The following is a 56,150-nucleotide window of genomic DNA, read 5'->3' as shown; positions in this document are numbered from 1 at the left end:
GTCATGGATCCGGAGCCGCTTCCGGATGGCCACCCGCTCTATGAGCTTCCCAACGCTACGCTGACCCCGCACATGGCGGCCTCGGATCACGTGGCCCAGTACCACCTGGGTGCTATCTTCAATGCCAACGCCGCCGCGTGGGAGCGCGGCGAGGATATGCCCACGCGCGTCGACCCGGACGCCGGATACTAGCTAAGGAGGATGTGCATGAAGTACGCCATCGAACCACACCCGTGGGAGGAAACCATCGAGGTGCTTGACGCCGCGGGCTTTGAGCGCGCCCGGCTAGATGAGGCCTCCTTCCTCATCTACACCGGCGACGGCACCGACTTCCCGGACCCGCTGCCGGAGAACATTGGTTTCGTGCAGATTCCTTCGGCGGGCGTGGACCACGTGCTCGACGCAATGAAGGGGAGCAGCGTGCCGTGGTCAAACGCCGCCGGGGTCTATGACAACACGGTGGCGGAATCCACCATCGCGCTGCTTCTGGCGCAGCTGCACGCGCACCGTCGCGTCAACGGCACGTTCGATTCCTATGCGGACATGGAGGCCCACACCTCCTACCTCTACGACGATAAGACGGTGGCCATTATTGGTGCCGGTGGCATTGGCAAGCGTCTGATTAGCATGCTGTCTGGTTTCGGGCCGCGCATCATTGCGGTCAACCGCTCCGGCAACCCGGTTGAGGGCGCTGAGGAAACTTACCCGATTTCCCAGGTGGACAAGGTTTGGCCGAAGGCTGATTACTTCGTCCTTATCGCTCCGCTGACCCCGGAGACCCGCCACATGGTGGATGCGGAGGCTTTCCAACAGATGCCGGAGCATGCAGTGGTGGTTAACGTGGGCCGCGGCCCACTCATCAACACCGAGGACCTCCTCGCAGCACTCGAGTCGGGCGAGATCGCGGGTGCCGCGCTCGACGTCACCGACCCAGAGCCGCTGCCGGAGGATCACCCGCTGTGGCGGGATCAGCGCGTGGTTATCACCCCGCACATTGCCAATACGCAGCGCTCCGTGCGCGAGAAGATTGGCGCGCACACCGTTAAGGTGGCCAAGGCTTTCGCGGCGGGGGAGGAGCTGCCCACTCTGGTTGACCCGAAGGCAGGTTATTAATGGAGAACCCCGATATCCGCGTTGGTGATGCGGAGCGTTCTGAGGCTCTAGAGCAGTTGAGCCAGCACTTCGTCAACGGAGCGTTGGGCCCCGATGAATTCGAGCAGCGCACCGGCGAGGCTGCCGCGGCGCGCACGCGCGGAGACGTCGAAAAGCTCTTTGCGGACCTGCCGGAGCTTTCCACCCCACGTGCTACAGCACCCGCTACCCGCCACGAGGCGGAGCTGGAGGATATGCTCTCCCGCGGACGCAAGGTGCAGATAGTGGATTCCGTCATCTGGTCGGTGGCGATGATCGCGCTCTTCCTGGGCCTCTTCGTCTTTGACTGGAGCTATTTCTGGATCTCGCCAGTCATCGCGTTCTTCGCTTCCTGGGCTGCGCGCGGGGTGTTGAAGTTCAGCGAGTCGGATGAAGAGCTCTTCGATGAGCTTTCCGAAGGGGAAAAGAAAAAGCGCGCTGAGCGCCTGCGTGCCGCCGCTGAGCGCCGCCGCGAGCTCGGGGCCTAAGACTGGCGTTGCTTAAAGCCATAGCTGCACAAAATCCCTGACAAGCGGGCAGACCTTCCGTACGCTGGTATGGCATGAGCAACACCGAACGTGAAGAAGTTCTGTCCAAAGCCCGCGCCGCCAAGGCGGTGGCGCCACAGTTCGCGCAGCTGCCCACCCCGCGCAAGAATGAAATCCTCAACCGCGCTGCCGAGAACCTCATCGCGCACACCGAGGATATCCTCGCTGCCAACCAGCTCGATATCGAGGCCGGCCGCGCCAACGGCATGTCCGAGTCACTCATCGACCGCCTGTCGCTGGACGCCGACCGCATCGAGGGCATTGCCGGCGGCCTGCGCCAGGTGGCCTCCCTCCAGGACCCGGTAGGGGAGATCCTGCAGGGCCGCACCATGGATAACGGCATCCAGATGAAGCAGGTTCGCGTGCCGCTCGGCGTGATGGGCATGGTCTATGAGGCCCGCCCGAACGTCACCGTCGATGCTTTCGGCTTGGCCCTGAAGTCCGGCAACGTGCCGCTGCTGCGCGGCTCCAAGTCCGCGAAGAACTCCAACGCTAAGCTCGTGGAGCTCCTCCAAGACACCCTCGTGGAATTCGATCTGCCACGCGAAGGCGTGCAGCTTCTGCCCTGTGAGACCCACGATTCCGTGCAGGACCTCATCACCGCCCGCGGCCTGGTGGACCTGGTCATCCCGCGCGGCGGCGCGCGCCTTATCAACGCTGTGGTGGAAAACGCCACCGTCCCCGCCATCGAGACGGGTACCGGCAATTGCCACTTCTACGTCGATGCCTCCGCGGACCTGGACAAGGCCATCGACATGGTGATCAACGGCAAGACCCGCCGCACCTCGGTGTGCAATGCCACGGAGGGCGTGCTGATCGACGCCGCGCTGGACGCCGCTGCCAAACTCCGCATCATCACCTCCCTCCAAGAAGCAGGGGTCACCATCCACGGTGATGTCAAGGAGCTCGAAGCCTTCGGAGTTAAGGACGCCGTGGAGGCTACCGACGAGGAATGGCGCGAGGAATTCCTGTCCATGGATATCTGCGCCAAGGTGGTCGATGGTGTCAACGGCGCCATCGCGCACATCGCTGAGTACACCACCGGCCATACCGAAGCCATTGCGGCCCAGGACGCTGACGTGCTGCTGACCTTCGCCAACGAGGTGGATGCCGCAGCGGTCATGCTTAACGCCTCCACTGCTTTTACTGATGGCGAGGTCTACGGCATGGGAGCGGAAATCGGCATCTCCACCCAGAAGCTGCACGCGCGCGGCCCGATGGCACTGCCGGAGCTGACGTCTACCAAATGGGTGCTGCAGGGCACCGGCCAGACCCGCCCCTAGAACCAGCTCGAAAAAGCTACTCGAAAGCTACTCGAAAAGAATTTTTCGAGTCTGACCTGCGCAAAACATCCTACTCGAAAAGTTTTCGAGTAGGATGTTGCTCTGTGAGCGTAACTCGAAACTTTCACGCAGAGCCGCAGCTGCTCTTGAATGTGCCCGAAGATCAGTGGTTCGATCGTAAATCGTTCCGAATCAAGCCCAAGGATTTGGCCAAGACAATCGTCGGAATGGCTAATGCTGAGGGTGGCGTTGTTGCCGTGGGGATTACGGATCGTGAATTTGATGGTCTCCCCACCGCGGGGCAGGGTAACGATTTGCGGCAGACCGCGTTGGATCATACGGATCCGACCGTTAAGGTCCGTATCGAAATACTCGAGGTTAACGAGGGCGTTGAGGTGTTCCTCTTTCATGTATTGCCCAGCGAACGTGTTCACTATTTGCGGTCCGGAGAATGCTATCTGCGGGTAGGGGATGAGTCTAGGCATCTCAAGGCCGATGACATCCTTGAGCTTCGATATACCAAGGGCGAGCAGCAGTACGATGCCACTGTGCCGACGCATGCTAGCCCAGAAGACCTCGATATGTCTTTAGTCGAAAATTACGCTGACATTATCGGTTCGTCTTCCGGTGTGGATTCACTCCGGGCTCGGAATCTGATTGACCGTCAGGGGCGTCCGCGGTCCGCTGCGCTCTTGCTATTTGGAAAGAATCCGCAAGAAATTTTCCCGAATGCTCACATCCGAGTACTTCGCTTCGCAGAAGATGAGCGCCTACCGGGCCAGCAACAGCAGCTGGTGGAAGACCGTCGCTTCGATGGTCCTGTGCCGGAGCAGATTCGTGCAGCACAAGAGGTAATCGGTGGGATGCTGCCGACAGTTCGTAGGTTGTCTGGGACGGGGTTATTTGAGGATGAAAATCTCATTCCGCATGATGTGTGGCTGGAAGGCCTAGTTAACGCTGTTGTGCACCGTTCATACAGTATGTCGGGTGATCATATTCGATTTGAGGTGTATCCCAGTCGGATCGAGATTTCTAGCCCTGGGCGCTTTCCAGGTCTTGTTGATCCCGCTAAGCCTGAATCGATAGCTCGTTTCGCGCGTAACCCTCTCATTGCACGCGTTACTGCTGAGCTACGCATAGGCCAAGAACTGGGCGAGGGCATCCGCCGTATGTTCGCTGGTATGCGCCGCGTCGGTTTTGCTGATCCCTCTTACGTGCAAACCAGTGGCAGCGTTGTTCTGACATTGAAGGCGATTCAACGATTGAACGAGCAAGTGCTGCAGGATTTGCCCCGCCATGCTGAAGGGGCGTTGGCAGCGTTGGAAACGAGCGCACGTCCAATGTCTACGGGAGAAGTGGCCGAAGCTCTTGGCGTGTCAATTCCATCTGTGCGTCGTGCATTGCAAGCCATGCGTGACAAGGGGCTTGTGAAATGGAGGGGTAATGGTCCGCGCGATCCGCGGGCAGTGTGGTTTGTTGAGGGGCCTTTTGGGTGAGCTGAGTAGAGCTCGAAAGCTACTCGAAAGCTACTCGAAAGGAATTTTTCGAGCCTGACCTGCGCAAAACATCCTACTCGAAAACTTTTCGAGTAGATTGTTCGCCTTGTGTGGGGTTCGTGCTGCGCGGCGGGACAGGACTGGGTACTCTAAAGCGCGGTAATAACAAAGAACTGATTGGTGCCTTCCGCTCATGCTGTCCCGCATTGCTTCCTCCGTCGCCGCCGCCGTCGTGGCCGCGGCCGCCCTCATCGTCCCGAACACCGTATCTGCACCCGCCGCGCATGCCGACGAACAGTGCCCCGCCGTGGTCGTCGTCGCCGCGCGCGGCTCCGGCCAGAACGGCCAGATCTATCCCACGCAGTACTCCAACCAGGGTGGCCGAGCCTCCAATGGGTGGGAAGGCGAATCCATTCGCGCTATGTTGCACGGCGCTGAAGCGCGCTATCAGGCAACACACGGTGGCAACTCGCTGATGAAGGATGTCTACGTGCTGGGGCTGGAGCCGCAATACTATCCGGCGACGTACCCGGAGTATTCCGTGCCGAACGAGTCGCTTCCCACCACCGCGGCCGACTTGGTGCGCCTAGCCGCACAGTACGCCAACCCGGTCATCAACACCGCGGTCTCCGCCATCAACCAGTTCATGTACTCCGTACAGACCGGCAAGCGCGGCGTGACCAGCGCCATCAACAACTACGAGGCCGCTACCGGCTGCCACCCGCAGTACATCCTGTCCGGCTACTCCCAAGGTGCTATGGTCCTGTCCAACCACGAGCTGGAGCTAGCCCACCGCGGCCAGCTCGCCGGTGTCGTGACCTTTGGCAACCCGCTGACCCGCGCCGGGGATCCGGCCGTTGTCGGTGCGACCCAGGGCGCAGGCGGCCCGATGGGCCACTTCCCGCAGATGCGCGCCAACGTCAGCCGCGTGGACTACTGCCTGCCCCTCGATGCCGTGTGCGATCTCTCCGCCCATACCCTCTACGCCGCTAAGCCCACTGGCGGCTCCCACGGCCAGTACTTCTTCACCTACCACGAGTGGGATAACCAGGTCTACGATTCCATCGGCCGCATGGTAGACAGCGTTCGTTTCCGCTAAACAGGAAAGGGTGAAGCCTCTTTCTCTTAGCATGTGTGCCGCGCTTGGCGCAGCAGCGTTTCTCCTGAACGTTCCTGCGGCCTCGGCGGGCGGTATCGACACCTGCCCCGACACCGCGGTGCTTGTCGCGCGCGGCTCGGACCAGAACGAGGAGCAAGGCGAATACGTGGGCCCGCAGCGCTACTCCGTGCATGCGCCAGAGTCCACGGGCTTTGAGGGACGTAACTTTGCTGCGCTGTTCCACCAGGTTGAGCAGCGCCACCCGGGCGCTATGGATGGCGTCTATGTGCTAGCGCTCGACCCGGAATCCTATCCCGCCGCCATGAACCTGCCACCCTTGGCGCAGGAGGGTGAGGACCTCGGCCCGCGTGAACTCGTGCAGCGAACCGTGGAGATCCTCCAGGAGCACCCCATCGGGGAGTTGGCATACTCGGTGACACTGGGAGCCGCCGATAGTCTGCGCACCGGTGTCCGCAACGCCCCGAAGGTGGTCGAAGACTATGAATCCACCACCGGCTGCCACCCGCGCTGGGTGGCCGCCGGCTACTCGCAGGGCGCGCTCGTCGCGACAAGCGCCCAAAGCTACCTCGCTGATACCGGGCGCCTGCATGCAGTGCTGACGTTCGGCAATCCGCTCCACCAGGTGCCGTGGGTTCAGAACCGCGCCGGGCTACCGGAGCACCGCTCCGTCGATTATTGCTTGGACGGTGACTTCGTCTGCGACTTCTCCCCGGAAGCCGCCAACCGAGCGTTAGCCACGAAGGCCAAGCGCCATGCCTCCTACTTCCTGGGGGAGCCTACCGAGCAGGACGTGCAGGTCATTGATGCTGTGGCCGGTATACTCACCAGCCATGACTAGTCCACAACGCATCGGCATCATGGGTGGCACCTTCGATCCGATCCACAACGGCCACCTCGTCGCTGCTAGCGAGGTAGCCCACCGTTTCCGCCTCGATACGGTGGTCTTTGTGCCCACCGGCCAGCCCTGGCAGAAGGCAGATAAGCAGGTCACCGCCGCCGAGCATCGCTACCTGATGACCATGGTGGCCACCGCTTCAAACCCGCGCTTTACCGTCTCCCGCGTAGACATTGACCGCGAGGGCCCCACCTACACCATCGATACGCTGCGGGACTTGCGCGAGCTTTTCCCCGATGCCGAGCTCTACTTCATTACCGGTGCGGATTCTGTCGCTTCCATCATGAGCTGGCGGAACTGGAAAGAGATGCTGGAGATGGCGCACTTCGTTGGCGTGACCCGCCCCGGCTACGAGCTACGCAAGGACATGTTGCCGGAGGGCTCCCAAGACGACATCGAGCTGATCGAGATTCCCGCCATGGCCATTTCCTCCACCGATTGCCGCGCCCGCGCCGAGCAGGGCCAGCCGGTGTGGTACCTGGTGCCGGATGGGGTGGTGCAATACATCGCCAAGAATCACCTCTACAGCTCGCACCCGGAAAAACCGCTGTAGTATCCGCGCAGAGGCGGGGGGGAATTCGACTAGGAAAATGCGCCTTGTCGTGTAAGACTAGAGTTCTTGAAGGAAAAGTACTTGTGTAGGGATTGTCATGTCGATTACTGATGAAGCACGCCAGATGGCGGAAACCGCCGCCTTGGCTGCGGATGAAAAGCTGGCCACCAACATTGCCGCTATTGACGTTTCCGACGTGCTGGCGATTACCGAGGTCTTCGTCTTGGCCTCCGCCGATACCGAGCGCCAAGTGGCGTCCATCGTCGAGGAAGTCGAGGACGAGCTGACCAAGCAGGGCTTTGAGCCCAAGCGCCGCGAAGGCAATCGCGAGAACCGGTGGGTCTTGCTCGATTATGGCCCCATCGTGGTCCACGTCCAGCGCAACGATCAGCGCGAGTTTTACGGCCTGGATCGCCTCTACCACGACTGCCCGCTTCTCGACATCCCCGGTCTGGACACCCCGGAACGCCCCGGCGAGTGGTCTGATGAAGTCAACCCGCGCGACGTGGACTCGATCGATGAGATTCCCCTGGCCCAGCCAGAGCCGGAAGATGACGAATTATGACCCGCCGTCTCCTCCTCATCCGCCACGGGCAAACTACCTACAACGCCACCGGACGGATGCAGGGGCACCTGGACACCGAGCTGTCGGACGTAGGGTACTCCCAAGCGCGCGCTGCCGCTGACCTGCTCGAGGATAAAGGCATCACCGCGGTTGTCGCCTCGGACCTCATCCGTGCTCGCGAAACCGCTGAGATCATCGCCCGTCGCTTGGGGCTTGAAGTATCCGTCGATAAGCGCCTGCGCGAAACCCATCTGGGGGAGTGGCAGGGGATGACCTCCGCCGAGGTGGATGAGCAGTACCCCGGGGCGCGTGCGCTGTGGCGCCACGACCCCACCTGGGCGCCGCCGCAGGGCGAAAGCCGCGTTGACGTGGCCAACCGCGCCCGCCCGGTCATTGATGAGCTCATGCAGGAGCACTCGGACTGGGATGAAGGCGCGGTGCTTGTCGTCGCGCACGGCGGCGCCATTTCCGCGCTGACCTGCCACCTTTTGGGCCTTGAGCATCACCAGTACGGGATTCTTTCCGGTTTGAAAAACACCCATTGGTCGCAGCTGACCGCGCGGCCCGAGTTCGATGCCGCTCGTCCGCTCTCCCCGCTGGAATTCACCCCGGAGAACGTCGTCCGCGCCCAATGGTACTTTGACGGTTGGAATATGGGCGGCGCCGTCGTTGGTGGCGCCGGGGCGGACGTCTAGTGATTCGCGTCGTCACCGATTCCGCCGCGGGGTTGCCGGCGGATATCGTCGAGGAGCTCGACATCTGCGTGGTGGACCTGCACGTCATGGAAAGCCACGGCAAGGATGGCGCGGAGCTGTCCACCTCTGGTCTGACTGCCCTGGAGCTAGCGGCCCTGTATGGCCGTCAGATGGAGCGCTCCGGCGATGACGGGGTGCTAGCCATCCACCTGTCGAAGGAACTGTCCTCGACGTGGTCGGCGGCGGTGACTGCCTCCGGCGTTTTCCCCGACACCGTGCGCGTCATCGATTCCGGTACCGCGGGCATGGTCATGGGTGCCGCTGCCATGGCCGCGGCCAAGCTTGCCCAGGAAGGCGCCTCACTCGACGAGTGCTATGCCGCCGCCATCAACACCCTCGAGCGCGGGCACACCTTGGTCTATCTCAGCTCGACGGAGGAGCTGCGCCGTTCCGGGCGCATGTCCGCAGCCACGGCGATGCTGTCGACCGCGCTGCTGGCCACCAAGCCAATCATGGCGATTGCGGGCGGCAAGCTGGAGATGGTGGGCAAGACCCGCACCCAAACCAAGGCCTTTACCAAGCTCGTGGATCTGGTGGCCTCCCGCGCGGAGGGCAAGCCGGCGTTCATCGTGGTGCAGTACAACGAGGACAAGGTCTCGGCCCGCCGGCTGGAGGACCTGCTGCGCTTGGCGTTGCCGGATTCCTCCTTCATGCTGGTGCCGCTTACCGACGTCCTCGCGGTCCACGTCGGCCCCGGAGCCATCGGCGTCTCCGCGGTCTTTAGCTGACGGCGGAGCCGAGCTAAAGACGTTGTTGATGTCTTCAACAAGTTATCCACAGGCTGCGGCTTAAGCCCTCGACGGGGGTGGGGGCGCTGCGTAGCGTCGCGGGCATGAATGCCATTGCTGATCGCCTCCGTGACCTCACCCGCCCCACCGGGGAAGAAGAACTGCTCAACGTCGACTTTCCGCGCGTGCGCGTGCCACCCTGGCTGGCGCTTGTCGTAGCGGGGCTAGCCGGCGTCGCGCTGCTGGCCTGGCTGGGGCTGAGCCGCAGCGCGGAGAACCCTTATGAGGTGGCCGCGCCGAGCAGCGAGGTGGCGGCCGACATCGTGGTCTCCGTCGTGGGCGACGTCGAGCAGCCGGGCCTGGTGACCTTGGCACCCGGCGCGCGCATCAACGACGCCCTTGAGGTGGCACACCCGCGCGTGCCCACCGACAACCTCAACCTGGCGCAGAAGCTTAACGACGGCGAACAGATCACCGTCGGCGCTCCTCCCGCTGCCCTAGGTGCCACGGCCGAAGACACTATCTCCCTCAACTCCGCCACCGCGGAGGAGCTCACTGAGCTTCCTGGGGTGGGGCCGGCCACGGCTGCGGCGATCATCGCGCACCGCGAGGAAGTCGGGAGCTTTACCACCGTGGAGCAACTCATGGACGTCTCCGGCATCGGACCGGCGAAGTTCGCGAAGCTCAAGGACAAGGTTCGGCCGTGAGGGAACTGCGGCTGGTGCCCGCCGCGGTGGTCGCATGGTTGGCCACGCTCGCAGTACTTTTCGGCTACCCCTGGCTGCTGGGTGGGCTCGTGGCGTTCGCGTTCTTGGGCGGGCAGTGGCGCGGCCAGAGCATCTTGTGCGCGGCGAGTGGGGCCATCTTCGCCACCCTTGCGCATGTGCGCTCGGTGCGCGCCGCAGGCTTTCATTTTAGTTCGGAGGTGACGGGAAGGCTTGCTGCCGATCCCCTGCAGACGGCATCCGGGTGGATGGTGCGCTTGCGCGTGCCGGGCTACCCGGCGCAGCTGCCGGTCTTCCTCAAGGAGGAACCGGAGGCCTTCAGCGGCTCCCTCGTTACGGTGCACGGTCACCCCGGTCCGTCTGACCGGGTAGGGGTAGGGCAGACCGTCTTCAGCGGTGAACTCACCGCGCACGCCCATAGCTGGACCGCCGCGGTGGCGGAGAACTTCCGCGCCGTGTGCGATAACGGCCTTATTCCCGGCATGGTGCTGGGCGATACCAGCCTGCAAAGCCCCGAGGACAAGCAGCTTTACATCGACACCGGGCTGTCGCACTTGAGTGCTGTGTCGGGCTCTAACGTCGCCATCGTGTGCACCGCGGCCGCGTTGGTGGTGCCGGGGCCGCGGGCGAGGGTGGGGGCGTCGGCAAGCGCGTTGGCGTTATTCGTGGCGCTGGTGGGGTGGGAGCCCTCCGTCCAGCGCGCCACCGTCGCTGGGCTGGCCGGTTTGGTGGCGGTGCTCCACTCCTCGAAGATGGAACCGCTCCATGCGCTCTCCCTCGGCGTGCTGTTCCTGCTTGCCGCCGACAGCGACCTAGCCGTCAGCTTCGGCTTCGCGCTCTCCGTGGCGGCGACCGCCGGCATCGTGGCGCTGACCCCGCTGCTGTTGCGCGTGCTGGGCACAGGTATTGTCGCCCGCGCCTTCGCCGTGGCCATCGCCGCGGATATCGTGACCATGCCGCTCATCGCGCTCATGTCCGGGCGGGTCTCGGTGGTCTCTGTCATCGCCAACGTGCTGGTGGCTCCGGTCGTGCCGGTCATCACCGTCGTGGGGCTTATCGCCGCCGCCCTGGCGCAGGTGGGGCTGGGCAGGCCGCTTGTGATCCTCATTGAGCCCTTGGCGGATTGGATCCACTTTGTCGCCTCCTCGATGCCCGTGACCACCGTGGCCGCCGGCCCTTTCGCGGTGCTGTTGCTCGGCGGGTGGATCATCGCGGCGTTGCTAAGATGACAGGCATGTCTTCAGCCCCCGTGCACCTCATCCTCGGCGATGACGAATTCCTGGCCGAGCGCGCCCGCCTGAGTATCCAACACGGCGAAGTAACCAAGCTCAAGGCCTCCGAGGTGAGCGAGGGCGAAATCCTGGAGGCGACCAGCCCGTCGTTGTTCGGGGAGGACCGCGTCATTGTCATCAGTGATGTGGAGCGGGCAGGCAAGGAGGTCACGAAGATCCTCCTCGACGCCTGCACTAACCCCATGCCCGGCATCACGCTTATTTTGATGTACTCGGTGACGGCGAAGACGCTGAAGAAAAAGAAGAAGCCACCGGAGCTCATCGCGGCGCTGCGCAAGACGGCCGAGGTGCACGAGGTCTTCTCCCTTTACCCGAATGAGCTCGCGCAGTGGGCTACCCGTGAGTTCGCCTCGCACGGGGTGCGGCCCACCCCGGACGTGGTGCAGGCGCTTCTCGACGGCGTCGGCTCCGACCTCCGCGAACTCGCCTCCGCCATCTCGCAGCTGGTCTTCGACACAGGCGGCAAGGTAACCCGCGAGGCGGTGCACGCGTACTACGTGGGCGTGGCCGAGGTAGCCAACTGGGATATCGCGGATGCCGCCGTGGCCGGCCGTGTGGAGGCGGCGGTCTCCACGTGCCGTCGGGCGTTGCAGTTGGGGGCGAGCCCCGTGGCCATCGCCTCGGCGCTGGCTAACAAGGTGGGCAATATCGCGCGCCTCTACTCCGCGCGCGGGGATCAGTACTCGCTGGCCTCCCAGACCGGGATGGCGCCCTATGCGGTGAAGCTCACGCAGCCCGTGGCGCGGCGCTGGTCGGGGGAGAATATCACCAAGGCCGTCATCCTCATGGCGGAGCTGGATGCTGCGGTCAAGGGACAAGGCGGTGATGAAGATTTCGCCATCGAGGCGGCCGTTAAACGGGTGGCGGAGCTGGCGCGCTAGACTAACCCTCCATGGATGACATCCAGAACTTTGCCACCAAGCTTTTCGACTTTGCCCGCACCGGCGATGCCACGCTGCTCGAGTACATCAAGCAGGGCGTCAACGTGGACATGGTGAACCAGGACGGGCAGTCCTTTGTCATGCTTGCCGCCTATCACGGCCATGCGGAGCTGGTGCGCCAGCTCGCTGCGGCGGGGGCCGACGTCAACCTCCTCAACGATCGCGGCCAGTCGCCGTTGGCCGGGGCGATTTTTAAGAAGGAGGACGCGGTGATCGACGCGCTTCTCGACGCCGGCGCCGACCCCTCCGCCGGCCAGCCCAACGCCCTCGACTCGGCCCGCATGTTCGGCCGCGAGGACCTACTCGAGCGCCTGTCATGAGCTGGTCCGCGTTTGCGGCCATCCTCCTGATGAACCTCGTCGGTGCGGCAGCACCCGGCCCCGACATCGTCCTGGTGACGCGCTATGCCACGCGCTCGCGCCGCCACGCCATCGCGGCGGCAACCGGTATCCAGGTGGGCGTGCTGTTCTGGTGCACGCTGACCGTGTTCGGCGCGGCCGCCCTGCTTACCGCCTTCCCGGGCGTCCTCTCGCTGATTCAGGTGATTGGTGGCTGTTTCCTAGTCTTCATGGGCGTGCTCTCCATTCGCTCTGGGTTGGAACTGCGCAAGCAGCCGCCTGTCGATGAGGAGGAGGCGGCCGCTCGCTTGGGCTCGGTGGGCAAGGTCTTCCGCACGGGTTTGGCCACCAACCTGTCCAACCCGAAGATCGTGCTCTTCCTCGCCGCTATGGTCGCCCCGCTGCTGCCGCCGCACCCGCCGGTGTGGGTATCGGTGGCACTGGTGCTGAGCCTAGCGCTGTCGAGCTATCTGCTCTTCGTCTTTCTCTCGACGGTTATTTCCACCCGCGCGATTCGCCGCCGCCTCCTGGCCGCCGGCCCGTGGATCGACATAGCCTCCGGCGCCTTCTTCGTGGTGGCCGGCTGCGCTCTGGTGTGGGCCGGCATCCAGGCTGCCTAGTCCTGTTCCAGCAGCTCCGCGAGCCACTGCGACCATGCCGCGACCGTGGCGGAGCGGCGGCGCAGGGTCGAATCACCCAGGCCCAGGTTCGCCGCCCGCATGAAGACCATTGCCTCTTCTTTATCCACCGCTCGGCCCGTATCCACGACGTGCCGCACCATGTCCCGGAACACCGGGCGGCAGGCCAGTGCCTCGATGAGGGTGAGGTTGCGTTCATCGCGGGTGCCGTTGAGCTTGCTCAGGCCCAAGTAGCGGGCGGCGTTGGTGTAATAATCCGCCTGGCGTGGAGTAAAACCAAATTCCTCGGGCATCTCCGCCTTGGGCACAGGGTTCTCCAGCAAGCTGATGACCCGCGCGAAGGAGTCCGCCTGGGGGAAAGGTACGCGCGTGTCTTCGATCCGTGTACGCCCCAGCACCGCGCGCACCGTCGCGTCAGTTACGCCAGACTCGCCCAAAACATAGCGAGCCGCGCTCACCAGCTCGATGCTGCGGAAGTCCTCCGGCTGCCTAAACGTGTAGCGGTAGAAGTGGAAAATACCGTTGGAATACACCAAGTACACCGGCACCACGTCTTTCTCCAACGCCAGCGAGAAGCGCCGGAAAGGGAAGTAGAGCTGGCGGATGTTGAAGTCGGGGGAGAGGTGGTTCTTCGCCTCCACGAGCACGAGGTGCTTGGCGGATTCGAAGCCGGCATCGATCTCCATCTGGGCGCGGTCGACCACCACGTCGCGCCCGCCGATGCGCATGGGCAGCGTCAGCGTCGACATACGTCCGCTGACCGTGGGCACCAGCTCCCCTCCCAGAAAATCATCGAGCATGCCGCTTAAGTGCGCCGCGGTGAGTGCGGCGGCCTCCGAGGTCAGGTTCTCGAAGTCAATGGACTGGATGTGGCTGGGAACCGGCATCGACTTCAGCGGCCCGGCCTGCTCTGGGAAAGGCTGGTACAGGTTAAAGCGGCCAATCAGGTAGGCATCGCGGCGAATCGGCAGCATGGACAAACCGTGCTGTCGAAACACCTCGGGGCGCGCTGCCGAAAAGTCATGCTTGGCCATCAACCGCGGCTCGCGGCCCGATAGCTCCTTGAGCTTCGCGGCGGGCAGTATCGCGAAGCCCTGGGCCGCGATGTCGGCGGCGATGTGGGGGTAGACGAGGTCCCAGGCGGCGTCGTTAAGCATAATTGCGCACGAGCACCTCATCGACCTTGCCGCGCTTCGAGGCCACGGAATTCACCGCGCGCGTGGCACCCACAATGTCGATGCGGTAGTCCGCGTACAACTCCTTGATGAAGTCCGTCGCGGAATTCGACAGCAGGAACTTCACCCCGCGGGCGTTGAGATCGTCGCAGGTTTCCTTCAGCCGAATCTGATCCGCGCGGCCAAAACCACCCGACTGGTAGCCGGTGAAATTGCTCGTGGGGTTGACCGGATCATAGGGCGGATCGAAATAAACGAAATCCCCCTCGTTGGCCTCCACCGCAGCGTAGTCGCCGTTATAAAACGTCACGTCGTGGGTGGACAAGTACTCCGAGACCGCGCGCAGATTGGGCTCATCGCAAATCTTCGGGTTGGCATAGCGGCCAAACGGGGCGTTGAACTGACCCGCGTTATTCACCCGATAAAGCCCGTTATAGCAGGTCTTATTTAAATAAATCGTGCGGGCAGCCCGTTCGACGGGGCTCAAGTGCGCAAAACCCGGCTCACGGTCGCGGGCGCGCATCTCGTAGAAGAAATCCGAATCATTCGGATAGCCCTTTAACAGGGCGATGAGCTCGTCCACGTTATCGCGGACCACCTCGTAGACGGTGATGAGCTCGATGTTCAGGTCATTAACCCGGGCGCGTTCGGGCGCCAAAGAAAAAAGAACCGCTCCGCCGCCCAAGAAAGGCTCGACATAAGTGTCGAAGCTCTCGGGCAGCATGGAGTGGATAACGGGCAGCAGTTGACGCTTTCCCCCCACCCACTTCAGGAGCGGTTTCATTTAGGCCATCTTGTTGAAGGCGGTGGCCATGCCGGACTTCTTGTTAGCCGCGGTGTTGCGGTGGAAGACGCCCTTAGACACGGACTTGTCCAGTGCGCGGGAGGCAACGCGCAGCTGCTTCTCGGCTGCAGCCTTGTCGCCAGCGGCGACGGCCTCGCGGAACTTGCGGATTTCGGTACGCACGGCGGAGCGTACGGACTTGTTGCGCTGACGCGACTTCTCGTTGGTCAGGATGCGCTTCTGCTTGGACTTGATGTTTGCCATTGTTATACCTCTTAGAGTCGTAGGAATGTGTAACCGAGGAAGGCGGACCCAAGGTCCTGACCGCCAGCGTGCCCCGGCATCCCAAAAAATCTAGCAGGGCTCGGACCGATTCCCCAAATCAGGCCCAGTGATAACGCGAGCGCAGCCGGTTAGCAATGCGTTCGAAGCGGCGTTCCGGGAAGAGCGTGCCTTGTCGGCGGCATTGTTCCTCGGAGATTTCCAGCACGCGGTCCATCCGCACCCAGCACTGCCGGCCGGATTCGTCCCATTCGCCGGTGCCGATATCGAGCCATTCCTCTTTGTTGGCGTGGCCCGGGTTGGGGGAAATGAGCAGACCCAGCACGGTGGTGCGCGTACGCGAGACAATGAGCACGGCTCGCTCGCGCGGCGGGGACTGCTTGCCGTCCGAGGGCGCCCACACCCACACGACTTCCCCGGAGTCCGCCTGCCCGTCCATGTCAGGGGTGAAGAAGACGCTGCGCGGGTGGGCGTCAGCACACTCGACGCGAATGTCGGCGGCCTTGCGCGGTTCCGTCACGGAATCATTCTGGTTCAACCCCAAGCCTTCGGTGATGCGCTCGAGACCGACGTCGACAGGCTCAGGGCCTCCGATACCGAGAATGCGTGCCAACCTAGACATGTCGTCTATTCTAAACACATGTCTACAAACTTCGCGGCCACTACGTTTACGGATCCGTCCAAGATCCGAAACTTTTGCATTATCGCCCACATCGACCACGGCAAGTCGACGCTGGCTGATCGCATCCTGCAGTTGTCGCAGGTGGTGGAGGAGCGTGATATGCGCGACCAATACCTCGACAACATGGATATCGAGCGCGAGCGCGGCATCACCATTAAGGCGCAGAACGTGCGCCTGCCCTGGATTCCTCGCTCCGGTGAGTTCGAGGGCCAGGAGATCGTCATGCAGATGATCGATACCCCCGGCCACGTGGACTTCACCTACGAGGTCTCCCGCGCGCTGGAGGCGTGTGAGGGCGCCATCCTGCTTGTCGACGCCGCCCAAGGCATCGAAGCCCAGACTTTGGCCAACCTCTACCTGGCCATGGAAAATGACTTGGAGATCATCCCGGTCCTCAACAAGATCGACCTGCCCGCGGCCGACCCGGAGAAATACGCCCTGGAGATTGCCCACATCATCGGCTGCGAGCCGGAGGAGGTGCTGCGCGTGTCCGGCAAGACCGGCGAGGGCGTGCCGGAGCTGCTGGATAAGGTGGCTGAGCTCATTCCGGCACCGACGTCCGAGTTCGGCGAGGATGCCCCGGCCCGTGCCATGGTCTTCGACTCCGTCTACGACACCTACCGCGGCGTGGTGACCTACATCCGCATGATGGACGGCAAGCTGACCCCGCGTCAGAAGGTCACCATGATGGCCACGGGTACCAACCACGAGCTGCTGGAGGTGGGCATCGTCAGCCCCACCATGCAGAAGTGCAAGGGTTTGGGCCCGGGTGAGGTGGGCTACCTGATTACCGGAGTGAAGAACGTGCGTGAGACCAAGGTCGGTGACACGATTACGTGGGCGTCGAATGGCGCTACTGAGCCGCTCAAGGGCTACGCCGACCCCAACCCCATGGTGTACTCCGGCTTGTTCCCGATCTCCCAGGCGGACTTCCCGGACCTGCGTGACGCGCTGGAGAAGCTGCAGCTTAACGACGCCTCCCTCACCTTCGAGCCCGAGACCTCCGTCGCCCTGGGCTTCGGCTTCCGCTGCGGATTCTTGGGCCTGCTGCACATGGAAATCACGCGCGACCGTCTGGAGCGCGAGTTTGGCTTGGACCTGATTTCGACTGCGCCTTCGGTGACCTACCGCGTGGTGGCAGAGGACGGCGAGGAGTCCATGGTGCACAACCCGTCGGACTGGCCCGGCGGCAAGCTGCGTGAGGTCTACGAGCCGATCGTGAAGATGACCATCATCGTGCCGGAGGAGTTCGTCGGTTCGACGATGGAGCTGTGCCAGTCCAAACGCGGCCAGATGGGTGGCATGGACTACCTGTCTGAGGACCGCGTGGAGCTGCGCTACACCATGCCCTTGGGTGAAATCATCTTCGACTTCTTCGACATGTTGAAGTCCCGCACCAAGGGCTACGCTTCCCTCAACTACGAGGAGGCCGGCGAGCAGCTGGCGGACTTGGTGAAGGTGGATATCCTCCTCAACGGTGACCCGGTGGATGCCTTCTCCGCCATCGTGCACCGCGATTCCGCGCAGTGGTACGGCAATAAGATGACGAAGAAGCTCAAGGAGCTCATCCCACGTCAGCAGTTCGAGGTGCCCGTCCAGGCGGCCATCGGCTCGAAGATCATCGCGCGTGAGAACATCCGCGCGATGCGCAAGGACGTGCTGGCCAAGTGCTACGGCGGCGATATCTCCCGTAAGCGCAAGCTGCTGGAGAAGCAGAAGGCCGGTAAGAAGCGCATGAAGTCCATCGGCTCCGTGTCGGTGCCGCAGGAGGCCTTCGTGGCGGCGCTGTCCACGGATAGCGATTAAGAGAAACTAAGCTTCACTGGGATGCTCTTTCGGTTGTGATAAAGGTGCTTCATTGGCATTGGTCAATTGAAGCACCGTATCGTCTTGACGAATAGGTGCGGAGGCATCGTGCGTTGAAACAATGACCGTTTTTTCGCGTGCAAGGTCTTCAATAATGCCCCACACCAACGCCCGTGAATTCTTGTCTAAGCTACTGGTTGGCTCATCGAGGACCACAATTGACCCGGGCTTAGCGATCAATGCTCGTGCCAAGGCGATTCTTTGTTTTTCCCCACCTGATGCCCCACCGTCTTCACCCGCTACATCGGAGTTCTTCTTGCAGCCCGTTGAAGAAAACTCGTGAAGTCCTACTGCTGTGAGTAATTCGTCAGCTTTGCACACGGCTATTGATCGGCCAAAAACAACGTTGTCTATGGCGTTGGCGTTTAACAGGCTTGCGCTTTGAGGCGCATACGTTGAATTTTCCCCTATCTCACGAGAATCTTGTTGCAAGGGTAACGAATATTCATTTAGATTTAGGAACCCTTCCAAAACCGTCGTTTTCCCTGAGCCGCTTGGACCAAGAACCCAGATTGGTCTTTGCTCATTTCGCTGGTGTGCCGAAGCTGCCATGTCAGACAAACGCAGTATTTGTTCATTCCACAAATCCACGTTTTGGCTTGTTGTAGAGACGATTTCCATTGGGCGAATTTTTTCGCTTGCTTCACTCGCATGGGAAACTGAAACAGCGAGTGCGGACACTCCAAACCCGACGGATTGAAGAGGCGTAATGGCTGCAATGGCGATTCCTGTAGACGAGATAATTGATCCGATTGCCTGCGCATCTCCATTACTGGTTCGAAGGATAATGGCTATAATGAGAACACAAATCGTTATTGCTAAAACGATTCCTTGGGCAACGTACAGCCGCCGCGTCATGGTATATGAATAGACTCCAGCGCGTTCTACAGTGCTTCGATCCTTTCTATAGCGAGATTCCAAAAATGCTTGGGTAGAAAATACTGTCGCTTCTTTCCAGAGGGACAAAGAATTCCCTAGGACGCCGAAACTGCGCATGCTCTCTTTGAAAAACTTTGTCTGGGCGTTCTGGTGTCTTTGGATTAGCCGATAGCTGACCGCACAATAGATCGCAATGGCTGCTGTGAGGATGATTCCTTCCAACCAAGTGCTGGCAACAATGACTAGGAAAATGCCGGAGGCTAGAGAAATGGTTGCCGGCAATATAGACAGGTAAATGCTGGATAATGTGTCACGATATGCGGAAGCCTCGCTATCAATGGCAAATGAAATCTCGCCATTATCAGCATGCGAACGTGCGCTAGGGCTGGCATCGATGCTATCGGTGAGAGACCTAGCCATCCGCTCTGACTGCAGCTTTTGCTCAATCGTTCCATACGTTGGAAACAATATGTATCTTGAGGATGTTCCTAAAAACCAAATCAGCGAATAGAGTATAGAAAGCTGTAGGCCAATTGTAATGAAGTCCTCTCTGTTTGAACTATTAAGGAGAGAGCTGACTCCACTGCCGAGAATATACGGGGCAATGACGGTACAAATTGACGAGATTACAATGGAGACGAGGACTAAAAAGTTGTTCCAAGGCGATAGTTTCCAAGATTGTGTAATAACTTGTCGTATAAATTGCATTTGGAATCCATCTTTAAATGGCTCGTGTTAATCGTGATGTCATATGAGTCTATCCGAAGGGGACTGGACCGGCTCTGAATTCGTTTCCGAGGTAGGTGCTTAGAGTTTTTAATGCATCAGGTCTATCGTCCTGCAGTCCCGAGGGCCAGTCGTTGCTTAGAAGCCGGGCTATGTACCAAAGCGAACCGTCATAGGAAAGACTATCTACTAGCATTAGTGGCGGGTTTGCTGTATTTGCTAGCAGCTCTAAAGCGCTATTAGGTGTTCGTCGTAGCTGTGAAGGAATTGTAATCCGCAGAGGGTTTGAATTACGCCATTCTTCGGATGTGTTTGGTTTATTTGCCTTGAGATACTCGTCTTGTATGCGGTCCATTAAAGGGCGTCCCGTCGATCTTCTAAACAAGTTGTCTTGCATAGATAGAATTGCTTGGCGACATTCTCTCAGAGCCTTCTCCGCAGTGCTTCGAAGATGGAACCCCGAAGCAGCTCCGGCAGAGTACTGAGTGCTTTTCGCAGGCGAGCTAAATAACGCTAGGCAAACGTATACGCCTTCAAATATCGATATTTCATAAATCCGCCAGGTTTCTGAAGGGTGGTCATTTTCAACTGGATTGTTCATGGATAGTTCTACTCCATGGGTTGAGAATCTCCAGTGGGCAATTAACGATTGCCTTTCGATGAATTCGAGACATGCAGATTCAATGGCTTTTTCAAGGCTGCGATGTATTGCTGTTCCGGATGAGTCTGTTACATTCTGCGCTTCCTCTGAAATCACCAGTTTATCATCGTTGAAATAGTTCGAAAGACTGTAGATTTTCGCGTGATCGCTTGGCCCCCGTTTCTGCCAGAATCGTTCGAGTGCTTCTGCCGTAGCACGTAGCTCGCTCTGTGGCTCCCCGAATCCGATTCCTGATGCTAGATTTGCGATGTCTGCAATAGCGATGGATTCGTCCGAGAGGGGTGAATACCGGAATTTTAGGCCTTTCATGAGTCTTCCTTAGCGAGGAGTTGGAGTTGCTCAATCCAGATATCATCAGGATTTAATCCCCATAGGTTTGCTATTGAAAGCTCGTCAAAATACCCATATGGTCTGGTAGAGAAGTTCATAGAACCAGCGTTCCTGGTTACTTCTTGGATCATTTCTCCCATCTCAATGAGTGAGAACTTGTAACCGCGAAGTCGATATTTTGCTATGGAGATTTCGGGAATTATTCCGAATCCCAGTACTAGGTCGACCTGCTCTAGAGCTACCGGTCCATCACATCCAACGTAGTTAAATATTTCTGTAAATGGGATTGGTCCTAGGTTCTCCAAGCGGCGAGCTAATGGTAGTAGGTGAAAGCGTTCCCATTGTCCTCCCCGCCTGGCGAGTATGAATACCTGTACTGGGTATAAACTACCGGCACTGGCATATGGACGGCTCATCTCCGGGGAAGTCAGGGGCTTTAGGAAACTATTGTTTAAAAGAGCATGAAGGTCACTTTGCTCCAGCGAGCGAGCTTCAATATTGATATGTCGGTCTGCGTTAGTGAGACTTGGTTGGCGAGAGTGGGTGTCTTTTGTGGGGGGATCAATTGGTTGGGAATTATCAAGATCCAGTGTGTAGTCAAACTCACCAAGCCGCATGATCCAAGGATTAGCGGAGGCCGCGCTTAGAGGTGAAATTGCGAATCCACTGTCAATTGGAAGTGCATTTCCTGCGCATAGTTGGCTTCGTACAGTCCTAAGGGTAGTGAGGTCGGTGGCCGGTATAGAGCGTCGAATCTGCAACCTTGTAGCGTCATTGCTGTATCTATTTTCCATAGAACCTCTCATGATTACACTTTGGATCCGTGGGGAGGACAGCGGTGTCTATTAGCCCATTAGTTAGATCTTGGAACTCAGCGTATCGAAGGGTATCTGCTGCGTGAGGATCATTATTCTTGATTGCCAGGCCAAGTGTTATTGCATCTGTAATTGCACCGAGTATGTTTAATGTTTGGATTGTCTCTAGCTCTTTAGAGCTACCTTTATGGGGATCGTTCTTGGCTGAAGTTAATGCTTTCTTAATGGTAGCCTCTGCCTTTGGTTCACTACTTCTTTCTATTGCAATGGAACATAGTGGACACGGGCGCCCGCTCCGAAACCAATTGATACTACTTCTAAAGCGTTTGAGTGGGTCGAAGGAATAAGTTACATTAGGACGATTTTTGTCGCGCCCCGTGAGCTGGTGGGGATTACCTTTCTCGTAAATCAGAAAATCTACGACTTTTCCCCTGTCTTTGCTTTGAGGCCACTGCATGCTAGGAGAGTAAAGTGATATAAAACTCGAGATATTTGGAACATCGGGCAGTTTGTTCCCGATGTATACAAGATTCACTTCTACCGTGCTTTTTAGTATGTCTTTGTGAGAGCTCCTGAGCGCTTCGAGGCTTTGTTCATAGTGTAAAGCTTGGTCTTTTTCAACTCGGTTGATAGAGAATTGGGAGATAATATATTGCCGGGTGGGGCCTTGGAGAAGTTCAAAGGGTGTGGATAAAAGCATGTCGCTCTTTTGGATGTTCGAAAACGGGACGGCGGTCGGAAATACGGGAAAGTAAGTCCGACTGCCTGAAGATTCCATGTCTAATTAGGCGAGGAGCCTTTCGAGCTCTTTGTCAACAGTTGGTGTGGGGGCTGACGAGGTTGAGGGCAGGCCCGGGGAATTGGAACCTGTGCAAGAGGCGCAATTTCCTGGAGACTGGGAGAGTGCAGGGGATTCAGTAGTGGTGTCAGCTTTTGAGCAAACTTCGACAAGGTCTATGGTGAGCATTAAAAATTCCTTCCAATGTGAGGTAGATGACAAGCGTGCAAGTGTGTTGACCATAACTCATTAGTTGTTGATTGTCTACCCCCTAGTTTTGGACAGGTAGGAACTAAACCCAGGACGCTTCAAACAGCCCCCGAAGGCTGCTATCCTTCGAGGACTGTTCTCGGGCCTTACGGCCCGAAGTGATCAACGATGGTGTGAACCACTTGGCCACTTCGGTCGAGAGCTTTACAACTCCCGCCACCAGACAATGCTGAGCTGCGCAAAGCTACCCGAAACCGGGGCCAGTTCCCGAACGATACAGCAGCACTGATGACGCTTTGGCTGATGATTTGCAACATCGAAGACAATCGCGCTGCCAAACGCGCGAAGCAAGCCAAGCGCGCCGTTGAGTGCAACGGGTATGCTGAAGGAGCGAAGGCCAATAGCTGGAAACAAGCCATCAACCAACTAGCTGTGGCATACCCAGACCGATTCGCGGACTACCTGTAAACCAACCCCCCGCATACAAACTATCGGACGCTCTCGATAAACCCAACCCCACGCAGACAACTTGACACGCTCGTGCGATCACCGAATTGCCGTGGCGGAAGTAGGTTTCTAATACCCCCATGGCCACAGAGACTAAAACAGGTGCAGCACCCCCGCAACCGGAACGCAGAATTATTCGGCGTTAAAGGAATAGCTCCCAGTCAGCTCGTTGTGGATGACGACGCTATAGTCCTGGCCGTTGGCATTGGCGCCGTCGATAAGCGCGTGGAGCTCCTGTGCGTTGTAATGGCGGCTTAAACCGACGTAGAACACTGCGAGGAGGATAAGCCCTCCCACAAGAATGGCTGCTGGGGTGAAAGCGCTGCGGAAGTGGGGCATGCCGTCGACGTTAGTAGAGCGCTGGTTTAATCGCATCCCACGCCGGCTGCAATTGCTTGCCAAACATCACCCAGTCGTGGGTGCCTTCGGTGAGGTAGTCGGTGGTGTGGGGGATGGAGGCGTCGGAAAGCGCGGCGGAAAACTCCTCCGTACAGCGACGCGATCCGGCCTCCAAAAGGGTGCCCCCAATGCGGTCATTGACGGACTTTCCGGGATAAGCCGCCAGCTCCTCGTCTGTCCACGCGCCCGAGGCCGCGGCGAGGTACAGCGCCGTGCCGCGCAGCCCCTCTGGGTGGGACATGACGTCATTGCGCAGCCAATCCTCCGAACCGCGCGGGCCCCACATGTTCGTTGGGTCGCCGCCCTTGGTGCGCACCGTCAAGTCCACTGTGCCCTGGCCCACCTGGCTGGTGGTGGAATAGCAGCCGGAAATTCCCGCCACGCCATTAAAGAAACCCGGGTTGTTGTTCGCCATCATCACCGCGCCCGACGCTCCCATGGACAATCCAATGAGCCCGCGCTTGCCGTTGTGGTTGAGCTCCGCCTCCACCAGCGGCGCGAGTTCGGTGGTGACAAAAGTTTCCCACTTGTGGCGCCCCAACTTCGGGTCATCTTCTCGCCAGTCGGTCCACATGGAACCTGCGCCTTGCGACGGAATCACCACGCTCGCATCCGTATCCCCAAACACGCGCCGTACATGGCCTTTGGTGATCCAGTTCGAGGTCTCCGGGGAATCTACGCCCTCGAGAAAGTACACAACGGGCCCGCCGTTGCCCACGACGACGTCGACGGGAATGTCGCGCCCCATCGACGGCGAGGAGATGATCCACTTCTCGCGGCCAGGTTCGTCGGTGGCGCGCCGCTCCACGAGGGAGACCTCGTCGATTTCTTTAATCGGGTACGGGTACTCTTCCTGCTCCGTAGACCATGCGTCGGTGAGTAGGTGGGAGGAGGTGCCCAAGCCATCAATGACGTTGAACATGGTGTCCACGGCCCACTGCGATGAGGCCTCGTCGCGGCTCGACAGTTGGTAGGAGGAGCCGGGCGTGAACATCAGGGAGCTGGCCACCAGCGCGGAGAAGAGCTTCATAAACGGCCACCTTAATACAGATTCCGGTATGCTCGGCGCACATGCTCGGAAAGGATGACACCATGAAGATGGCCCCGCGCCACCGTCAGCAATTGCCACCGCTTCCGATGGTCTCGGCCAAGCTCGGGGAGCGGTTGGCCAGCCAGGTGTTCGTGGAGGAAGGCCGGGAGCTGCTTCCGGAGTTGCAGGAGTTCCGCCGCGATATGCACCAGAACCCGGAGGTGGGGCTGCACCTGCCGCGCACGCAGGAGAAGGTGCTCGAAGCCCTTAAAGGCCTACCGCTGGAGATTCATCTGGGCCGTGACCTCAGCTCGGTCGTCGCGGTGCTGCGCGGCGGCAAGCGCGGCGAGCGCCCGGTGTCGGTGCTGCTGCGCGCGGACATGGACGCCCTTCCCGTGCGTGAGCAAACGGGCAGCCCGTTTGCCTCGACGAATAACAACATGCACGCCTGTGGCCACGACCTGCACACGGCGGGGCTGATCGGCGCGGTGAAGATGCTGTGCCGTCACCGCGAGGAGTTGTTGGGCGATGTCATCTTCATGTTCCAGCCGGGTGAGGAAGGCCCGGGCGGTGCGCAGCCGATGATCGATGAGGGCGTGCTCGACGCCGCCGGCCGCCGCCCCATCGCCGCCTACGGTCTGCACGTCGGCCCGCAGGATAAGGGCACCTTCCACCACATCGCGGGCCCGATGATGGCCTCGTCGTCCAACCTGGGGATCACCGTCTACGGCAAGGGCGGACATGGCTCGCGCCCGCACGATGCGATCGATCCGGTTGTGGCCCTCGCGGAGATCCAGGTGGCGCTGCAGGTGGCGCTGACCCGGCGCTTCGACGCGAACTCGCCGATTGTCATCACGGTGACCAACCTGCGCGCAGGCGACGGTGCGGTCAACGTCATCCCGGACAAGGCGGAGTTGGGTGCGACGGTGCGAGTGCTTCGCGACGAACACATCGACGCCGTCCGCCAAATGATCATCGAGGTCTCGAGCTCCGTGGCGGCCTCGCACCGCTGCACCGCGAAGGTGGACTTTGAGGTCCTGTACTCGGCCACCAAGACCTCACCGCGCGAGGACCAGTTCGCGGCGTCGTTGTGGGCGGGGATGTTCGGTGCGGAAAACGTGCTGACCATGGACACCCCGATGATGGCCTCGGAAGACTTCGGCGCAGTGTTATCCCAGGTTCCGGGCACCTTCATGTGGTTCGGTACGGGGGATCCGCACACCCCGGAGCACATGCGCGAGTGGAACCACTCGCCGCTGGTGCGCTTTGATGATTCGGTTCTGGGAGACCAAGCCGCGGCCCTAGCGGCGGTGGCTTTTGAGCGCCTCGCTGCCGAGGACGCGCACCCCTCGCCGGCCACGAAGGCTATGCGTGCGCCGGTACAGGGGACGGGGTCGGATGCGCAGCCGCCTTCTTCCGCAGCGCAATAGTGCCCCAGATGGTGGCTACCCACACGGCTAGCACGACGACCAAGCCGGCGAGGAGGGGCCAGATGGCGTCGTCGAGCGCAGTGCTTAACGACGGGAAGAGGTTCTTCGTGGCGTGCACCGCGATGGCGATAATGAGCCAGCGCACCGGCTGTTTCTGGGATAGGCCATAGGCACTAAGACCAGTGAACAGCGAGTGGGAGAGCGGGTTGGACGCCAGGCGGATGACGAAGGTGCAGATAAGCAGCACGCCGAGGAACTTCAGCACTTCCTCGATGAGCGGCGCATACCCCGCAGCGCCCAGCCAGTCTAGGCCCGCGCGGGTGAGGAGGTGGGACATGTTCGTGTTGAGTTCCACCGCGAGCCCGGAAACCGCGAACCCCCACACCACGCCGTGCGCAATTCCCGGCCGGCGGCGCAGGAAGAACAGCGCGAGGGGGACGAGTACGGCGGCGAAGACCACGGCGGCCAGAGCACTTGCGGGCAGGAAGGACTCGCCCGCGTAGTGGAAGGCGGTGACAGCCAGCGCGCCGAGGGTCAGCAGGTAGTACAGGTACTTCAAGCTTCCTCCTTTTGAACACGGTCGGCGAAGTCACTTGCCTTCGGTCCGTAGATGTGGAGGAAGGAGATGGTGTTGTTGTGCCGCTGAGACAGCGTGATGCCGTCGCCGTCCTCGACGCGGTAGAGCTCGGCAGCCTGGGTGGTGATGGGGGCGTCGGTCAGCGTGCTGGTCCCGTTGAAGGAGCGGTGTTGGCGCGGCAGGTAGGTTTCGACCTCGTGGGAGGAGCTGCCTTCCTCAGAAATGATGGTCGCGCTCCCGCAGTTCCAGGTCTGCGAGGAGGCGTACGGATCCTCCGGGCACTCCAGTCCCGGGATGCCGCGCACGGGGGTGGTGTCGGGAGTGGGGTCGGGGAGGAGGGCGTCGGCAAGCGGTACTGCGGCGAGGACGCCGATGCAGGAATAAATCAGTGTGTTTCTCATGCTTTCGACCCTAAGAGCTGCGGTTTGACCCCGGTATCCTCCGCAGGGAGGATTTTGCGGAGTTTCACAATACTGACAATCGTGGCGACCCACAGGCCGATGAGGATGAGGAAGGTGGGGAAGATGGGCCAGAAGGCGTCCTCAAACGCGGTAGAGATAGACGGGCCGAAATTGGCCGTGAAGTGCACCGCCATGGCGATGAGCAACCAACGCACCGGTTGCCGGTGGGAGAGCCCGTAAGCCGCGATTGCGGTGAAGAAGGAATGCATGAGCGGATTCGCGATGAAGCGGACAAGCACCGCCAGCAGCGTTCCCCTGATATCAGAATCGAGGTTCTCCAGCGTCATGTTGACGTAGTAGATGGCGTTCTCGGTCACGCTAAAGCCCATGCCTACAGCCACACCGACGAAGACGTAATCCGCCCAGTGGCGGGGCCGGATGACGCAGGTGCAAATGAAGATGACGCCGAGGAATTTGAGGACCTCCTCGGTGAGTGGGGCGATGCCAGCGAAGACCAGCCAGTCCGGGACCGTACGGATGAGGAGGTGGTTCATGTTCTCGTTGAGCTGACCGGCGACTCTGGTGACTGCGATGCCCCACACCACCCCGTGCGCAATGCCCGGGTGCTTGCGCAGAATCAGCAGCGTGAGACCAAGTGCCACGGCCGCGTACAACACTGCGGTGAGCGCGCTGGTAGTGACGAAAGGACCTTGGGAGAAATCATAAACGGCGAACACCAGCCCGGCGGCGGTAAGCAGTTCATATAAAGTCTGTGTTCTTCTCATGCGGTTTAGGTTATGAACCGCGCCCGGGGTGCCGGTATCCTCCGCAGGGAGGATTTCCATACCCTGGGGGAGAGTTATCGTGTCAACCATGACGAGAAAGACGCGACCACTATGGATCACGGTCCTGCTTATTATGCTCTGCGCGATAGCGGATTCGGCTTCGTGGATCCTCCAACTCGAGAATTATGACGGGTCGGACGAGCAAGCCATGGTTTCCGGCGTCATGGCTCTGCTCAACATTGCCACGTGGCTTCTGCTGCCCTTCGCCCTGCACCACTCACGGCGGGAACGCAACATTCACGAGGAGTACCCGGGCCACCCGGTGGCGCTGATTGTGGCGCTGCTCGTCCTAGCGGTGGGCGGGTTTAGCCCGTTGTCGCTCTCAGTGCTGGTGGTGCTGACCTCGCTCATCTCACGCGGTAGCCTGCGGTGGTCCCTGGCGGGAACGGTGATACTGGTGGCCTCATATGTAATCGTCATGGCGGTGCCTGAACTGCAGGTAAATTACTTGTCAGTTTTCGGTTACGGGTTCTTTGGAACCATCGTGCTCATCGTTGCCTGGATTACGGGCTCGGTGCGCGCGCAGCGCCGCCAGCGCGAGGTCACGCTGGTGAGCTTGGCGGAGCTTAATGAGGACCAGCTGCGCTCGCGCGAGGAGCGGGCGCGTCTGGAGGAACGCAACCGCATTGCCCGCGATATCCACGATTCCCTCTCGCATCGGCTCAGCCTTATTTCCGTGTACGCGGGTGGCCTGAGCTACCGCAAGGATGCGGACCCAGAGCACATCGCCGAGGCGGCAGACACCATCCAGTCGGAGGCCAAGGCCGCTGTGGAGGATCTGCGCGGGGTGATCAAGGCGCTGCGCGTGGACGATCGGGTGGATCCGCGCGCGAGCATCGAAGAACACATCGAGCGCGCACGGGCGACGGGGACGAAGGTGCGGTATGAGAAAGGGGACGCGCATGAGAGCATCGATAGGCTTAGCACGATGGCAGCTCACACGCTGGGCCGCGCCGTGCAGGAGGGGCTGACCAACGCGCGCAAGTACGCGCCGGGGCAGAAGGTAAGGCTCACCGTGGAGAACGAGGAGGATAAGGTGCGGGTGACCATGCAGAATAAGAAGGTGACGCACCAGCCGAAGTCCGGCGGCGGCAATGGCCTGTTGGGGCTGGAGGAACGCGCCCGGCTGGCGGGAGGCACCTTCACAGTGCTTGACGACGCCTCCACCTTCACCTGGGTCCTCGAACTACCGGAGGAGGCACGCGCATAATGATTTCAGTGGTGTTGGTCGATGATGAGCAGGCGCTGCGCCGCGGCATCCGTTTCATCCTGGAGGGAGCACCAGACATCGAGGTGGTGGCCGAGGCCAGCAATGGGCGCGACGGCGTGGCCCGCGTGCTGGACTTGCAACCGGATGTTGTCCTCATGGATATCCGCATGCCGGTCATGGACGGCATCGAGGCGGCCGGGCAACTGCGCGCGAGCGCGCCGGATATCCCGGTGGTCATGCTCACCGCCTTCGATACGGATGAGTTCATCGTGGATGCGCTGCACGCCGGTGCGATGGGCTTTCTGCTCAAGACCATCGAGCCGGAGGGCCTGGTCTCTGCGGTGCGCGCCGCGGCTACCGGGCAGCAGCTATTGAGCCCGAAGGCGCTGAAGAATTTGCTGGCGCTCAAGCGCCCCGAGCCCTCGCCCGCAGAACCAGAGGCGCTTGAGGCCCACCCGCTGGAGGGCTTAAGCCAGCGCGAGAACGAGGTGGCGGAGTTAGTGGCCCAGGGCCTAGACAACCAGGAGATTGCCGGGCAGCTCTACGTCTCCGTGACCACGGTGAAGACCCACATCAAGCACATCTTGGACAAACTGGGCGGCACCAACCGGGTGCACATCGCGATTGCGGTGTTGGAATCGCGCTAGCGCCGGCGGATAAACGCGGAGGCGAGGCCGAGCAGCGCGATGACGACCACGATGACGGAGGCCGCCGGCCAGTACTGGGGGTAGTACTTCACCGTGTAGCCAAAGACCTGGCTGTCGTTGAACTGTTGGGCTAGTGCGATGGGCATCCACCACAGCTTGGTCAGCGTCAGGATCGCGCCCAAGAGCCCGGCGATGATGCGGCCCGGCCTGCGCAGGAAGAAGCTGGCCGCCACGAGGAGAACACCAACAATCGTGAGCGCGAATAGCAGAGGCGTATCCACGGCGAGCGGCGAGCCATTGATGAGGAACTCGTGGTCCACTTCGTGCTGTTCGATAAGCGTGTAGCCGTCGAGGACGACATCGTCGGGGATGCCCACTTAGGTCTCTTTCTGTTCAGAGTTCGGGTCGTAGCCATCGGCCCAGGTATCGGTGTCGAAGTCGTAGTCTACATTCTCACCCTTTTCATCGGTGCGCTGGTACCAGTCCGTGTAGCGGTGCGCTGAGGAGTCGAAGTCGGAGCCGGCACCGCGGCCTTCGTCGGCGTGCTCGACGGTGAGCTCGAAGTCATCGCCGTGCTCCTCGATGCCGCGCACGACGGCATTTTCCACTGCGGCGCGCGCGTAGGCGCGGCGGATGAACATCGGGTCGGAGCGCAGGTCCTTGATGAAGGCCACCATCATGACGAGCAGCACGATGCAGAAAGGCAGCGCCGAGAGGATGGTGAGGTTCTGCAGGCCGGTGAGCACGTCCTCGCCGCCGGTCAGCAGCATGACGACTGCAATGCCCATCATGCACAGGCCCCAGAAGATGACGATGAATTTGTTGGGGGCGGGGTCGCCCTTGGAGGACATGGTTCCCATGATGACCGACGCCGAATCGGCCGAGGTGATGAAGAAGACCGCTAGGACCACGATCAGGATGAAGGGCGTGATGCTGCTCAGCGGCAGATTATCGAACATGGCGAAGAGCACCTGCTCGCCGGAGGCGGAGCCGTCAAAGTTGGGCAGCTCCTCGCGTTGGAAGGTGATAGCGGTGCCGCCGAAGATGGTGAAGGCCAGGATGAGGATGAGGGACGGGGCGAAGACGGTCACTGCCGTGAACTCGCGTAGCGTGCGGCCGCGGGAGATACGGGCCACGAACATGCCGACGAAAGGCGTCCACGCGATCCACCATGCCCAGTAGAAGGCGGTCCAGTAGGACTGGAACTCGATGGTTTCATCGCCCCAGGACAGGCCCTTGGCCATCATGGGCAAAAGCTGGTCGATGTAGGTGACGATGCCGGAGGGCACGAGGTTGAGCAAAAGCAAGGTCGGGCCGGTGAAGAAAACAAAGATGACCAGGCCGAGCGTGAGCGTGATGTTGAAGTTGGACAGGTAGCGCACGCCGCGGGAAACACCAGAGACCGCAGAGATGATGAACCCGCACCCCAGCACGGCGATGATCGCGATGAGCACGGCATTGGTCAACGGACCTGCGCCGCGGATGATGGACACTCCTTGGCCAATCTGGATGGCGGAGAGACCCAGCGTGGCGGCGGTGCCGAAGAGCGTGGCGACGAGGGCGAGGACGTCGATAAGCTTGCCCAGTGGACCGTCGGTATCGCGGGAGCCGAATAGCGGCTTGAAAATCGAGGACACCAGCGGAACGCGCCCGCGGCGGTAGGAGGAATAAGCGATGGCGCCGCCGACGAGGGCGTACGCCGCCCAGGGGGAGATTCCCCAGTGGTAGTGCGCCTGGGCCATGGATTGGTGGAGGGCTTCGACGGTGTTGCCATCGACGGTGTGGGGCGGCGGGGTGATGTAATGCGACAGCGGCTCCGAGGGGCCGTAGAAGAAGATGCCAACGCCGATGCCGGCGCCAAACATCATGGCGACCCAGCTGAACCAGCCGAACTCGGGCTCTTCGTCATCGGTACCGAGCTTGATGCGGCCCAGGCGGGAGCAACCGATGTAGAGCATGGTGGCAACGGCCATCATCATGGTGATGTTGAGCAGCCAGCCGGCGTTGGTGATGGCCCAGGAAAAGGCGGTGGAGGACGCCGCCGAGACGGATTCTGGCGAGCTAATGCCCCACACGATGAAGGCTACGACGAACGTAGCCGTGCTGAAGAAGGTGACCTTGTCCAGCGTGAAAGCGTTGCGTTGGTCTTCCACACCGATTCCGGGAACCAAGCCCGGGTGCATGTTGTGGGGATAGAGGCCAACGGGTGGACCGGTAGATTTTCGAGTGTTCACCTTTACCATTATCGCAGGTGCGCGAAATAACAGTGGTGTGAGCTAGGATGAAGGAACCTATTTCTGCGTCGATTGGAATGCCATGTCGCTGCCTAATTTTGATGAGAATGTCCGTGAGCTGGAGGAAGCCTTCGCTCTCTTCGAACTCGTGGAGGAACACGTACTCGATCCGAATCTGTTGCTGTCGGTGAAATGATTCGCCTTTTCAGCGCCCTCTTTCCCTCCGCAGAGGCCCCTGAGCACCTGGTGCGGGCCGTGCGCCCGCTCAAGGACAACGGGCTGCGGTGGACGGACCCGGATAACTGGCACATCACCCTCGACTTTTTCGGGGAACAGCCCAATGACGCAGTGGAGGTCCGCGAGGCGCTGCGCGGCATCGAAGCGGGGCCGCTCACGCTGAGCCTGAGCGGGGCTGGCTCTTTTGAGAAACAGGTGCTGTGGGCAGGCGTCAAAGGGCAGGTCAAACACCTCATGCTTGAGCCATCGCGCCCGCATCTCACGCTGGCCCGGGCAGGGAGGCGGACGCGGGATCCGTGGCTCATCCCGGATGCGGTGCACGCGCTGAGCGTCTACCGCGGACCCGAGTTCGAGGTCACGGAAATCAGCCTCGTCCAATCTTTCTTGGGAGAGGGGCGCGGCGGTGGGCCCCGCTATGAGGTCATTGACGCATTTCCGCTGCGGTGATCTTTTCAATGAGCGTGTCTAGCTCCGCGCGGCTGGGCTGCGTGAGCGGGTTGACCACGCAGAAGTCCAGCAGGAAGTAGCCGGCGGTTTGCAGGGCCGTGTGGCGCTCCCAGAACTGGCTGATATCGGAATGATTGGTCGCCAGCGACTGGATGCTGCGGCGTTCCGAGAGCAGCTCGTAGTGCAAGTCGCGGCGCTGTGCGAGCGCCTCTTCCGGGGTCTTAATCAACAGCGCGCCCAGCAGGGCGGCCATCGCCTCGAAGCAGCGCGTTTGCAGGCGGTAGTGGTTCGTCATCTGGGCCCGCGGCTTCCACAGCCACAAGCACAGCATCGCCACGACCACCGACAGCCCAATCTCCGCCATGCGCGAGCCAATAGTGTGGGCCATATGCTCCGAAGAGTTGCCCATCAGCAACGCCAGGGGAGTAGAGAAGATAACGCACAGCGCGTAGTTCTTCACCACCAGAATCTCCGCGCAGAACTGGCAGAAGGCCAGAGCGAGCACCAGCCCCCAGCCGTGCGGGCTGAAAGAGGCAATGAGCGCAAAGACGCACACGCCCAAGACCGAGCCCAGCATGCGCTGGATGCCGCGAATCGTTCCCGGCACCCGGTCTGGCCCCCATTGCAAGAGCAGGAGCACCGAGACCGCGCCCCAGTCCGGGCGGTTGAGCCCCAGCGCCAACCCAATGAATGCGGTGGCCAGGCCACCAAGCGCGATCTTCTCCGCGGTTACCACCGCATGGGAATTGCCCACCGCGGCGCGGTAGAAGCGGTAACGCATCGTCGGCTTGGTGTGCGGGATGGTGGTGCGGTCCGGGTCGACGTAGGTCGGGGAATCAGAGAGCTCATCCGAGTTGCCGCCCACCTGCTTGTGGTGCGCCACGATGCGCTGCTGCGCGGCCAGCGCGCGGTGTACTAGCTCCGCCTGGGCGGGGTGGCGGATGCGGCCGCCGCGGATGACACCGGCGTCGGCAAGCGCTTGCCAGGCGGTGGAAATGGCGGACTGCGCCTGGTGGTGGCGAGCCAGGAAATCGCTATCTGAGTTCACGAAGGCGTCGGCGGCCTTCTCCAGCGCGGCCACCGCGCGGGTCTCTGGGCCGTGCGGATCCCGGAAACGCGGCAGCATGCCCAGCACATAGCCGGCCGCTAAGCCAGCCAGGCTCCACGCGGCCACCTCCCACGGCGAGACCCCGCGCAGCATCGTGGAACCACCGGCCACCATCACGATGAAGAAGGAACCCGGCGGCGGCAGCCGCAGCGCATTCTGCACGAACGCGCCGATGGTTGCTAGCGCCACCGTAAACACCGCGGACAGCGCCAGGCCATGCACCCCGACGAGGGAGCCGGCCGTGGCCGCCAGCGTGAGTAACCCGCCGGCGGTCAGGATCACGCGGCGCCGGGTGCGGTAGGGGTGTCCCTCGCCGTAGATGACGGAGAAGGCGCCGGCGGAAATGAGCAGCACCGCATCCGGGTGGCCTGTTGCTACAGCGATCCCGCCGGGGATAATGATCGCCAACGCCGCGCGCAGGGCACCGGGCCAGCGGCGCGCGGAGGTGTTAAAGGCGGTAAAGAGCTGAAGTGCATTAGGGCGTTGCGGCAGTGGGTGTTCCATATCGGGAGAACACCTTACTCGTTTCGCCGCGATCCACGAGCCGGCCGTCCTGCAAGACCGCCACCGTGGGGCAAAAGTGGCGCACGACGTCAATGTCGTGGGAGACAAAAACCAGCGTCATGTCCTTCGTCACGCGCTGCAGCAACTCGAGGACCTGGGCTCGCGAGGTGGCGTCCAGTGCCGAGACGGCCTCATCCGCCAGCAGGATCTCCGGCTTGCCCACCACGGCGCGCGCCAGCGAAATACGTTGGCGCTGCCCGCCGGAGAAATCCCGGGGATAGCGCTCGAAGCCGTCGATGCCGACCTCCCGCAGCACCGCCTCGGCCTCTTCGCGCGTCCCGCCGCCTTCGGCCACGATCTTCCAGATGGGCATGCGCGGGTTGAGCGAGCCCTTGGGGTCCTGGAAGACCATGTGCACCCGCTTCTTCACCGCCACTGTCCCCGAGGTCGGCTGCGTAAGGCCCGTGAGCAGCTTGAGCAGCGTGGATTTGCCGGAGCCGGAACCGCCGACGATGCCGAGGCGCTCGCCCTCGCGGACGGTGAGGGAGACGTCGTCCAGCGCGGTGACCCCGCGGTAGGCCTTGGTCACGTTCTTAAGCTCGATGACGGGCTCGCCCAGGGTGGGCATGGGCGGCGGGGTGAGGTCGGGAGTGGTGAGCTCACCGATGCGCACGACGCGGTCGCACACGCGCTTGACGACGTCCTGGTCATGGCTAATAAACAGCAGCGCCGTGTCTTCGCTGTCCGCGGCATCGACGATGGTGGAGAGGATCTCCTCCTGGGTGAAGGGGTCCAGGGCGGTGGTCGGCTCATCGCAGATGAGCAGCTTGGGGCGGCGGGCCATGGCCATCTCGATGAGCGCGCGCTGGCGCTGTCCGCCGGAGAGCTGGTGCGGGAAGCGGTTGAAGCCGGGCACCTTCATCAGCGGGTCGAGTGCGGTCATGGGTTCTTGGAAGACCATGGCCAGCGGGAGCTTGCGCAGGTCGCGGTCGCGCATGCCCAGCAGCTCCTGGCCGTTGAAGTTAATGGAGCCGGTGGCCTGCAGATGATCAGGTAAAAGCCCCATGATGGCTAGGGCGGTCAGGGACTTGCCGCTGCCGGAATCGCCGATGAGGCCGACGCGCTCGCCGGGTGCGATGGAGAAGGAGAGGGGGCCGACGGGGCCCACGCGCAGATCAGTGACGGTCAGCATGGCTTCCTAGCAGGTTGAATCCGAGGACGGTGCCGGCAATTGCCAGCCCGGGCCACAGCGCCTGGAGGGGGTGGGTGGCGAGGAGGGGTTGGGCGTCGTGCAGCATGCGGCCCCAGGAGGCGGTCGGCGGGGCGGTACCCAGGCCGAGGTAGGAGAGGCCAGCCTCGGCGAGGACGGCCAGCGCAAAGTAGACGGAGGCCTGGATGGCCACGATGCCGCCGAGGTTGGGTAGGACGTGGCGCCACGCGATGAGCGCCGGCGGCACGCGCGAGATGCGGGCGGCGGCGATATAGTCCTGCGTCATGATTTGCAGCGTGCCTGAGCGCGTGACCCGGATAAAGGAGGGGATGCCGGCGATGCCGATGGCGATGGTCGCCGTGAGCGTCGACGAGCCCCACACCGCGCCGGCGACGATGGCCAGCAGGAGCGCGGGGAAGGCGAGCAGCAGGTCGGTGGCCGCCATGATGAAGCCACCACCGCGCATCCCGGCGATAATGCCCAGCGGTACCCCGATGAGGGCGGCGATGGCCACCGCCACCACGCCCACCAGCACGGTGATCTGGGCGCCGGCGAGGATGCGGGAGAAGGTGTCGCGCCCGAAGCGGTCGGTGCCCATGAGGTGCTCCAGGCTGGGGCCGGCCAGGCGGTCTGGGGAGATGAGGTTGGGGTCATAGGGCGTCCACACCAGGGAGACCAGGGCGAGCAGGATGGTCAGGCCCACCAGAATGTAGCCGGGTTTCATCGCGCCTCCTTGAGCCGTGGGTCGATGACCCGGTAGGCCAGGTCCGTGAGCAGGTTGACGGTCAGGGTGAAGGTCACGAAGACCATGATGAGGGTCTGGACGGTGGTGAGGTCGCGGGTGGAGACGGCGTCGAGAAGCAGAGAGCCCAAGCCGGGGATGACGAAGACGTTCTCGATGACCACCGCGCCCACCACCAGGGTGCTCAGCTGCACGCCGGTGACGGTGAGCACCGGCAGGGCGGCGTTGCGCAGGCCGTGGCGGATGAGCGCCCCGGTGCGGGATTCACCCAGGGAGCGGGCGGTGCGGATATAGTCCTTGTCCATTTCCTCGCGGAGGGTGCCGCGCACGTAGCGCGTGAGCATCGCGCCTTGCACCAGCGCCAGCGAGATGACGGGAAGCACGAGGTGGCTCAAACCCTCGCGAGGCAGCTGCCAGCCGTTGGCCGGCAGCCATCCCAGGTGCACGGAGAACACGGCGACGAGCAAAATACCGACCAGAAAACTCGGTACCGCAATGCCCAGCTGCGTGGCGGCATTGAGCACGGGGAAGCGAAAACGGGCGAGCAGGATGCCCATGGGGATAGCCCCGGCCAAGGCTAGAACGATGGCCAGCCCGATGAGCAGCAGCGTAACCTGCGCGCGGTCAATCACCAGCGGGGTGATGTCCTGCTGCGAGGACAGGGAAATTCCGAAGTTGCCGGTCAACAGCCCTTTCATCCACTCCAGGTACTGCACGAGAAGCGGCCGGTCTAAGCCCATGGAGTGAGTCAGCTTCTCCACGGCCTCATCCGTGGCGTTGACGCCCAAGGCCACGCGCGCCGGGTTTCCGGGCACGGCCCGCATGAGCAGGAAGATGATGATGGAGGCGGCCCACATGGTGCCGAGGAAGCGCAGGATTCTCATCGCACTCCTCGCAACTCGATGGCATCGGTGATTTGGTTGGGCTGCAGGCCAGTCAGGCCCTCGCGGTAGAGCACGATATTGGGCATGTTCATCAAGGTCAGGGCGGGCATATCTTCCATGATCTGGTCCACGGCCCCTGTCATGTCATCCTGCTCTAACAGCGTGCGGGCCTGCGGCGAATCATAGCCGAGGTAATAGTCCGGGGTGCCAAAGATGGTGGGGATATCGCGCGGTTCGACGTGCGCGACGAGCGACATCTGGTAGTCCTTGGCGCCCATGACTTGGCTCAGCCACACCGCGGGAAACTCCGCGGTTTCCAAACTGACTTCAAAGCCCATCTCTGTGAGCTGCGAGTAGAGGAACTCGGAGAGCGTTTGCGCATAGGGCAGGCTCGGCACGGTGAGCGTGAGCGGCGTGCCCACCGCCCCGGCCTCCTCCATCAGCGCGCGGGCGCGCGCAGGGTCGTAAGGGTAGTAGTCCTTCCCGCTAAACCAGGGGTCAGTCGGCGGGACGGGTGCGCCGCCCGTGTCCTGCGCGCGGCCCTCCCAGAGGATCTCGTTGGCGGCGTGGCGGTCGATTCCATAAGCCACGGCGCGGCGCACGCGGGGGTCGTCGAAAGGCGCTGCGTGGTTATTCATGGACAGCAGCACCTCGCCGTTCGTGGTGCCCACGGCGGTCTCGATGGAGTCACCTAGGGTGTCGAGCAGCTCGGGGTTTTGCACGCCCCACACTGCGTCGACCCCGCCGGAGCGCAGCGCGTTCACCGCGGTGAGGGAATCCGGGAAGTAGCGGATGGTGATGTCTTCTTCCGCTGGGGTGCCCCAGTAGTCGGGGCGGGCGCGCAGCGCGATGTACTCGTTGGGGGAGAAGCCCGCGACGGCGAAGGGGCCGGTGCCCACAGCGTCGGTGGGGGTTCGCATCGCGCCTATTGCGGTGCCCATGGACCATAGCCACCCGGCGGAAGGCCGCTTAAGGGTGACGAGCAGCGTGTGATCGTCGACAGCCGTGGCGGATTCCACCACGTCCATCTGCTTCTTGAGCCCGTTCGTCCACTCCGTTTTCACCGCGTTAATGGACCACGCGGCGGTGTGCGCGGTGAAAGCCTCGCCGTTGGAGAAGGAGGCCTCACGCAGGTGGAAGGTATAGCGCGTGGAGTCCACCTCCCAGGATTCGGCGAGCCCGGGGACAATCTCTCCCTCCGGGGAGATGCGCACCAGGGTCTCGTAGACGTTGCTCATGAGCGCTGCCGGGATGGCGGCGCCGCCGACGGTGGTGAAATCCAGGGAGGTCGCCGGCGTCGTGGTAGCCAGCGTCAGCGCGGAGGAATCCGAATCAACCACTGCCGTGGAGCCGGCAGAACACGCGCTTAACGACGCCCCCACGACCACCCCCAGCGCGCCTAGCCAAGTCTTCATCATCCTTCCGACAGCTTGACCTCGAGTGGGGACGTGGTGCCGCGCACGTTCGTCATGCCAAGCGTCATGCGGTCCCCGAGGTACAGGATTTCGGTGCACTCGACGGGATGCCCGGAGTGATCCGAGATGTCGAGGTGCAGGCGCCACAGCGGGGTGCCGGGGTCGATATTGAGGGAGCGCGCATCCTCCTCGCTGGCGTAGGCGAGGGAGAGCTCGCGGTTGACGCTGTCGAATTCCACGCCCTGCTTGCGAAGGTGATCGTGGATGGACTCATTGTCGGCATCGAAGTTAAGGATCTGGCCGCCCACGTCCAGTGGGAAGAACATGCGCTCGATGGCGATGGGCATGCCGTTGGCGCTGCGCACGCGGTGCACAAAGATGACGGGGGAGCCGGTGTCTACCCGCAGGAATTCGGCTTCCTGCTCGGAGGCGGGGCAGCGGCCCAGCCACAACGTGGACGCGCCGGGCTCGAAGCCGCGCTCGCGCAGCCAGTGCGTTACGGAATAAATCGAGTCGAAGGACTCCGAGGTAAAACGCCCGAGGACGACGGAGCGGCGGCCGCGGCCGGAGGAGATGAGGCCTTCCGAGCGCAGAGCCGCGACGGCTTGGCGCACCGGGCCGCGGGAGGAGGAGAATTGCTCGCAGAGCTCGGCCTCGCTGGGCAGGAAATCACCAGGGGAAAGCTTCTTGCTGCGAATGAGGGTGCGCAGATAATCAGCGATAATGCTGTGCTGCTGAGTACCGCGAAGGGCCACCGGGATCCTCCTCTATGTAAAACGCTGTGACGGGCAACGATGCGCGTACGCCTACAATTGCCACGCGCGCGCCAGGTTACTCATGTTACCCAACGCGGCCTTGTGGCTTGTGGATTGCAGGGAAATCATGAGTTCGTCCGCCTGCGCCAACTTCTGGAAGTCAGTGAGGTACTCGCGCACGTGCTCTACATTGCCAACGGCGGAGTACTGCAGCATGCTGATGATCTGCTGGCCCTGCGGGGAATCGATGATGCGGGCGACGTCGGCGTCGCTGAGCTGCTTGCCGCGGCTGACGAAGGCCTTCACGCGGCGGAAGCAGACCTTCTCGAATTCCTCTTCTGCGTCATCCCCCGCGGTGACGTTGACGCCGGCGATGACATAGGGCTCGGGGTGGGCTTCGGAAGGCTGGTAATTCTCGCGGTAATAGGCCGTGGCGGCTTCCAGGTGCTGCGGGGCGAAGTGCGAGGCGAAGGCATAAGGCAGCCCGAACTTGGCGGCCAGCGAGGCACCGAAGAGCGAGGAGCCCAGGATGTAAATCGGCACGTTCGTGCCGTGGCCGGGGATAGCCTGCACACCGGGGACGAGAGATTTGCCGGAAAGGTAGCCCTGCAACTCCTTGACGTCCTCGGGGAAGCGCTCGGCGGCGTTTCTATCGCGGCGCAGGGCGCGGCCCAAGGTCTTCATATCGGTGCCGGGTGCGCGGCCCAGGCCGAGGTCGATGCGGCCGGGGTAGAGCTCGGCGAGGGTGCCGAATTGTTCGGCGATGACATAGGGCGCGTGGTTCGGCAGCATGACGCCACCAGCACCGAGGCGAATGCGCTCGGTCTTCGCGCCGATGTGTGCGATGAGCACCGCCGGGGAGGAGGAAGAAATGGAGGGCATGTTGTGGTGCTCGGTGTACCACATGCGCTTAAACCCCAAAGCCTCCGCGCGTTGCGCCAGCTCGACCGACCTGGCCATGGACTGGGAGGGAGATTCCCCCGGGTAGATGGTGCAGAAATCGAGGACGGACAAAGCGGCGCGGGACGTCATGAGCTACTCACTTTTCTTCGACGAGGATGTAGATACAACGTCGATGATAACGCCGATGGCAAATGCGAGGAGCGTGGGAATTACCCAGCCCAGGCCAACGTCTTGGCCAGGGGAGAAGTTGAGCGGGGCGCCGAAGGAAGTGGCGGCGGACCACAGGACGGAGACCCACAGTGCCAAGCGGAAGCCCCAGTAGAAGGTGACCCACTTTTTGACCGCCGGCTGCAGAAGCGTCAGAGCGATCAACGAGATAGCCGGCGGGTACAAGAACACGATGAAGGGCACCGCGATGGCAAGCACCGTGTCCAGACCCTGGAAGGCGAAGGCGATGGACAGTGCGGTAAACAAGCAAGCCCAGAAGTGGTAGGTGGTCTTCGGTACCAGCATGGCGAAGAACTCCGAGGTGGCGGAAATCAGGCCCACGGCGGTGGTCATGCATGCCAGGATGACGATGGCGGAGAAGACGGCCTGGCCGACGTTGCCCATGGTGAGATTGGAGGCGTCGGCAAGCAAGGCGGCGCCGGAATCGTAGGAGGCACCGTTCGGCATGGTTTGGCCGATCCACGCCAGGCCCAGATAAATAGCGGCGAGCAGCGCGCCGGCGATGACGGTGGAAGTGATGGTTCCGCGCAGCAGCGCCCGGTCGGTGGAGAAGCCCTTGGAACGCAGCGAGGTCACGATGACGATGGAGAAAGCCAGGCCCGCGATGGCGTCCATGGTGTTGTAGCCCTCAAAGAGACCCGTGACGAAGGGCGCGGAAGCGTACTCCTCAGTCGGGGTGCCGGGAACGCGGGGATTCGCCACGGTAGCGAGGGTGATGAGGACGGCGAGCAGGATGACCAGTGCCGGGGTCAGGAACTTTCCCAGGGTGTCGATGATGTCATTCGGGCGCCAGGCCAGGGCCAAAGCGATGAGGAAGAAGACGACGTTGAAGGCACCGTTGGCAAAGGTGCCCTCCCACCCGAGCAGCGGGGTAATCGCAGTCTCCATGGAGACCGCGCCGGTTCGCGGCAGGGCGTAGAAGGCGCCGATGGCCAAGTAGGCGATGACGGAGAAGGCCACGCCGAAGATCTTGCCGCCGTGGTTTCCGATGTCTCGCACGGATTGACCGGAAATGGCCACCGCGATCACCGCCAAGACCGGCAGTGCCACGCCAGCGGCGAGGAAGCCCAAGGTGGCCGGCCAGAAGTTGGTGCCGGAGGAGACACCGACCTCCGGCGGGAAGATGAGGTTGCCCGCTCCGAAGAACATGGAGAAGAGCATGAGGGAGGCAACGATCACGATGCCGATGGGCGAGCTCGTCTTTGAAGCGGACTGGGCGGGGGCCTGAACGTCATTTATGGACATTTTTCTAAGGATAATGCCCATGACATGAGATGTAAATTTTAGCTAAATGCTTTCTCCAGCCGGTCGAGCGCCTCTTCCAGCAGCTCGCGTGAGGTTGCGAAATTAAGACGGGCATGATGCTCGCCGCCCGTACCGAAGGTGACACCCTCGTTGAGGGCTACCTTGGCGTGCTCGCGCACCCAGGCCGCGGGCTTCGGGTTATCCCCAATGGCGGTCTCGCTAAAGTCCAACCACAGCAGGTAGGTGGCCTGCGGGTGGGAGGTCTTCAACCCCGGCACGCGCTTGGGCAGCTCCTCCACCAGCCAGTCGCGGGTCTTCTTCAGATACTCGATTTCCTCGTCGAGGAACTCGCTGCCGTGGCGGTAGGCTGCCTCTGCCGCCAGCACGCCGAGCGTGCCGGTGCCGTCCTTGGCCACGCCGGTCAGCGAGTTCCAGCGCTCGACGTCCGCGGTGTTGGAGAAGATCACCTGCGCGCACTTTAAGCCCGCGATGTTCCACGCCTTGGACGTGGCGGTGACGGTAATAACGCGGTCGGACAAAGCGCCGAGCGGGATGTGGCGGCCCTCGTAGACCAGCGGGGCGTGGATCTCATCGGAGAGGATGCGGGCATCGTACTTCTCCGCCAGTTCCACGAGTCCCCGCAGCCAATCCTCGTCGAAGACGATGCCCAGCGGGTTATAGGGGTGGGAGAGCAGGATGGAGCCGGCGCCGGCCTGGAAGGCGCGCTCGATATCGTCGAGCTCCAGCGAGGTTTCAATCTTCTCGCGCCCAGCGGTCTCCGGCAGCTCTAGTAGCGGCGGGTAGGAGGGAACCGGCACGGCCACCGCGCCTTCGGTGAAGTACTGCACGCCGAGCAGCAGGCCGCGCACCACATCCCCGATCCAGAAGACGTGTTCTGGGCGCCAGCCGTAGCGCGATTCGTAGAAATCTGCTATTGCCGCGTTGAGCTCGGAGGCCTTGGGCGCTGGGGTGTAGCCGAAGGATTCGGCGTCGACGGCCTCTTGGATGGCCTCCTTGACCGCCGGCGCGGTGAGGAAGTCTGATTCGGCGATCCACAGCGGGATGACGTCTTCGTCATAGACGGTCCACTTGCGGGTGCCGCGGGCGGAGAGTTCTTTCAGGCTAGGGAAACGCATGCGTCCCACCTTACTCGTCGGTGGCTTGGACGAATCCGTATTTTTTCAATCGCTGCCGGTCGGCGGCGGAGGCGGATTGGGTCAGGCGCAGCAGTTCAGCGTAGATTCCGCCGGACTGCGCCAGCTCCGCCGGCGAGCCGATCTCGGAGATGCGGCCGCGGTCCAGGGTGATGATGGTGTCCACGTCCGCGATGGTGGACAGGCGGTGCGCGATGATGAGCGTGGTGCGGTCCTTCATGAGCTCGTCCAGACCCGCCTGCACGGCGCGCTCGGCCTTGGTGTCCAGCGCCGAGGTGGCCTCGTCGAGGACGAGGATGGGGGCGTCTTTCAGCATGGCGCGCGCCACGGCCACGCGTTGCTTCTGCCCGCCGGAGAGCTTAAGGCCGCGCTCGCCGATGACGGTGTCGTAGCCATCGGGGAATTCCTCGATGAAGCCGTGTGCATTGGCGCGCTTGGCGACGTCCACGATCTCCTCCATCGTCGCCCCCGGCTTGCCATAAGCGATGTTTTCCCGAATGGTGCCGGAGAAAAGGTAGGACTCCTGGAAGACCACGCCGACCGAGGCGCGCAGGCGCTCCGCAGTAAGTTCCGCGGCGTCGTGGCCCAGTACCGTCAGTTTTCCCTCCGTGGGCTGGTAGAGACCCAACAGGAGGTTGACCAAGGTGGACTTGCCGCCGCCGGACTCACCGACGAGTGCCACCTTATGGCCTTCCTGGGCGGCGAAGGTGATATCGGCGACGACCGGCTTATCCGATTCATAGGAGAAGGACACGTCCTCGAAGGCAAAGACCGGGCCTTCGGTCGGGCGCAGCGGCTCGGCCGGGGTGAGGTCGAGCTCCGGCACGTCGGAGGTTTCAGCGGCGGCGACCAGCTGCGGGTTGACCGTGGGCTCCGGGACTTCCTCCATGACCTTGAAGTAATCCTTGGAGCCGGCGATGGCGCGCTGGCTGACATCCACGATCCAGCTCATCATGAACACCGGCTGCTTAGCCATGTTTACCAGCTGCAGGAGCATGACCATGTCACCGATGGAGAAGTGTCCCTCCAAGGTGCGCCAGAAGATCAGGCCATAGATGCCTAAGAAAATGAACGCCATGGCCGCGCCGCGAGCGGTATCCATGGAATGCCACCAGCGCGACTGCGGCTTCGTCGTATCCACCACCGTGCGGTAGTGCGAACCAAAGGAAGCTAGTTCACGGGCCTCGGCCACGAAGGACTTGGTCACCTTCACTTGGCCGATGACCTCCGCGAAGCGCCCGTTCGCCACGTCGATGTTCTCGTTCTTAATGGCCTCAAACTTCTGCCAGCGCTCCGAGGTCAGCGCGGTGAGCCACATATAGATAGGGAAGAGCGCGGCCAACAGGATGGCCAGCGGCCAGTAGTACACCGCGGTGATGACCAGCACCGCTGCCGCCTGGATGAGCATGACGAAGAAGTTATTGGAGAAGGACTGCAGGAACTGCGTGATATTCGCAATCGAGCGGTCCAAGCGCGCGATGATGGTGCCGGTGACCTGGTTGTCGTAGTAGCCCTGCGGCACGGAGAGCAGCTTGGCAAAGTAGCGCGTCGAAAGAATCTGGCGCAAACGTGCGACCATGACATCGCCGATATAACCGCCGGTATTCTTCACCACGTTGCCCAGCGCATCCGCCACAAAGAGTGCCACGACCCACCACAGGATGGTGCGCAGCGGGCCGCCTGCGACGACGGTATCGGTGGCCTCGCGAAGGATAAACGGGGTCAGCAGCGAGAGAATCGCGGTGACTGACGCGGTGATAAGGACGCCAAGATAAAACGGCCACAGGGCGGATGCGCTGCGGACGATGCGGAGAATAGAGTTCATCGCCGGCCGATGTTACGCCCTTAATAGGAATATCCAACCCGTCGACTAAGGTAGGGGAGAAACCGAAGTCGTGATGGAAAAGGATCCGCGGTGAAAAAATACCTCCCCCTAGCGTGCGCCCCGCTGTGCCTGGCTGCCTTGTCAGGCTGCAGCATCCTCCAGCCGCCGGACGTGGGCCCGCAGGACAACATCGTGGTGTCTAGCTCGGAGCCGCCGACCTTTGAGGCCAAGGATGTAGATGCTCATGAGGTCACCTCCAACCTGGCGGCACCCGTCAAAGATGAGGGGCTCAACGTGGAGTTCGAGCTCCAGGGGCTGTACTCCGGCGGCGGTGGAACGGTGCTGACGGTGAAGATTCACAACCTCAACGAGGTGCCCCTGCCTGCCGACGCCCTCGCGGACCCCACCTTGGAGCGCGCCGACGGCAACGGCGGCTGGGCCACCGTGGATCCCGTCCCTTATGACCCGGAGGTCAACGTGGACCTGGCCGCGCCCGGCTTGGATCACCCGCTGGGCGCCGGTGCGTCCACCAACCTTCAATATGTCTATAACGTTGCCCCAGGCAACCTCTGGAACGCGCGCTTTAGCATCGGCAACGTGCGCTACGTAGGAGACCTCAATCTATGACGGAACTCGTCGTTCTAGCCTCGCCGGAGGGCAAGCCCGCCGGCACCGCTGATAAGGCCGCCGTACACACCGCAGATACCCCGCTGCATTTTGCCTTTTCCGCGTGGGTGGTACGCGATGGCCAGCTGCTGCTGACCCGCCGAGCCCTGTCCAAGCTGACCTGGCCCGGCGTGTGGACCAATTCCTTCTGTGGGCACCCGGGCCCCGACGAGCCGACTGCCGACGCCGTCGTGCGCCGCGGCCGCTTCGAGCTCGGCCTGACCGGCACGCCGCGCTTGGTGCTGCCGGACTTTGCTTACCGCGCGGTGGATTCCTCCGGCGTGGTGGAGAATGAAATCTGCCCGGTCTATCTCTTCGAGACCGAAGACGATCCGACGCCTAACCCGGAGGAGGTCGACTCCTTCGCGTGGGCGCCGGTGCGCGATGTGCTCGCTGCCGTCGACGCCACGCCTTTTGCCTTTAGCCCGTGGATGGTGGAGGAGCTGACCCACGAGCCGCTGCGCGCGGCCCTTCTGGCCTAACCCTTCTGCGTGCGGGGCGGTAGGCCTCGAAGCCCGACTTAGGTCATGGGTGGGTGAGAAACGTCATTCTTAACACTGCTACCTGGTGTTGTTCGGCGGTGAGGTGGGATTGTTCCGCACTACATTGACCTAAGTCAGTCGGGCGTCTTCTAAAAGGCATCTGGCAAAGGGCATCTTTGGGTCTAAAAACGCCATCTGCACGATGAGTAAATGGCGTTTTCAGCCGTGAAAACGCCTTATGACTGATGCCTTTTGCCAGACGCCTTTTGTCAGATGCTTCCAGCATGTCGATGGAGGGACGCAGACGTTGCGCATTGCGAGGGAGCGAAGAGATAATCCGTTTGGGAAGAGACGTGCAGTGCTCTACGGAAACGGTCATTGTGGCCTGACTTAGGTCTTGGGTGGGTGAGCAACGTGACTCTTGACACTGCTGCCTGGTGGTTTTCGGCGGTGGGGTGGGATTGTTCCGCACTAAATTGGCCTAACCGTTCTGCGTGCGGGGCGTTGAGGCCCCGCACCCGGATCAGAGCAGACTGCCGTCCTGGGCAAAGGCCGCCGAAATATAATCCAAGCTGGAATACGCCACGCGATGCTCGTCGTTGTCTAGGTTGTACTCCCAGATAGCGTGCTCCGGGCGGTAGGCCTCGAATCCGGGCTCGCCTGTGCGCACAAAATCCTGCAGCCACTGGGCTAGCGGCGTCCTGCCGAAGAGCGGACGCAGCTCCTCGCAGTGCAGGGCCGGGCCCGAGGATCGGGTAAATTCCACCATCCAGGTCTTCCCCGGAGCCTTCTCCGCCACCTCGGCCGCCCACCGGCGAATGATGGAATCTCCCACCATCCGGCCCATCGGGCGCTCCTTGTCCATGTGCTGCGCCACCTGATACCAGGGTGTGAAGCCGTTGCGGGGAAAGCCGAAGCGCGGCGCCGCATAGCGCAGGATGAGGGCACGGAAAGGGGAGCGGTCGACCTTCTGCGTGGCTGGGATGTTGTAGAACTCGTCGCGGGTGCTGGCGAGGATGAGGGGGACGTCGGCAAGCTGCCCACACTCCAGCGGGGTGGGGCCCAGCGCCATATCGAGGCTGTACTTCTTGCGGAACTTGGCGTAGCCGGCGGCGAGCTCCTCCTGGCTCATCGCCGCCAGGGAGGAACGCGTGATGGGCTTTTTCATCACCTGGCGCAGAGTGGCACTGCGCTCCTCGAAGCTCTCTCGCGGGAAACCAGGGGACAGAGCTAGCGCCCGCCGAAACGCCCCGCGGTAGTGATCGCGCCGGCACAGCCACAGCACGGCGTTGGCGCCGGCGGACTGGCCCAGGATGGTCACGTTGGTGGGATCGCCGCCGAATGCCTCGATGTTGTTCTGGATCCATTCCAAGCCCAACTGCAGGTCCTCGATGGCGCGGTAGCGGTCGGGCTCGTCATCACGAAAACGGGCAAGCCCCGGCAGCCCAACGCGATAGCCCAGTTGCACGTGGACGATGCCCGCCTGTGCGGTCGGCGTGCCCTCCGCCCGGGGATCCTCGTGGGAGCCGTGCTCGTAGCGGCCGCCGTGGATATAGACCAACGTCGGCGCCAGGGACGTCGCGCGGCTGCCGGGCGCGGGGGCGGTGATGGTCAGCGCGATCTTCTCCGGGTGCGGGGTGCGCGCATCCTGGTCACGTGGTGGTGCGGGTTCGGGGTTCTCAAAATCCCCGGGGATGTGGGAGTACTCGATGGAATGGAAATGGGCCACGTCCTCATCGAGGTAGCCGGTGATGGTGCCCGCGGGGCAGGTGACGGTGAAAGGTGCACGACTCATGCACAACAGGCTACCCTGAGGGCATGGAATGGCTCGTGCAGGCGCCGGTGTGGGTGCAAATGGCGGTGCTCGCCGTCACGGCGGTGCCGGCCGCAACCGTCATGGGGTGGCTCCTGATGTGGGCAATCGACCGGGTGTATTCGTGGCTTGTGCCCGTGACTAGGATGAAGAACCATGACTCCCGATGATCACCGCGAAGGCCTGTGGGACCCCGAGCGCTCCGAACACGTCCACCGCAAGCGGGCACTGCCTAAATCCCGAGTGAGCGTGACCCTGTGGCTGATGATCGCGCTCATCGTCGTGGTGGCAGTGGTGGGCGTCGTCCTTTAAAGGGACGACGCTTTAGCGTTCGTCCCCTGGCCTCTTGGCGGCTTGGGCGAGGCGCTGGTAGAGCTCCTGCTTCGGTAGATCCTCCAAGAGGACTGGCTCGCCGGCGGTATTGCACAGCGGGATACACCAGTTGGGGTACTGGTCCTTCGTCGTGCCCGGTTGGTTCTGTGCGCGCACGTCACCGACCATATCCACCACGTTGGTCACCGTCAGTGCCGAGGGAGTTCCCGCAACATAGCGGTGCAGGGCAACCAGCACGTCCTCTTCGTTCTCGCGATTGTCCAACATGCCATAGGCCTGCAGATTATCCTTGACCTCTTCCTGCCACGCGCGGTCCTCGGCCTCTTCTTCCGCCACCGGGCGGGTCAGCAGACCCAGGCGGGCGCGCAGTGCGATGTGATCGCCGCGCAGGAAGGCGAGCGTTGGCGGCAGATCGTGCGTGCCCACCGAGGACATCGCCATGTGGCGGTACTGATCCTGCGGGCGCGGGGTGGGGCCTTCGTTGGCGTGCTCAAACCAGATGATCGTGGTGCCAAGTACTCCCATGTCCTGCAGGGCATTCTGGACCCAGGGTTCCAGGGTGCCCAGGTCCTCGCCGACGAGGACCGCGCCGGCGCGTTCGGCCTCGAGCGCGAGGATGCCGAGCATGGCTTCCCAGTCATAGGTCACGTAGGTGCCGTTGAGTGGGGTGGACTGGCGCGGGATCCAGTACAGGCGGAAAAGGCCCAGCACGTGGTCGACGCGCAGACCGCCGGCGTTGCCCAGCATCGTGCGCAGCAAATCACGCCACGGCTCGTAGCCGGCTTCTGCCAGACGGACCGGGTGCCACGGCGGCTGCGACCAGTCCTGGCCCTGCTGGTTATAGTCATCCGGCGGAGCACCCACCGAGCACTGGGGAGCCAGGTACTCGGAGAGGTTGACGGCATCGGCACCCGCGGGGTGGATGCCCACGGCCATATCGGTGATGAGGCCGATGCTCATGCCGGCGTCGAGCGCGCGGCGCTGGGCGGCATCCAGCTGCTCATCGCAGAGGAACTGCAGCCAGGAATAGAACTCGGCTAAGTCGTTGACGTCGAGGCTCAGCGCGTGGCGGCGACCACTGTGGCGCGAGAGTTCAGTCTCTGCACACCACAGCGCGAAATTGCGCAGGCCGCGGCCCTCGCGGCGCTGGTACTCGCTGAAGGCGGTGCGGCGCTCCGGGGTCATTCCCTGGTTGAAGAGCTCCTGCAGCACCTGCAGCTTGGCCTCGAAGATGGAATCGCGGTCGATCTCTTCGGCAGACCGGTTGCGCTCGCGGAACTCGGCGGCGAGCTCGGCGACGTCCTCCTGAAGCTCCGGGCTGAGCTGTTGCAGCTCCGGAATATCCTCGATGCGGATGTAAATCGGGTTGATGAAACGCCGCGTGGTGGGCAGGTAAGGCGAATCCTCCACAGGCGGGATTGGCTCGCCCGCGTGCAGCGGGTTGATAAGGAGGAAGTCATAATCCGGCGCCAGTACCTCCGCGAGTTCGGCTAGATCTCCGAAATCGCCCATGCCCCAGGACTTCTCGGAGCGCACCGAATACAACTGCGCCATCGCGCCCGCGGCGGGGCGGTCGAGGAAGCGATCTGCTGTGCTCAGATGGTTCGGCACGACGATGAGCGGGCATTCGTGCTCGCCGATACCCGGCGAGGACAAGTGCAGCTTGTGAAAACCTAAGGGCAGGTCCCCGGGAACGTGGAAGCCGGCCTCGCCCCACATGGTGCCGGCGACGTCGGCAGCCGGGGCGTCGTTCGGATCCTGGTAAGTCGGCCGCGTCTCGCCGTTTTCCAGCTCGATGGTGACGGTGACGGGGTCGCCGTCGTGGACGTGGACGACGAAAGACTTTTCGGCACCTTCGCGGGCCACCACGCACGGCGGCAGCGGGCGGGAGGCGCGCTCGAGATAATCCTCGAACAGGGCTTGGGTTAGCTCCTCATCGTCCGGACGGTCGGAGATAGAGACGCCGAGTGCGCGCAGCGTATAGGTAATTGTTTCCTCGCTGACGTACACGGGCTGTCCGTTCTGGGCGGTGTACTCGCAGGCCACGCCGTGGCGTTGGGCAAGTTCTTGAAGCAGATCACGGGTAGTCACATCCCCCAATTGTGCCACGCCCTCCCCGCGTGCGGGAGAAATCCGGTTGGTAGAGTGGGCTGGAATTTAATTTTTGTGGGAAAGGACACAACTGTGACTTTGAATGAAGCGCATACGAAAGCGGAGTTCGAGATCAAAGACGGGGAGACCTGCCTTACCGCCATGATGGCTACGGCACACGCCCGCCCACATGGCGTGCTGTTTACCCGCCCCGCGAACTATGAGTGGGTCAACGTCACCGCCAAAGAGTTCGTGGAGGAAGTCTACGCGGTGGCCAAGGGCCTCATCGCTTTCGGCGTGGAGCAGGGAGACCGTGTGGCTCTTATTTCTACCACCCGCTACGAGTGGTCCCTGTTGGACTATGCCATCTGGGCCGCCGGTGCCATCTCCGTTCCGGTGTACCCGTCTTCATCGATGTCGCAGGTGCAGTGGATTATCGAGGATTCCGGCGCCATCCTTGCCATTACGGAAACCCGCGAGCACTCCGAGCTGGTCAAGCACCTGAAACTGCAGGAGGATGGCACCCCGCAGCTGCATGGCTCGCCCTCCCAGCTGCGCCGCGTCCTAGAGATCAACTCTTCGGCCATCGATACGCTGAAGTTTGAAGGCCGCGATGTCAGCGACGATGCCGTCGACCAGCGCATCGAAGCCACGAACACCGATGACGTCGCCTCGCTGGTCTACACCTCTGGCACCACCGGTCGCCCCAAGGGCTGCATGCTGACCCACCGCAATTGGCTGGCAGAGGCGCGCGGCCTGCTGACCAACCCCATTGGTGCCATCGCCGTGCCGGGTGCGCACGTTTTGACCTTCCTGCCTTTGGCACACGTCTTTAGCCGCGCGGTGTCACTGGCGGTCACCATCGGCGGTGCCTCCCAGAACCACTGGTCCGATTTCGGCACCATCACCATCGAATTCGCGCGCTCCCGCCCGAACCTGATCCTCGGCGTGCCGCGCGTGTTTGAGAAGGTACGCAACGGCGCGTCCGCGAAGGCCCACGCCTCCTCCGCATTCAAGGGTGCAATCTTCGACCAAGCTGAAAAGGTCGCCATCGAATACTCCAAGGCGCTGGACACCCCGGAGGGCCCCAACCGAGTCCTCAAGGCCAAGCACAAGGCCTTTGACAAGCTGGTCTATTCCGCCATCCGCCAGGCGATGGGCGGCGAGGTCAAGTACTGCATCTCCGGTGGTTCGGCCATCTCGCAGGACTTGCTGCACTGGTACCGCGGCATCGGCGTGACCATCTACGAGGGCTATGGCCTGACGGAGACCGCAGCGGCTGCCGCCGTGGACTTCGTGGACCAGTCCATCGGTACCGTTGGTCCACCACTGGGCGGAACGACGATGCGCATTAACGACGACGGCGAGATCCTGATCAAGGGCGATATCGTCTTCAAGGGCTACTGGCAGAACGAGGAAGCCACCGAGAACTCCCTGCAGGACGGCTGGTACAACACCGGCGACCTGGGTGAAATCGATGAGGACGGCAAGCTCGTTATCACCGGCCGCAAGAAGGACCTCATCGTCACCGCCGGCGGCAAGAACGTCTCGCCGGGGCCGATGGAAGATATCCTGCGCTCCCACCCGCTGATTTCCCAGGCCATGGTGGTCGGCGACGGCAAGCCCTTCATCGGCGTCTTGCTCACCCTCGATGAGGACGCGCTCAAGCGCTGGAAGGCCGATCACAACATTTCCGCGACCAAGGGCATGCGTGAGGTGGCAGCGGATCCGGCACTGCGCGCGGATATCCAGGACGCCATCAACCAGGTCAACGCTACGGTCTCCCACGCCGAGGGCATCAAGAAGTTCGTCATCCTCGACCAGGACCTCACCGAGGAAAGCAACGAGCTCACCCCCACGATGAAGGTGAAGCGCTATGTCGTGGCACAGCGCTACGCGGCGGACATCGAGCGCCTCTACGCCGGCAAGAAATAAGGCTGGATGGAGTCTGTGAATTCCTTCGGAGTGTCGCGCAGACCCACGGGAGAATCTCTAATAGAGTCAGCGGGGTCAGAAAAACTCTAAACCTCAACTAGAGGTTCTCGCGGAAAGGGCAGCCTATGCACAAAATCGCAGCCGAGCTGCGCCACCGTGAGCTGACCCAAGAAATCTATAACATCGGCGACGAAGTCGTTGACTACATCGAGCACCTCATCGAGGCCATCGAGGACTGGGACGATGAACTCTCCCTCGACTGCTTGGCTGAGCTGGGGGACATCGTCGAGGACGCCCGCGTGGATTCCGGGCGTTGTGTCGGCGAGCTCATCGGCCTGCGCCACGCGCTGGTTTCCGGGCTGAAGTCCGGCACTATCTCCGCTGCTTCCTCCGGCGACAATGATGTCGAGGAGCCGAAACAGCTCACCGCACGCGCGCTCGCTGAGGGCCTGCCCATCTCCGGCCCGCCCGTCGTGGTCTCGGAGCTGGCAGAGACTCTGCGCGGTCGCACCGCCGCGGTGGCTGCCTACCTGCGGGAGCTGGTGGAGTACGTGCTGGCGCAAACCGACGCCGTGGCCCGCAACCTCGACGTGGTCTCCCTGCCAAACCTGTACAAGCGCGCGGGAGAATCCTCGCTCATCGCAGTGCAGGCCTGGCGCCACACCGTCGTTGAGGCACACCCCGCCTTCGTGCGCACCATGCGCGGGCATAACCCGCCGCCCTTCCTGGAGGAGCGCGCGCGTATCGACGCCGTTGTTGCCCGCGTGCGCGCCAAGCGCCAGAAGAAGGCCGCCACGACTGCCTAGTCGCCGCATCACAGACTTCCTTGTTGCCAACACACAAGGATTACCTAAGAAAAGCGCCACCGAGATTCCCTCTCTCGGTGGCGCTCTTCGTCTCTCTGGGTACTGGCCAAGCTTCCGTGCCAGGCCTGGCTGTGCGCCACGCCTAGCGCGTACGCGCTAGGCCCCCGGGTTCTTTGACGCCGGCACGGCCTGGTCCAGCTGCTCCGTAATCTGCGGCCACAGCTGGCCCATGATGTCATCCCAGGTGAGGATCCACACCGTCTTGTCCTTGGTGGGCTTGCCCACGACGACGAGCTGCTCGTTGCGGGCGCGCATCTGGTCCAGAGTCTTCTGCACGGTGGAGGAGGAGCCCACCGCCAGTGCGGGGCGGGAGAAATCCAGCACCGGAGTTTCCGGGTCCGCCAACAGGGTGTCGCGCACATGGACGATGCGGGGGATGCGCGAGGTACGCGGGTAGACCAGCACGCGCATGATGGACTTGCGTACTACGAGTTCGTGGAGCTCGGCCACGGTGGCATCGGAGGACAGCGGCAGGATTTCCGAGCCGTGCTCGCGGGCCAACTGGGCCGCGGTGGCGGCTTCCAGCTCGATGACGCCGGTGATCTGGTTGGCGGAGTCGTCGTCAAGCGTGCCCGTCAGACGCGAGTGCTCGACCAAGTGGCGCAGGGTCTCCGCGTCATAGCCGGCGGCACCAGCGCGGTCGACGGGCTCCTCGCCGGCCATCGTCACCAGCTTGTTGGCCATCTTGTTGATCCAAATCAGCAGCGGACGGAAGAGCCAGATGAAGCCGCGGGCGGGCACCGCGATGAGCTGGAGGGCGGTCTCCGGGTGAGCAATGGCCCAAGACTTCGGCGCCATCTCACCGATGACCAGGTGCAGGAAGGTCACGACGAAAAGGGCCAGCAGGAAGGAAACGACGTCAGCAACGCCCAGCGGCAGGCCAAGGGCCTCCAGTGGCGTCATCAACAGGTGATGGACCCACGGCTTGGTCACGGCACCCAGGACGAAGGTCGCGGCGGTAATGCCCAGCTGGGCGCCGGCCAGCATGATGGTCAGCTCATTGAGCGAGCGCAGGCCCGCGCGCGAAGCTGCCGAGGATTCCGCGGTCTCCTCCAAACGGTTGCGGCGCGCGCCCATGAGGGAGAACTCGATGACCACGAAGAACGCGGAAGCAGCGATGATGAGAACAGTGATAAGGAGGTTGAACCACCAGGTATCAGTCATTAGTCATCATCTCCTTCCGGAAACTCCTCCACTAGCTCGAGCGCCAGGACGGAGGGGACGTGGCGGTCGATTTCCTCGACGCGCACGTTGAGCGTGCGGATGGGGGCTTCGTCGCCGTCGACCCAATCTTCCGGCTCGGCCTCAAGCTCGATGGAAAGCTCTTCGCCTTCTTCCGGCAGCGTGCCGGAGTGCGCGATGAGCAGGCCGGCGACGGTTTCGAAATCGCCCTCTGGCAGGTCGTGGCCGATGGCGCGCTCCACCTCGTCGATGGGCGTGTCACCGTCGACGATCCAGTGCGTCTCGTCCTGCTCAGTGATTTCCTCGGTTTCTTCGAGGTCGTGCTCGTCGGTGACATCGCCGAGGATTTCCTCGGCCAAGTCCTCCATGGTCACGATGCCGACGAAGCCGCCGTATTCGTCGATGACGCAGGCGAGTTTCTCGTCGGCGTCGCGAAGCTCCGTGACGACGTCGGGAAGCGGCATGAGCTCCGGCACCACCACGGGGGCCTTCATGATTTCGCGGGCCGGGGTGGCCGCGGGCAGCTCGGTGCCCAGCACGTCGTAGAGGTGCACCACGCCGATGGGATTGTGTTCATCGTCGATGATGGGGTAGCGGGTGTGGTTCTCCGACATCATCTCGCGCACCTCGCCGATGGTGGTTTCGGGCTCGATGACATCCACGCGCGAGCGCGGAATCATGGCGTGTCCCACGTCGTGTTCGGGGAAGTCGAGGAGGCGGTCGAGCACCAGGTAGGTGTCCTCATCCAAGTCGCCGGCCTCGTGGGAGGCATCGACGATGGACTCCAAGTCATCGGTGGTGGCAGAAGAATCGACATCCTCCACCGGCTCGATGCCGAATAACTTGAGCAGGGCATTGGAGGAATACTCGAAGAAGTGGATGAGCCAGCCAAAAATCTTGAGGTACCACATCGTCGATGCGGACAGCCACAGCGCTGACTTCATGGGGGCTGCGATGGTGTAGTTCTTCGGGAAGAGCTCGGCGAAGAGCATGGTGAGAACCGTCGAAATAGCAAGCGCCGCCACGGTGCCTACCGCGACGGACACACCCGTGGGCACGCCCACGCCGCCCAGCAGCTGGCCCAGGCCTTGGCCCACGAGGGGCTCGGCCACATAACCGATGAGCAGGCCGGTAATCGTGATACCCAGCTGCGCGCCGGAGAGCATGAAGGATGTCTTTTGCGTGATCTTTAAGGCGCGCTCCGCGGGCTTATCCCCAGTCGCTGCGCGCTGGCGCAGCTGCGTGCGGTCCACCGACATGAAGGCGAATTCCTGCGCCACGAAGTAGGCGTTGGCCACGATAATGAGAGCGATGACGGCGAAACCCGCCACAATCATCAGGATGGCAGATAACACGGCTTACCCCACCGCCTTAAGGAGGCGGCGGGGACATCGACTCGGAGGTTCCACTTAAAAGAGGCCTTTCTTCACTATCGGGGTTGCAAATCTGCACTATAGACTACCGCTTTAACGGCGCTGTCGGATACTTTGTTCCCATGGATCCCTTTGGTCTCTACATTCACGTTCCTTTCTGCGCCTCCCGTTGCGGCTACTGCGACTTCAACACCTATACCCCGGGTGAGCTGGGAGGGGACCTGACCAGCGATTATCTGGCTGCTCTGGAGAAGGAACTGGAGATGGCGGCGGCCCAGGTGGGGCGCGAGGCCGAGACGGTTTTTATTGGCGGTGGCACGCCGAGCCTGCTGGGCGCCGACGGCCTGGGCCGTGTCTTGTCGAAGGTTCGCGACACCTTCGGCCTCGCCCCGGACGCGGAGGTCACCACGGAATCCAACCCGGAATCCACCTCGCCGGAGTACTTCGCTGGGCTTCTCGACGCCGGCTTCACCCGCCTTTCCCTGGGCATGCAATCCGCCTCCCCGGGGGTGCTCGCCGTGTTGGAGCGAGCCCACACGCCGGGCCGGGCCTTCGATGCGGCGCGCGAAGCCATCGATGCGGGCTTCGAGCACGTCAACTTGGACATGATTTATGGCACGCCGACAGAAGAAGATGCGGATGTGGCCCTGACCTTGGAGCGTGCCTTGGAGACCGGGGTGGATCACATCAGCGCGTATTCGCTCATCGTGGAAGATGGCACGCGTATGGCCCGCAAGGTATCGAAGGGTCTGCTTCCGGCCCCGGATGAGGACGTGCTGGCCCGGTGCTATGAGATGATCTCCTCCACACTCGAAGCCGAGGGTTTCGAGTGGTATGAGGTGTCCAACTGGGCCAAGCCGGGCGGGGAGTGCCAGCACAACCGCATCTACTGGATGGACGGCAATTGGTGGGGCGCGGGCCCGGGCGCGCATTCGCACCTGGGCAACGAGCGCTTCTTCAACGTGAAGAACCCGCGGACTTACATCAAGGCCGTCGGCGAGGGGGAGCTGCCCATCAAGGAGCGCGAGCAGCTCAGCGCCGCCGACCGCCACACCGAGCGCATCATGCTGGGCCTGCGCCTGCGCGAGGGCATCCCGGCGTCCTGGCTCGCGCCGGCCGCCGAGCCCGTGGCCGCGCGCTTTATTGAGCGCGGCCTGCTCGAGCTTTGTGACGGCCGCCTCCGCGTGACCAAGGCGGGCCGCCTGCTCGCGGACGGGATCATCACCGACCTCCTTGTGGCTGAAGACACCGCTCGTTAGCGGCTTGCCCCACCTGC

Annotated in this window: 56 protein-coding genes and 1 pseudogene (1 of these 57 only partly in view); 28 read left to right on the top strand and 29 right to left on the bottom strand. The window is 62.2% G+C overall.

Features of this window, described 5'->3' with window-relative positions:
• The 16 genes from FME68_RS02275 to FME68_RS02200 form a co-directional block, all read left to right on the top strand.
• Nucleotides 1-192, top strand: the end of a protein-coding gene (locus FME68_RS02275; protein ID WP_158395768.1) for a D-isomer specific 2-hydroxyacid dehydrogenase family protein. 738 nt of this gene lie to the left of the window's left edge; the window shows 192 of its 930 coding nt (coding positions 739-930); the start codon falls outside the window, past its left edge; it ends in the stop codon at nt 190-192.
• Between the two features lie 15 nt (nt 193-207).
• A complete protein-coding gene (locus FME68_RS02270) occupies nt 208-1,113 on the top strand; it encodes a D-isomer specific 2-hydroxyacid dehydrogenase family protein (RefSeq protein WP_070754960.1) in 906 nt (301 codons plus the stop codon).
• Complete coding sequence (locus tag FME68_RS02265) at nt 1,113-1,619, top strand: DUF1707 SHOCT-like domain-containing protein (protein ID WP_158395766.1); 507 nt, start codon at nt 1,113-1,115, stop codon at nt 1,617-1,619. The genes FME68_RS02270 and FME68_RS02265 overlap by 1 nt, the downstream gene beginning before the upstream one ends.
• A gap of 74 nt (nt 1,620-1,693) precedes the next feature.
• Nucleotides 1,694-2,962, top strand: coding sequence for a glutamate-5-semialdehyde dehydrogenase (locus tag FME68_RS02260; protein ID WP_158395764.1), 1,269 nt, complete (start codon nt 1,694-1,696; stop codon nt 2,960-2,962).
• Nucleotides 2,963-3,066: 104 nt separating this feature from the next.
• On the top strand, nt 3,067-4,458 hold the full coding sequence (locus FME68_RS02255; protein ID WP_328287686.1) for an RNA-binding domain-containing protein: 1,392 nt from the start codon (nt 3,067-3,069) through the stop codon (nt 4,456-4,458).
• 193 nt (nt 4,459-4,651) lie between these two features.
• Entirely contained in the window at nt 4,652-5,557 is a 906-nt protein-coding gene (locus FME68_RS02250; RefSeq protein ID WP_049156476.1) for a cutinase family protein, read from the top strand.
• Nucleotides 5,558-5,567: 10 nt separating this feature from the next.
• Complete coding sequence (locus FME68_RS02245) at nt 5,568-6,416, top strand: cutinase family protein (RefSeq protein WP_070701350.1); 849 nt, start codon at nt 5,568-5,570, stop codon at nt 6,414-6,416.
• The gene (nadD, locus tag FME68_RS02240; RefSeq protein ID WP_158395762.1) at nt 6,409-7,026 is read left to right on the top strand and encodes a nicotinate-nucleotide adenylyltransferase; all 618 of its coding nucleotides are present in this window, start codon (nt 6,409-6,411) and stop codon (nt 7,024-7,026) included. Before FME68_RS02245 ends, nadD begins: the two co-directional genes overlap by 8 nt.
• 97 nt (nt 7,027-7,123) lie before the next feature.
• Nucleotides 7,124-7,591, top strand: coding sequence for a ribosome silencing factor (rsfS, locus tag FME68_RS02235; protein ID WP_046648992.1), 468 nt, complete (start codon nt 7,124-7,126; stop codon nt 7,589-7,591).
• Nucleotides 7,588-8,286, top strand: coding sequence for a histidine phosphatase family protein (locus FME68_RS02230; RefSeq protein ID WP_158395760.1), 699 nt, complete (start codon nt 7,588-7,590; stop codon nt 8,284-8,286). The genes rsfS and FME68_RS02230 overlap by 4 nt, the downstream gene beginning before the upstream one ends.
• The gene (locus FME68_RS02225; RefSeq protein ID WP_049156464.1) at nt 8,286-9,074 is read left to right on the top strand and encodes a DegV family protein; all 789 of its coding nucleotides are present in this window, start codon (nt 8,286-8,288) and stop codon (nt 9,072-9,074) included. Before FME68_RS02230 ends, FME68_RS02225 begins: the two co-directional genes overlap by 1 nt.
• 104 nt (nt 9,075-9,178) lie before the next feature.
• On the top strand, nt 9,179-9,781 hold the full coding sequence (locus tag FME68_RS02220; RefSeq protein WP_158395756.1) for a ComEA family DNA-binding protein: 603 nt from the start codon (nt 9,179-9,181) through the stop codon (nt 9,779-9,781).
• Nucleotides 9,778-11,028, top strand: coding sequence for a ComEC/Rec2 family competence protein (locus FME68_RS02215; protein WP_328287685.1), 1,251 nt, complete (start codon nt 9,778-9,780; stop codon nt 11,026-11,028). Before FME68_RS02220 ends, FME68_RS02215 begins: the two co-directional genes overlap by 4 nt.
• On the top strand, nt 11,025-11,972 hold the full coding sequence (holA, locus tag FME68_RS02210; protein ID WP_070754966.1) for a DNA polymerase III subunit delta: 948 nt from the start codon (nt 11,025-11,027) through the stop codon (nt 11,970-11,972). The genes FME68_RS02215 and holA overlap by 4 nt, the downstream gene beginning before the upstream one ends.
• 11 nt (nt 11,973-11,983) lie before the next feature.
• Nucleotides 11,984-12,352: an ankyrin repeat domain-containing protein gene (locus FME68_RS02205; protein WP_158395754.1), complete on the top strand. Its 369-nt coding sequence runs from the start codon at nt 11,984-11,986 to the stop codon at nt 12,350-12,352.
• Nucleotides 12,349-12,990 carry a LysE family translocator gene (locus tag FME68_RS02200; protein ID WP_049156454.1) on the top strand — a complete coding sequence of 214 codons (642 nt, stop codon included), beginning with the start codon at nt 12,349-12,351 and terminating at the stop codon, nt 12,988-12,990. Before FME68_RS02205 ends, FME68_RS02200 begins: the two co-directional genes overlap by 4 nt.
• On the opposite strand, the gene FME68_RS02195 is transcribed toward FME68_RS02200, so the two are convergent.
• The 4 genes from FME68_RS02195 to FME68_RS02180 all read right to left on the bottom strand — a co-directional run bounded on the left by FME68_RS02195 (nt 12,987) and on the right by FME68_RS02180 (nt 15,871).
• Nucleotides 12,987-14,165: a type II restriction enzyme gene (locus tag FME68_RS02195; RefSeq protein WP_230308858.1), complete on the bottom strand. Its 1,179-nt coding sequence runs from the start codon at nt 14,163-14,165 to the stop codon at nt 12,987-12,989. The two genes, FME68_RS02200 and FME68_RS02195, sit on opposite strands and share 4 nt — an antisense overlap.
• Entirely contained in the window at nt 14,158-14,967 is an 810-nt protein-coding gene (locus FME68_RS02190) for a DNA adenine methylase (RefSeq protein WP_158395750.1), read from the bottom strand. The genes FME68_RS02195 and FME68_RS02190 overlap by 8 nt, the downstream gene beginning before the upstream one ends.
• Nucleotides 14,968-15,231, bottom strand: a complete 264-nt coding sequence (gene rpsT / locus FME68_RS02185; protein WP_010190855.1) for a 30S ribosomal protein S20 — start codon at nt 15,229-15,231, stop codon at nt 14,968-14,970.
• Nucleotides 15,232-15,349: 118 nt separating this feature from the next.
• Nucleotides 15,350-15,871: a type II toxin-antitoxin system PemK/MazF family toxin gene (locus FME68_RS02180; RefSeq protein ID WP_158395748.1), complete on the bottom strand. Its 522-nt coding sequence runs from the start codon at nt 15,869-15,871 to the stop codon at nt 15,350-15,352.
• An 18-nt stretch (nt 15,872-15,889) separates the two neighbouring features.
• On the opposite strand from FME68_RS02180, the gene lepA reads away from it, so the two are divergent.
• On the top strand, nt 15,890-17,737 hold the full coding sequence (lepA, locus tag FME68_RS02175; RefSeq protein WP_070754968.1) for a translation elongation factor 4: 1,848 nt from the start codon (nt 15,890-15,892) through the stop codon (nt 17,735-17,737).
• Between the two features lie 6 nt (nt 17,738-17,743).
• Here lepA and FME68_RS02170 read toward each other — a convergent pair whose 3' ends face one another.
• From FME68_RS02170 to FME68_RS02155, 4 genes are all read right to left on the bottom strand, one after another.
• Nucleotides 17,744-19,384, bottom strand: coding sequence for an ATP-binding cassette domain-containing protein (locus FME68_RS02170; protein WP_158395746.1), 1,641 nt, complete (start codon nt 19,382-19,384; stop codon nt 17,744-17,746).
• Between the two features lie 49 nt (nt 19,385-19,433).
• Nucleotides 19,434-20,372, bottom strand: a complete 939-nt coding sequence (locus FME68_RS02165; RefSeq protein ID WP_144013482.1) for a YcaO-like family protein — start codon at nt 20,370-20,372, stop codon at nt 19,434-19,436.
• On the bottom strand, nt 20,369-21,010 hold the full coding sequence (locus FME68_RS02160) for a nitroreductase family protein (RefSeq protein ID WP_144013481.1): 642 nt from the start codon (nt 21,008-21,010) through the stop codon (nt 20,369-20,371). Before FME68_RS02160 ends, FME68_RS02165 begins: the two co-directional genes overlap by 4 nt.
• A gap of 166 nt (nt 21,011-21,176) precedes the next feature.
• Nucleotides 21,177-21,908: a hypothetical protein gene (locus tag FME68_RS02155; RefSeq protein WP_144013480.1), complete on the bottom strand. Its 732-nt coding sequence runs from the start codon at nt 21,906-21,908 to the stop codon at nt 21,177-21,179.
• Nucleotides 21,909-22,421: 513 nt separating this feature from the next.
• Between FME68_RS02155 and FME68_RS02150 the strand changes: the two are divergent.
• Nucleotides 22,422-22,664: pseudogene (locus tag FME68_RS02150) on the top strand (IS256 family transposase); the annotation flags it as partial.
• Between the two features lie 171 nt (nt 22,665-22,835).
• Here FME68_RS02150 and FME68_RS02145 read toward each other — a convergent pair.
• Both FME68_RS02145 and FME68_RS02140 read right to left on the bottom strand, forming a co-directional pair.
• Entirely contained in the window at nt 22,836-23,042 is a 207-nt protein-coding gene (locus FME68_RS02145) for a hypothetical protein (protein ID WP_144013479.1), read from the bottom strand.
• Nucleotides 23,043-23,052: 10 nt separating this feature from the next.
• Complete coding sequence (locus FME68_RS02140) at nt 23,053-24,132, bottom strand: alpha/beta hydrolase (RefSeq protein ID WP_158395744.1); 1,080 nt, start codon at nt 24,130-24,132, stop codon at nt 23,053-23,055.
• Nucleotides 24,133-24,194: 62 nt separating this feature from the next.
• Between FME68_RS02140 and FME68_RS02135 the strand changes: the two genes are divergently transcribed.
• Nucleotides 24,195-25,562, top strand: a complete 1,368-nt coding sequence (locus tag FME68_RS02135) for a M20 metallopeptidase family protein (protein WP_158395896.1) — start codon at nt 24,195-24,197, stop codon at nt 25,560-25,562.
• Here the strand turns inward: FME68_RS02135 and FME68_RS02130 are convergent.
• The 3 genes from FME68_RS02130 to FME68_RS02120 are packed head-to-tail and all read right to left on the bottom strand — an operon-like array spanning nt 25,498 to nt 27,325.
• Complete coding sequence (locus tag FME68_RS02130) at nt 25,498-26,121, bottom strand: PrsW family intramembrane metalloprotease (RefSeq protein WP_158395742.1); 624 nt, start codon at nt 26,119-26,121, stop codon at nt 25,498-25,500. The two genes, FME68_RS02135 and FME68_RS02130, sit on opposite strands and share 65 nt — an antisense overlap.
• Nucleotides 26,118-26,540: a hypothetical protein gene (locus tag FME68_RS02125; RefSeq protein WP_158395740.1), complete on the bottom strand. Its 423-nt coding sequence runs from the start codon at nt 26,538-26,540 to the stop codon at nt 26,118-26,120. Before FME68_RS02125 ends, FME68_RS02130 begins: the two co-directional genes overlap by 4 nt.
• Entirely contained in the window at nt 26,537-27,325 is a 789-nt protein-coding gene (locus FME68_RS02120) for a PrsW family glutamic-type intramembrane protease (RefSeq protein ID WP_230308857.1), read from the bottom strand. The genes FME68_RS02125 and FME68_RS02120 overlap by 4 nt, the downstream gene beginning before the upstream one ends.
• Before the next feature lie 88 nt (nt 27,326-27,413).
• On the opposite strand from FME68_RS02120, the gene FME68_RS02115 reads away from it, so the two are divergent.
• Complete coding sequence (locus FME68_RS02115) at nt 27,414-28,595, top strand: sensor histidine kinase (RefSeq protein ID WP_230308856.1); 1,182 nt, start codon at nt 27,414-27,416, stop codon at nt 28,593-28,595.
• Nucleotides 28,595-29,242, top strand: coding sequence for a response regulator (locus tag FME68_RS02110; protein ID WP_158395735.1), 648 nt, complete (start codon nt 28,595-28,597; stop codon nt 29,240-29,242). Before FME68_RS02115 ends, FME68_RS02110 begins: the two co-directional genes overlap by 1 nt.
• On the opposite strand, the gene FME68_RS02105 is transcribed toward FME68_RS02110, so the two are convergent.
• Complete coding sequence (locus tag FME68_RS02105; protein ID WP_230308855.1) at nt 29,239-29,619, bottom strand: cell division FtsX domain-containing protein; 381 nt, start codon at nt 29,617-29,619, stop codon at nt 29,239-29,241. The genes FME68_RS02110 and FME68_RS02105 overlap by 4 nt on opposite strands.
• Nucleotides 29,620-31,425, bottom strand: coding sequence for a BCCT family transporter (locus tag FME68_RS02100; RefSeq protein ID WP_439329284.1), 1,806 nt, complete (start codon nt 31,423-31,425; stop codon nt 29,620-29,622). It lies immediately after the preceding gene.
• A 243-nt stretch (nt 31,426-31,668) separates the two neighbouring features.
• On the opposite strand from FME68_RS02100, the gene thpR reads away from it, so the two are divergent.
• A complete protein-coding gene (thpR, locus tag FME68_RS02095) occupies nt 31,669-32,160 on the top strand; it encodes an RNA 2',3'-cyclic phosphodiesterase (protein WP_158395730.1) in 492 nt (163 codons plus the stop codon).
• On the opposite strand, the gene FME68_RS02090 is transcribed toward thpR, so the two are convergent.
• Genes FME68_RS02090 through FME68_RS02045 form a run of 10 tightly spaced genes read right to left on the bottom strand, consistent with a single transcriptional unit; the run spans nt 32,135 to nt 44,133 of the window.
• Entirely contained in the window at nt 32,135-33,772 is a 1,638-nt protein-coding gene (locus FME68_RS02090; RefSeq protein WP_158395728.1) for an FUSC family protein, read from the bottom strand. The two genes, thpR and FME68_RS02090, sit on opposite strands and share 26 nt — an antisense overlap.
• Nucleotides 33,744-34,964, bottom strand: a complete 1,221-nt coding sequence (locus tag FME68_RS02085; RefSeq protein ID WP_158395726.1) for an ATP-binding cassette domain-containing protein — start codon at nt 34,962-34,964, stop codon at nt 33,744-33,746. Before FME68_RS02085 ends, FME68_RS02090 begins: the two co-directional genes overlap by 29 nt.
• Nucleotides 34,948-35,706, bottom strand: coding sequence for an ABC transporter permease (locus FME68_RS02080; RefSeq protein ID WP_010190814.1), 759 nt, complete (start codon nt 35,704-35,706; stop codon nt 34,948-34,950). The genes FME68_RS02085 and FME68_RS02080 overlap by 17 nt, the downstream gene beginning before the upstream one ends.
• A complete protein-coding gene (locus FME68_RS02075; protein WP_158395724.1) occupies nt 35,703-36,608 on the bottom strand; it encodes an ABC transporter permease in 906 nt (301 codons plus the stop codon). The genes FME68_RS02080 and FME68_RS02075 overlap by 4 nt, the downstream gene beginning before the upstream one ends.
• Nucleotides 36,605-38,023: an ABC transporter substrate-binding protein gene (locus FME68_RS02070; protein WP_158395892.1), complete on the bottom strand. Its 1,419-nt coding sequence runs from the start codon at nt 38,021-38,023 to the stop codon at nt 36,605-36,607. Before FME68_RS02070 ends, FME68_RS02075 begins: the two co-directional genes overlap by 4 nt.
• A complete protein-coding gene (locus FME68_RS02065; protein WP_049154804.1) occupies nt 38,023-38,778 on the bottom strand; it encodes a GntR family transcriptional regulator in 756 nt (251 codons plus the stop codon). Before FME68_RS02065 ends, FME68_RS02070 begins: the two co-directional genes overlap by 1 nt.
• A gap of 51 nt (nt 38,779-38,829) precedes the next feature.
• Nucleotides 38,830-39,810 carry an LLM class flavin-dependent oxidoreductase gene (locus FME68_RS02060; RefSeq protein WP_158395722.1) on the bottom strand — a complete coding sequence of 327 codons (981 nt, stop codon included), beginning with the start codon at nt 39,808-39,810 and terminating at the stop codon, nt 38,830-38,832.
• 3 nt (nt 39,811-39,813) lie between these two features.
• On the bottom strand, nt 39,814-41,154 hold the full coding sequence (gene brnQ, locus FME68_RS02055; protein ID WP_158395720.1) for a branched-chain amino acid transport system II carrier protein: 1,341 nt from the start codon (nt 41,152-41,154) through the stop codon (nt 39,814-39,816).
• A gap of 38 nt (nt 41,155-41,192) precedes the next feature.
• The gene (locus tag FME68_RS02050; RefSeq protein ID WP_158395718.1) at nt 41,193-42,290 is read right to left on the bottom strand and encodes a MalY/PatB family protein; all 1,098 of its coding nucleotides are present in this window, start codon (nt 42,288-42,290) and stop codon (nt 41,193-41,195) included.
• Between the two features lie 10 nt (nt 42,291-42,300).
• Nucleotides 42,301-44,133 (bottom strand): ABC transporter ATP-binding protein, encoded by a 1,833-nt coding sequence (locus FME68_RS02045; protein ID WP_158395716.1) that lies wholly within the window; start codon nt 44,131-44,133, stop codon nt 42,301-42,303.
• 90 nt (nt 44,134-44,223) lie between these two features.
• On the opposite strand from FME68_RS02045, the gene FME68_RS02040 reads away from it, so the two are divergent.
• Together FME68_RS02040 and idi are read left to right on the top strand one after the other, a co-directional pair.
• Nucleotides 44,224-44,760 carry a hypothetical protein gene (locus FME68_RS02040; protein WP_328287684.1) on the top strand — a complete coding sequence of 179 codons (537 nt, stop codon included), beginning with the start codon at nt 44,224-44,226 and terminating at the stop codon, nt 44,758-44,760.
• Entirely contained in the window at nt 44,757-45,281 is a 525-nt protein-coding gene (gene idi / locus FME68_RS02035) for an isopentenyl-diphosphate Delta-isomerase (protein WP_070754458.1), read from the top strand. The genes FME68_RS02040 and idi overlap by 4 nt, the downstream gene beginning before the upstream one ends.
• 523 nt (nt 45,282-45,804) lie before the next feature.
• Here idi and FME68_RS02030 read toward each other — a convergent pair.
• The gene (locus FME68_RS02030; RefSeq protein WP_046649028.1) at nt 45,805-47,076 is read right to left on the bottom strand and encodes a carboxylesterase family protein; all 1,272 of its coding nucleotides are present in this window, start codon (nt 47,074-47,076) and stop codon (nt 45,805-45,807) included.
• A gap of 174 nt (nt 47,077-47,250) precedes the next feature.
• On the opposite strand from FME68_RS02030, the gene FME68_RS13000 reads away from it, so the two are divergent.
• The gene (locus FME68_RS13000; protein ID WP_168162657.1) at nt 47,251-47,406 is read left to right on the top strand and encodes a hypothetical protein; all 156 of its coding nucleotides are present in this window, start codon (nt 47,251-47,253) and stop codon (nt 47,404-47,406) included.
• Nucleotides 47,407-47,418: 12 nt separating this feature from the next.
• On the opposite strand, the gene malQ is transcribed toward FME68_RS13000, so the two are convergent.
• Nucleotides 47,419-49,518 (bottom strand): 4-alpha-glucanotransferase, encoded by a 2,100-nt coding sequence (malQ, locus tag FME68_RS02025; protein WP_328287683.1) that lies wholly within the window; start codon nt 49,516-49,518, stop codon nt 47,419-47,421.
• Nucleotides 49,519-49,611: 93 nt separating this feature from the next.
• Here malQ and FME68_RS02020 point away from each other — a divergent pair, with 93 nt between their 5' ends.
• Nucleotides 49,612-51,453 (top strand): AMP-dependent synthetase/ligase, encoded by a 1,842-nt coding sequence (locus tag FME68_RS02020; RefSeq protein ID WP_328287682.1) that lies wholly within the window; start codon nt 49,612-49,614, stop codon nt 51,451-51,453.
• Between the two features lie 125 nt (nt 51,454-51,578).
• Nucleotides 51,579-52,259, top strand: coding sequence for a hypothetical protein (locus FME68_RS02015; RefSeq protein ID WP_144013463.1), 681 nt, complete (start codon nt 51,579-51,581; stop codon nt 52,257-52,259).
• 156 nt (nt 52,260-52,415) lie between these two features.
• Here the strand turns inward: FME68_RS02015 and FME68_RS02010 are convergent, their stop codons facing one another.
• A complete protein-coding gene (locus FME68_RS02010; RefSeq protein WP_158395712.1) occupies nt 52,416-53,483 on the bottom strand; it encodes a CNNM domain-containing protein in 1,068 nt (355 codons plus the stop codon).
• On the bottom strand, nt 53,483-54,856 hold the full coding sequence (locus FME68_RS02005; RefSeq protein ID WP_070679333.1) for a hemolysin family protein: 1,374 nt from the start codon (nt 54,854-54,856) through the stop codon (nt 53,483-53,485). The genes FME68_RS02010 and FME68_RS02005 overlap by 1 nt, the downstream gene beginning before the upstream one ends.
• A 140-nt stretch (nt 54,857-54,996) precedes the next feature.
• On the opposite strand from FME68_RS02005, the gene hemW reads away from it, so the two are divergent.
• Nucleotides 54,997-56,133: a radical SAM family heme chaperone HemW gene (hemW, locus tag FME68_RS02000; protein ID WP_158395710.1), complete on the top strand. Its 1,137-nt coding sequence runs from the start codon at nt 54,997-54,999 to the stop codon at nt 56,131-56,133.
• Nucleotides 56,134-56,150: the final 17 nt, after the last annotated feature.

The sequence above is a fragment of the Corynebacterium hiratae genome, from assembly GCF_009708045.1.
GTDB classification, from domain to species: domain Bacteria; phylum Actinomycetota; class Actinomycetes; order Mycobacteriales; family Mycobacteriaceae; genus Corynebacterium; species Corynebacterium hiratae.
This window is presented reverse-complemented; position numbering and strand designations above follow the sequence as displayed.

Excerpts from the sequence above, each read along its gene's own strand:
- FME68_RS02160 (WP_144013481.1), bottom strand. The coding sequence starts at position 21,010 with ATGCGGCTTGGTGAGTTTGACTACACACTGGATCTTGATAATTCCCAA.
- FME68_RS02230 (WP_158395760.1), top strand. The coding sequence starts at position 7,588 with ATGACCCGCCGTCTCCTCCTCATCCGCCACGGGCAAACTACCTACAAC.
- idi (WP_070754458.1), top strand. The coding sequence starts at position 44,757 with ATGACGGAACTCGTCGTTCTAGCCTCGCCGGAGGGCAAGCCCGCCGGC.
- holA (WP_070754966.1), top strand. The coding sequence starts at position 11,025 with ATGACAGGCATGTCTTCAGCCCCCGTGCACCTCATCCTCGGCGATGAC.
- FME68_RS02060 (WP_158395722.1), bottom strand. The coding sequence starts at position 39,810 with ATGACGTCCCGCGCCGCTTTGTCCGTCCTCGATTTCTGCACCATCTAC.
- FME68_RS02190 (WP_158395750.1), bottom strand. The coding sequence starts at position 14,967 with ATGAAACCGCTCCTGAAGTGGGTGGGGGGAAAGCGTCAACTGCTGCCC.
- FME68_RS02030 (WP_046649028.1), bottom strand. The coding sequence starts at position 47,076 with ATGAGTCGTGCACCTTTCACCGTCACCTGCCCCGCGGGCACCATCACC.
- FME68_RS02195 (WP_230308858.1), bottom strand. The coding sequence starts at position 14,165 with ATGCTTAACGACGCCGCCTGGGACCTCGTCTACCCCCACATCGCCGCC.
- FME68_RS02120 (WP_230308857.1), bottom strand. The coding sequence starts at position 27,325 with ATGAGAAGAACACAGACTTTATATGAACTGCTTACCGCCGCCGGGCTG.
- FME68_RS02135 (WP_158395896.1), top strand. The coding sequence starts at position 24,195 with ATGAAGATGGCCCCGCGCCACCGTCAGCAATTGCCACCGCTTCCGATG.
- brnQ (WP_158395720.1), bottom strand. The coding sequence starts at position 41,154 with ATGTCCATAAATGACGTTCAGGCCCCCGCCCAGTCCGCTTCAAAGACG.
- FME68_RS02080 (WP_010190814.1), bottom strand. The coding sequence starts at position 35,706 with ATGAAACCCGGCTACATTCTGGTGGGCCTGACCATCCTGCTCGCCCTG.
- FME68_RS02010 (WP_158395712.1), bottom strand. The coding sequence starts at position 53,483 with ATGACTGATACCTGGTGGTTCAACCTCCTTATCACTGTTCTCATCATC.
- FME68_RS02050 (WP_158395718.1), bottom strand. The coding sequence starts at position 42,290 with ATGCGTTTCCCTAGCCTGAAAGAACTCTCCGCCCGCGGCACCCGCAAG.
- FME68_RS02260 (WP_158395764.1), top strand. The coding sequence starts at position 1,694 with ATGAGCAACACCGAACGTGAAGAAGTTCTGTCCAAAGCCCGCGCCGCC.
- FME68_RS02180 (WP_158395748.1), bottom strand. The coding sequence starts at position 15,871 with ATGTCTAGGTTGGCACGCATTCTCGGTATCGGAGGCCCTGAGCCTGTC.
- nadD (WP_158395762.1), top strand. The coding sequence starts at position 6,409 with ATGACTAGTCCACAACGCATCGGCATCATGGGTGGCACCTTCGATCCG.
- FME68_RS02070 (WP_158395892.1), bottom strand. The coding sequence starts at position 38,023 with ATGAAGACTTGGCTAGGCGCGCTGGGGGTGGTCGTGGGGGCGTCGTTA.
- FME68_RS02200 (WP_049156454.1), top strand. The coding sequence starts at position 12,349 with ATGAGCTGGTCCGCGTTTGCGGCCATCCTCCTGATGAACCTCGTCGGT.
- FME68_RS02100 (WP_439329284.1), bottom strand. The coding sequence starts at position 31,425 with ATGCACCCGGGCTTGGTTCCCGGAATCGGTGTGGAAGACCAACGCAAC.
- FME68_RS02145 (WP_144013479.1), bottom strand. The coding sequence starts at position 23,042 with ATGCCCCACTTCCGCAGCGCTTTCACCCCAGCAGCCATTCTTGTGGGA.
- FME68_RS02085 (WP_158395726.1), bottom strand. The coding sequence starts at position 34,964 with ATGCTGACCGTCACTGATCTGCGCGTGGGCCCCGTCGGCCCCCTCTCC.
- FME68_RS02015 (WP_144013463.1), top strand. The coding sequence starts at position 51,579 with ATGCACAAAATCGCAGCCGAGCTGCGCCACCGTGAGCTGACCCAAGAA.
- rsfS (WP_046648992.1), top strand. The coding sequence starts at position 7,124 with ATGTCGATTACTGATGAAGCACGCCAGATGGCGGAAACCGCCGCCTTG.
- FME68_RS02110 (WP_158395735.1), top strand. The coding sequence starts at position 28,595 with ATGATTTCAGTGGTGTTGGTCGATGATGAGCAGGCGCTGCGCCGCGGC.
- FME68_RS13000 (WP_168162657.1), top strand. The coding sequence starts at position 47,251 with ATGACTCCCGATGATCACCGCGAAGGCCTGTGGGACCCCGAGCGCTCC.
- FME68_RS02125 (WP_158395740.1), bottom strand. The coding sequence starts at position 26,540 with ATGAGAAACACACTGATTTATTCCTGCATCGGCGTCCTCGCCGCAGTA.
- hemW (WP_158395710.1), top strand. The coding sequence starts at position 54,997 with ATGGATCCCTTTGGTCTCTACATTCACGTTCCTTTCTGCGCCTCCCGT.
- FME68_RS02205 (WP_158395754.1), top strand. The coding sequence starts at position 11,984 with ATGGATGACATCCAGAACTTTGCCACCAAGCTTTTCGACTTTGCCCGC.
- rpsT (WP_010190855.1), bottom strand. The coding sequence starts at position 15,231 with ATGGCAAACATCAAGTCCAAGCAGAAGCGCATCCTGACCAACGAGAAG.
- FME68_RS02170 (WP_158395746.1), bottom strand. The coding sequence starts at position 19,384 with ATGCAATTTATACGACAAGTTATTACACAATCTTGGAAACTATCGCCT.
- FME68_RS02045 (WP_158395716.1), bottom strand. The coding sequence starts at position 44,133 with ATGAACTCTATTCTCCGCATCGTCCGCAGCGCATCCGCCCTGTGGCCG.
- FME68_RS02075 (WP_158395724.1), bottom strand. The coding sequence starts at position 36,608 with ATGAGAATCCTGCGCTTCCTCGGCACCATGTGGGCCGCCTCCATCATC.
- thpR (WP_158395730.1), top strand. The coding sequence starts at position 31,669 with ATGATTCGCCTTTTCAGCGCCCTCTTTCCCTCCGCAGAGGCCCCTGAG.
- lepA (WP_070754968.1), top strand. The coding sequence starts at position 15,890 with ATGTCTACAAACTTCGCGGCCACTACGTTTACGGATCCGTCCAAGATC.
- FME68_RS02155 (WP_144013480.1), bottom strand. The coding sequence starts at position 21,908 with ATGCTTTTATCCACACCCTTTGAACTTCTCCAAGGCCCCACCCGGCAA.
- FME68_RS02140 (WP_158395744.1), bottom strand. The coding sequence starts at position 24,132 with ATGAAGCTCTTCTCCGCGCTGGTGGCCAGCTCCCTGATGTTCACGCCC.
- FME68_RS02270 (WP_070754960.1), top strand. The coding sequence starts at position 208 with ATGAAGTACGCCATCGAACCACACCCGTGGGAGGAAACCATCGAGGTG.
- FME68_RS02090 (WP_158395728.1), bottom strand. The coding sequence starts at position 33,772 with ATGGAACACCCACTGCCGCAACGCCCTAATGCACTTCAGCTCTTTACC.
- FME68_RS02265 (WP_158395766.1), top strand. The coding sequence starts at position 1,113 with ATGGAGAACCCCGATATCCGCGTTGGTGATGCGGAGCGTTCTGAGGCT.
- FME68_RS02220 (WP_158395756.1), top strand. The coding sequence starts at position 9,179 with ATGAATGCCATTGCTGATCGCCTCCGTGACCTCACCCGCCCCACCGGG.
- FME68_RS02250 (WP_049156476.1), top strand. The coding sequence starts at position 4,652 with ATGCTGTCCCGCATTGCTTCCTCCGTCGCCGCCGCCGTCGTGGCCGCG.
- FME68_RS02115 (WP_230308856.1), top strand. The coding sequence starts at position 27,414 with ATGACGAGAAAGACGCGACCACTATGGATCACGGTCCTGCTTATTATG.
- FME68_RS02165 (WP_144013482.1), bottom strand. The coding sequence starts at position 20,372 with ATGAAAGGCCTAAAATTCCGGTATTCACCCCTCTCGGACGAATCCATC.